Origin of the sequence: Streptomyces cinnamoneus, from assembly GCF_002939475.1 — a bacterium.
Lineage (GTDB): Bacteria > Actinomycetota > Actinomycetes > Streptomycetales > Streptomycetaceae > Streptomyces > Streptomyces cinnamoneus_A.
Genome location: NZ_PKFQ01000001.1, coordinates 1,201,483 through 1,259,153, shown reverse-complemented (window position 1 = coordinate 1,259,153; position 57,671 = coordinate 1,201,483). Strand labels below are relative to the sequence as shown.

Annotated in this window: 24 protein-coding genes, 1 pseudogene and 1 riboswitch (2 of these 26 only partly in view); of the genes and pseudogenes, 17 read left to right on the top strand and 8 right to left on the bottom strand. The window is 73.7% G+C overall.

Features of this window, described 5'->3' with window-relative positions:
- The 3 genes and pseudogenes from CYQ11_RS29410 to CYQ11_RS30190 form a co-directional block, all read right to left on the bottom strand.
- Window positions 1–1,460, bottom strand: a pseudogene (locus CYQ11_RS29410) (type I polyketide synthase) (its annotated part extends 5,494 nt beyond the left edge of the window); the annotation flags it as partial.
- A 170-nt stretch (window positions 1,461–1,630) separates the two neighbouring features.
- Window positions 1,631–13,408, bottom strand: coding sequence for a type I polyketide synthase (locus CYQ11_RS04870; RefSeq protein ID WP_099197735.1), 11,778 nt, complete (start codon window positions 13,406–13,408; stop codon window positions 1,631–1,633).
- Between the two features lie 26 nt (window positions 13,409–13,434).
- On the bottom strand, window positions 13,435–29,862 hold the full coding sequence (locus CYQ11_RS30190) for a type I polyketide synthase (RefSeq protein WP_243469264.1): 16,428 nt from the start codon (window positions 29,860–29,862) through the stop codon (window positions 13,435–13,437).
- Between the two features lie 296 nt (window positions 29,863–30,158).
- On the opposite strand from CYQ11_RS30190, the gene dpgA reads away from it, so the two are divergent.
- The 5 genes from dpgA to CYQ11_RS04820 all read left to right on the top strand — a co-directional run bounded on the left by dpgA (window position 30,159) and on the right by CYQ11_RS04820 (window position 36,632).
- The gene (gene dpgA / locus CYQ11_RS04840) at window positions 30,159–31,277 is read left to right on the top strand and encodes a 3,5-dihydroxyphenylacetyl-CoA synthase DpgA (RefSeq protein WP_099197620.1); all 1,119 of its coding nucleotides are present in this window, start codon (window positions 30,159–30,161) and stop codon (window positions 31,275–31,277) included.
- A gap of 84 nt (window positions 31,278–31,361) precedes the next feature.
- A complete protein-coding gene (dpgB, locus tag CYQ11_RS04835; protein WP_099197733.1) occupies window positions 31,362–32,090 on the top strand; it encodes an enoyl-CoA-hydratase DpgB in 729 nt (242 codons plus the stop codon).
- A 19-nt stretch (window positions 32,091–32,109) separates the two neighbouring features.
- Complete coding sequence (dpgC, locus tag CYQ11_RS04830) at window positions 32,110–33,480, top strand: (3,5-dihydroxyphenyl)acetyl-CoA 1,2-dioxygenase DpgC (protein ID WP_099197619.1); 1,371 nt, start codon at window positions 32,110–32,112, stop codon at window positions 33,478–33,480.
- 50 nt (window positions 33,481–33,530) lie between these two features.
- Window positions 33,531–35,159, top strand: a complete 1,629-nt coding sequence (locus CYQ11_RS04825; protein WP_240003136.1) for a thiamine pyrophosphate-binding protein — start codon at window positions 33,531–33,533, stop codon at window positions 35,157–35,159.
- A 12-nt stretch (window positions 35,160–35,171) separates the two neighbouring features.
- Window positions 35,172–36,632, top strand: coding sequence for an aldehyde dehydrogenase family protein (locus CYQ11_RS04820; protein ID WP_099197617.1), 1,461 nt, complete (start codon window positions 35,172–35,174; stop codon window positions 36,630–36,632).
- Window positions 36,633–36,751: 119 nt separating this feature from the next.
- On the opposite strand, the gene CYQ11_RS04815 is transcribed toward CYQ11_RS04820, so the two are convergent.
- Window positions 36,752–37,393, bottom strand: a complete 642-nt coding sequence (locus CYQ11_RS04815; protein ID WP_181143584.1) for a class I SAM-dependent methyltransferase — start codon at window positions 37,391–37,393, stop codon at window positions 36,752–36,754.
- Window positions 37,394–37,673: 280 nt separating this feature from the next.
- On the opposite strand from CYQ11_RS04815, the gene CYQ11_RS04810 reads away from it, so the two are divergent.
- From CYQ11_RS04810 to CYQ11_RS04780, 7 genes are all read left to right on the top strand, one after another.
- Window positions 37,674–39,176 carry a cytochrome P450 gene (locus CYQ11_RS04810; protein ID WP_099197615.1) on the top strand — a complete coding sequence of 501 codons (1,503 nt, stop codon included), beginning with the start codon at window positions 37,674–37,676 and terminating at the stop codon, window positions 39,174–39,176.
- Between the two features lie 225 nt (window positions 39,177–39,401).
- Window positions 39,402–40,844: a GuaB1 family IMP dehydrogenase-related protein gene (locus tag CYQ11_RS04805; RefSeq protein ID WP_099197614.1), complete on the top strand. Its 1,443-nt coding sequence runs from the start codon at window positions 39,402–39,404 to the stop codon at window positions 40,842–40,844.
- Between the two features lie 350 nt (window positions 40,845–41,194).
- On the top strand, window positions 41,195–42,859 hold the full coding sequence (locus tag CYQ11_RS04800) for an amino acid permease (RefSeq protein ID WP_398780719.1): 1,665 nt from the start codon (window positions 41,195–41,197) through the stop codon (window positions 42,857–42,859).
- Between the two features lie 121 nt (window positions 42,860–42,980).
- The gene (locus CYQ11_RS04795) at window positions 42,981–43,547 is read left to right on the top strand and encodes a GNAT family N-acetyltransferase (RefSeq protein ID WP_099197612.1); all 567 of its coding nucleotides are present in this window, start codon (window positions 42,981–42,983) and stop codon (window positions 43,545–43,547) included.
- A 95-nt stretch (window positions 43,548–43,642) separates the two neighbouring features.
- A complete protein-coding gene (locus tag CYQ11_RS04790) occupies window positions 43,643–44,098 on the top strand; it encodes an Lrp/AsnC family transcriptional regulator (RefSeq protein ID WP_086572781.1) in 456 nt (151 codons plus the stop codon).
- A gap of 255 nt (window positions 44,099–44,353) precedes the next feature.
- Window positions 44,354–45,154: a carbon-nitrogen hydrolase family protein gene (locus CYQ11_RS04785; RefSeq protein WP_099197611.1), complete on the top strand. Its 801-nt coding sequence runs from the start codon at window positions 44,354–44,356 to the stop codon at window positions 45,152–45,154.
- Between the two features lie 57 nt (window positions 45,155–45,211).
- Complete coding sequence (locus CYQ11_RS04780) at window positions 45,212–46,915, top strand: flavin monoamine oxidase family protein (protein ID WP_099197610.1); 1,704 nt, start codon at window positions 45,212–45,214, stop codon at window positions 46,913–46,915.
- Between the two features lie 89 nt (window positions 46,916–47,004).
- Here CYQ11_RS04780 and CYQ11_RS04775 read toward each other — a convergent pair whose 3' ends face one another.
- Together CYQ11_RS04775 and CYQ11_RS04770 are read right to left on the bottom strand one after the other, a co-directional pair.
- Window positions 47,005–47,697, bottom strand: a complete 693-nt coding sequence (locus CYQ11_RS04775) for a DUF5995 family protein (protein ID WP_398780717.1) — start codon at window positions 47,695–47,697, stop codon at window positions 47,005–47,007.
- Window positions 47,698–47,884: 187 nt separating this feature from the next.
- Window positions 47,885–49,300, bottom strand: a complete 1,416-nt coding sequence (locus CYQ11_RS04770) for a uracil-xanthine permease family protein (protein ID WP_099197608.1) — start codon at window positions 49,298–49,300, stop codon at window positions 47,885–47,887.
- A gap of 231 nt (window positions 49,301–49,531) precedes the next feature.
- Between CYQ11_RS04770 and CYQ11_RS29405 the strand changes: the two genes are divergently transcribed.
- A complete protein-coding gene (locus tag CYQ11_RS29405) occupies window positions 49,532–50,416 on the top strand; it encodes a hypothetical protein (protein ID WP_181143583.1) in 885 nt (294 codons plus the stop codon).
- A 105-nt stretch (window positions 50,417–50,521) separates the two neighbouring features.
- Here CYQ11_RS29405 and CYQ11_RS04760 read toward each other — a convergent pair whose 3' ends face one another.
- Entirely contained in the window at window positions 50,522–51,739 is a 1,218-nt protein-coding gene (locus CYQ11_RS04760) for an MFS transporter (protein WP_099197607.1), read from the bottom strand.
- A 44-nt stretch (window positions 51,740–51,783) separates the two neighbouring features.
- Window positions 51,784–54,162: a chitinase C-terminal domain-containing protein gene (locus CYQ11_RS04755; protein WP_099197606.1), complete on the bottom strand. Its 2,379-nt coding sequence runs from the start codon at window positions 54,160–54,162 to the stop codon at window positions 51,784–51,786.
- Window positions 54,163–54,511: 349 nt separating this feature from the next.
- Window positions 54,512–54,642, top strand: a riboswitch (FMN riboswitch).
- A gap of 160 nt (window positions 54,643–54,802) precedes the next feature.
- Here CYQ11_RS04755 and ribD point away from each other — a divergent pair.
- The 4 genes in view from ribD to CYQ11_RS04735 are tightly spaced (at most 1 nt apart) and all read left to right on the top strand, a layout consistent with a single transcriptional unit that may run on beyond the window.
- Entirely contained in the window at window positions 54,803–55,957 is a 1,155-nt protein-coding gene (ribD, locus tag CYQ11_RS04750; RefSeq protein ID WP_099197605.1) for a bifunctional diaminohydroxyphosphoribosylaminopyrimidine deaminase/5-amino-6-(5-phosphoribosylamino)uracil reductase RibD, read from the top strand.
- Window position 55,958: 1 nt separating this feature from the next.
- Complete coding sequence (locus tag CYQ11_RS04745) at window positions 55,959–56,570, top strand: riboflavin synthase (protein WP_099197604.1); 612 nt, start codon at window positions 55,959–55,961, stop codon at window positions 56,568–56,570.
- Window positions 56,567–57,226 carry a nicotinamide mononucleotide transporter family protein gene (locus CYQ11_RS04740; protein WP_099197603.1) on the top strand — a complete coding sequence of 220 codons (660 nt, stop codon included), beginning with the start codon at window positions 56,567–56,569 and terminating at the stop codon, window positions 57,224–57,226. Before CYQ11_RS04745 ends, CYQ11_RS04740 begins: the two co-directional genes overlap by 4 nt.
- Window positions 57,223–57,671 carry the 5' portion of a bifunctional 3,4-dihydroxy-2-butanone-4-phosphate synthase/GTP cyclohydrolase II gene (locus tag CYQ11_RS04735; protein WP_099197602.1) on the top strand. Its footprint extends 847 nt past the window's final position, so the window shows 449 of its 1,296 coding nt (coding positions 1–449); its start codon is at window positions 57,223–57,225; its stop codon lies off the right edge, out of view. Before CYQ11_RS04740 ends, CYQ11_RS04735 begins: the two co-directional genes overlap by 4 nt.

The following is a 57,671-nucleotide window of genomic DNA, read 5'->3' as shown; positions in this document are numbered from 1 at the left end:
ACGACCCAGGGCACGACCACGTCGCTCTGCCCAGTGGCGGGCGCCTGCTCCTCCACTGTCTCTGGTGGTGCCTGTTCCAGGATGACGTGGGCGTTGGTTCCGCTGATCCCGAACGACGACACACCCACCCGCCGCGGACGCTCGACCTCCGGCCAGCCGCACGTCTCCGTCAGCAGCCGAACCCCGCCGGCCGACCAGTCCACCTCGCTGTTCGGTTCGTCGACGTGGAGGGTGGGTGGCAGGGTGCCGTGGCGCATGGCCTGGATCATTTTGATGACGCCGCCGACGCCTGCTGCGGCTTGGGCGTGGCCGATGTTGGACTTGAGCGAGCCCAGCCACAGGGGCCGGTCCTCCGGCCGTCCTTGTCCGTAGGTGGCCAGGAGGGCTTGTGCCTCGATGGGGTCGCCCAGTCGTGTGCCTGTTCCGTGGGCTTCGACCGCGTCCACATCGTTCGGGGTCAGGCGTGCGTTTGCCAGTGCCGCTCGGATCACTCGTTCCTGCGAGGGGCCGTTCGGTGCCGTCAGGCCGTTGCTCGCGCCGTCCTGGTTGACCGCCGACCCCCGCACGACCGCCAGGATCCGCCGGCCGTTGCGCCGCGCGTCCGACAACCGCTCCAGCAACAACACCCCCACACCCTCGGCCACCCCGAAGCCGTCGGCCGCCTCGGAGAAGGCCTTGGACCGGCCGTCCGCCGCCAGGCCGCCCTGCCGGCCGAACGACACCAGTCCCGCGCCCGTGCACAGCACGGTGGCGCCACCGGCCAGAGCGAGCCCGCACTCCTCGTTGCGCAGGGCCTGTACCGCTAAGTGCAGGGCCACCAGTGAGGACGAGCACGCCGTGTCCACCGTGACCGCGGGGCCTTCCAGACCCAGCGTGTAGGAGATGCGCCCCGAGAGCACGCTGGCCGAGTTGCCCGTGACCAGGTAGCCGGCGTCGCCGTGCGCCGCCAGCAAGGTGTGGTCCTGGCCGCTGGTGCCGGCGTAGACGCCGACCGGCTCGCCCCGCATGGCCGTCGGGTCGATGCCGGCCCGCTCGAAGGCCTCCCACGAGGTCTCCAGCAGCAGCCGCTGCTGCGGGTCCATCGACAACGCCTCGCGCGGGTTGATGCCGAAGAACTCCGCGTCGAAACCGGCGACGTTCTCCAGGAAGCCGCCCTCGCTCACCCGCCCTCCGGCAACCGCTTCGGCGTCCGCTTCCGCTTCTGCTTCCGCGCCCTGCTCTTCGGCCTCCTGCTCAGGGTCCGGCTCGTACAGCGCCCCCAGGTCCCAGCCGCGGTCGGTGGGGAAGCCGGACACGGCGTCGGTGCCGTCGGCCACCAGCTGCCACAGCTCCTCCGGCGAGGTGACGCCGCCCGGGAAGCGGCAGCTCATGCCCACGACGGCGATCGGCTCGTGACGCCGGCTCTCGACCTCCTGCAGCCGCTGGTTGGCCTTTTGGGAGTCGGCGATGGCGCGCTTGAGGTAGCTCCGGAGCTTCTCCTCGTTTGTCACGTGGACCTCATCTTCCTCACATCTCGCTACCGTGCGTGCCTGCCGTGCCTACCGCGCCTGCTGTTCTTGCCGTCATTCCGTCATTCCGTCATTCCGTCTTGCCGTCATGCCCGCCCTAGGGCGCCGAGCCGCCCGGCCCGTCACCCGAGGTGCTTGTCGACCATGTCGAAGAGCTCGTCGTCCGTCGCCGACTCAAGGGCGTCCTCCGTGGCCGTAGCCGTGTCCGTCGCGTTCCACCTGGCCGTGAGGGCCTGGAGCCGGACGGCGATGGCGTCGCGGGCCTCGTCGTCCTCGGCGAAGGCGTCGAGCTCCGTCGCCAGCCGGTCGAGTTCGCCGAGCACCGTCTCGACGCCCGACGGCTCCTCCGGCACGAGCAGGTCGCGCAGATACGTGGCCAGCGCCGCCGGCGACGGGTGGTCGAAGACCAGCGTGGCCGGCATGCGCAGGTCGACGGCGGTCGCCAGGCGGTTGCGCAGTTCGACTGCCGTGAGCGAGTCGAAGCCCTGCTCCTTGAACGACCTGTCCGCCGGCACCGTGTCCGGCGAGTCGTGGCCGAGCACGGCGGCCACGTGCCGGAGCACGAGCTGCAGCAGGACGCCGTGCTGCTTGTGCGCCGGCAGGCCGGCGAGGCTGTCCGCCAGGGTGCCGCCGCCCTCGGACGCCTGTGCCCCCGCCGCGGCCCGGAGCCGTCCCCGGACCAGTCCGCGCAGCGCCGGGGGCACCGATTCGAGGGGCTGTTCCCGGAGCGGGGCGAGGTGGAGGCGGGCCGTCAGCAGGACGGCGTCGGCGTGGTCGGTGCCCGTGTCGAAGAGGGCCAGGGCCTCGTCGGTCGGCAGGGGGGCCATGCCGCCCCGGCCGATCCGGGTGAGGTCCGTGTCGTCCAGCGCTGCCGTGCCCTCGCTGCGTTCCTCCCACAGGCCCCAGGCGAGGGAGGTCGCCGGCAGGCCGGCCGCCCGCCGGGCCTGCGCGAACGCGTCGAGGAAGGCGTTGGCCGCCGCGTAGTTGCCCTGTCCCGGGCCGCCGAAGGTGCCGGCGGAGGAGGAGAAGAGGACGAAGGCCGACAGGTCGCTGTCACGCGTCAGCTCGTGCAGGTGCACCGCCGCTTCCGCCTTCGGGTACCACACCCGGTCGAGACGGTCGGGCGTGAGCGTGTCGATCACCCCGTCGTCGAGGGCGCCCGCGGCGTGCACGACCGCCGTCAGCGGCCTGCCGTCCGGAATGCCGGCCAGTAGCTTGGCGACGTCGCCGCGGTCGCTCACGTCGCATGCCGCGAGGGTGAGTTCCGCGCCGTGCCCGGCGAGCTCCGCGGCCAGCGCGGCGACGCCCGGGGCGTCCGCGCCGCGCCTGCCGGCGAGGACCAGGTGCCGGGCGCCGTGCCGCGTCACCAGGTGCCGGGCGACCAGGCCGCCGAGGGTGCCGGTGCCACCGGTGATCAGCACGGTGCCGCTCGGGTCGAGGCGCCTCGGCACGGTGAGGACCATCTTGCCGACGTGCCGCGCCTGGCTGAGGAACCGGAAGGCGTCCTTCGCATGGCGGAGGTCCCACGCCCGCACCGGCAGGGGCGTCAGGACGCCGCGTTCGAGCAGGTCCACGACGTGGATGAGCATCTCGTGGATGCGGTCCATGCCGGCCTCGCTCAGGTCGTAGGCCTGGTAGCGCACGCCGTCGTGGCCGGCGGCCACCGCCGCGGGATCCCGCAGGTCGGCCCGGCCCATCTCCAGGAACCGGCCACCCGGGCCCAGCAGGTGCAGGGAGGCGTCCACCAGCTCGCCGGTCAGGGAGTTGAGGACCACGTCCACTCCGCGACCGCCGGTGGCGGCCCGCAGCCGGGGCTCGAAGCCCGGGTCGCGCGAGCTGCCGAGGTGGTCGTCGTCGAAGCCCAGGTCCCGCAGCGCGTCCCACTTGCCCCGGCTCGCCGTGCCGTACACCTCGGCCCCCAGGTGGCGGGCCAGTTGGGTCGCCGCCATGCCCACGCCGCCCGCCGCGGCGTGGACGAGTACGGACTCGCCGGCGCGCAGCCCGGCGAGGTCGACCAGGCCGTAGTAGGCGGTCAGGAAGACCAGGGGGACGGACGCGGCCTTGACGTAGGACCAGCCCTCGGGGATGCGGACGAGCGTGCGCTGGTCGGCGATCGCGGTGGAGGCGAACGATCCGGGCAGCAGGCCCATGACCCGGTCGCCGGGCCGCAGGGCGGTGACGCCGGGGCCGGTCTCCAGCACGATGCCGGCGCCTTCGCTGCCGAGCCGCGCGTCACCTCCGGGGTACATGTCCAGGGCGATGAGCGCGTCGCGGAAGTTCAGGCCCGCCGCCCGGACCGCGACGCGCACCTCGCCGTCGGCGAGGGGCGTGCCCGTGTCGGGGCCGTTCCCGAGGGACAGCTCCTCCAGGGTGCCGTCGGCGGACGGCGTCAGCCGCCACGACGCGGTGTCCGACGGCAGTGTGAGGGCGGTGGAGGTCGCGGCGCGGGCGAGCCGGAACGCCAGCGGCCTGCCGGCGCGGATCGCCAGCTGGGGTTCGCCGGTGGCCAGGGCCCCGGGCAGCGCGCGGTGTGAGGAGCCGTCGGCGTCCAGGTCGACGAGGACGATCCGGCCGGGGTTCTCCGACTGGGCGGAGCGCAGCAGGCCCCAGACGGGGGCGAGCACCGGATCGGGCGCCGGTTCGCCCGGCGCCGTGGCGACCGCGCCCCGTGTGACGACCACCAGGCGGGAGTCGGCGAACCGTTCGCCGGACAGCCACTCCTGGGCCAGTGCCAGGGCCCGGCCGGTCATCTCCAGGGCCGTGCCCGCGACGTCGTCGCCGTCGTCCGGGCCGGCCGGGAAGGGGACCAGCACCACGTCGGGGACGGCCTCGCCGGCGGCCACCGCTTCGGCGAGCGCCCGCCCGTCGGCGTGGCCGGCGACCGGGGTGCCCGCGGCCCGCAGCGCTTCGGCGAGCCCCCAGGAGTCCGGGCCGGCCACGGCCCAGCCCGCCTCCTCGTCCGCCTCCGCCGGGGCGACCGGCGTCCAGGTGAGCCGGAACAGCGAGTCGTGCAGGGCGTCCCCGCCGGGGCGCAGCAGCTCGGCGGAGGCCGGGCGCAGCACCAGGGAGTCCACGGACAGCACGGGGCCGCCCGCCTCGTCGGCCGCGTGCACCGACACCCCGCCCTCGCCATCGGGGGCGACGCGCACCCGCAGGCCGGCCGCGCCGGTGGCGTGCAGGGCGATGCCGCGCCAGGCGAACGGCAGCAGGTTGCGGCCTTCGCCCGCCCCCGGCACCGGGGCACCGAGCCCCAGGGTGTGCAGCGCCGCGTCGAACAGGGCCGGGTGCAGCCCGTACCGGTCCGAGGAGTCGCGCTCCTCCTGCGGCAGCCGGACCTCGGCGAACATCTCGTCGCCGCGCCGCCACACGGCCCGCAGCCCGCGGAACGACGGGCCGTACACGATGCCGCCGTCGGCGAACCGCTCGTACAGCCCCTCGACGTCCACCGGGCGTGCGCCCTGCGGAGGCCATGCGGTCAGGTCGAGCGGCCGGCCGTGCCCGTCGCGGCCGAGGACGCCGTCCGCGTGCTTCGTCCACGGCACGTCGGCGGGGGTGCCCTCGACGCGCGCGTACACGCTCACCGGGCGGCGGCCGGCGTCGTCGGCGCCGCCGACGACGACACGCAGCCGCACGGCGTCCTGCTCGGGCAGCAACAGTGGCTGGTGCAGCGTCAGTTCCTCGACGCCCGAGCAGCCCGTCCGCTCCGCCGCGCGCAGCGCCAGCTCCACGAAGGCGGTGCCGGCCAGGAGCGCCACGTCCGGACTGCCGTGGTCGGCCAGCCACGGGTGGCCGCGCAGCGACAGCCGGCCGGTGAACAGGTACCCGCCGGTGTCCGGCAGCTCGACGCCCGCTCCCAGCAAGGGGTGGCCGGCCGGGTCGAGACCCACGGAGGCCACGTCGCCGGCCGGCTCCCCGTCGTGCAGCCACAGGTGCGTCCGCTCGAACGCGTACGTCGGCAGGTCCGTCCACCGGGCGTCCTGGCCCGCGAACACCGCGGACCAGTCCAGGCGGACGCCCCGGGCGTGGGCCTCCGCCACCGACGCCAGGAACCGCTCCGGGCCGCCCTCGTCGCGCCGCAGCGAGCCCACCACGGCGACGTCGACGTCGTCGGCGGACTCCTGCAGCGGCGTGCTGAGCAACGGGTGCGGGCTGACCTCGACGAACGTACGGAACCCGGCGGCCGTCAGCGCGCGCGTGGTCCGCTCGAACTCCACGGGCCGGCGCGCGTTGAGGAACCAGTACTCGGCGTCCAGGCCGGCGGTGTCGACCGGCTCGCCGTACACGGTGGAGTAGAAGGGGACGGCCGACGGGTGCGGAGTCACCGGCGCCAGCACGTCCAGCAGGTGCGCGCGCAGAGTGTCCACCTGGGCGGAGTGGCCGGCCCCGTCGGCGCCGCGGATGCGCCGGGCGCGGACGCCCGCGGCCTCCAGCTCCTCCAGCAGCTCGTCCAGGGCGTCCGACGAGCCGGTCACCGTCGCCGACCGGGGGGAGTTCACGGCGGCGACGGACAACCTGCCCCGCCACCGCTCCAGCCGGGCCTCCAGCTCCTCCCGGGGCTCCGCCACGGCCGCCATCCCGCCGTGCCCGACCAGGCTCAGCAGGGCCCGGCTGCGCAGGGCCACCACACGGGCGGCGTCCTCCAGGGACAGGGCGCCCGCGACGTGTGCCGCCGCCACCTCGCCCTGCGAGTGGCCCACCACGGCCGACGGCTCCACGCCGTACGAGCGCCACAGGGCGGCGAGGGAGACGGTGACCGCGAACAGCAGCGGCTGGATCATGTCCGACCGGTGTGCGGGCGGCGCCTCCACGGCCCCGGACAGGACGTCGAGCACCGACCAGTCCAGGTGGGCCTCCAGCGCGGCGGCGCACTCACCCGCCTTCTCCGCGAACACCGGTGACGTGCGCAGCAGTTCGGCGGCCATCGCGGGCCAGTACGCGCCCTGGCCCGGGAAGACGAACACCACCTTCTGGCCGTCCGCCGCCCTCGCGCGCAGCAGGCCGGGGAACTCGCCGTCGGTCGCCAGCGCTTCGAGCCCTCCGACGGCCTCGTCCCGGTCCCCGGCCGGGATCACGGCCCGGTGTTCGAAGTGGGTCCGGGACGTGGCCAGTGCGTGGGCGACGTCCGTGAGCCGCGCCGCGGGCCGTTCGGTGAGGTGGGTGTGCAGGCGTGCGGCCTGGTCGCGCAGTCCGGTCGCGGTCCGGGCCGACAGCACGAGGGGGACGGGGCTGCCGTCCCGGTCGGCCTCCGCCGGCGCGGCGGTCTCCTCCTCGGGTGTGTGTTCGAGGATGAGGTGGGCGTTGGTGCCGCTGACGCCGAAGGAGGAGACGGCGGCGCGGCGGGGGCGGCCGGTCTCGGGCCAGGGCCGGGCCTCGGTGAGCACCTCCACCGCGCCCGCGGACCAGTCCACCTGCGTGGTGGGCTGGTCGACGTGGAGGGTGCGGGGGAGGGTGCCGTGGCGCATGGCCTCGACCATCTTGATGACGCCGCCGATGCCGGCGGCGGCCTGTGCGTGGCCGATGTTGGACTTGAGGGAGCCGAGCCACAGGGGGTGGTCGGTGGGGCGGTTCTGGCCGTAGGTGGCGAGGAGTGCCTGTGCTTCGATGGGGTCGCCGAGGCGGGTGCCGGTGCCGTGGGCTTCGACGGCGTCGACGTCGGCGGGGGTGAGGCGGGCGTTGGTGAGGGCGGCGTGGATGACGCGTTCCTGAGACGGCCCGTTGGGGGCGGTGAGGCCGTTGGAGGCGCCGTCCTGGTTGACGGCGGAGCCGCGTATGACCGCGAGGACATGGTGGCCGTTGCGGTGTGCGTCGGACAGCCGCTCCAGCAGCACCATGCCCACCCCCTCACCGAAGGCGGCGCCGTCCGCGCCGTCCGCAAAGGCCTTGCAGCGGCTCGACGGCGACAGCGCCTGCTGGCGCCGGTACTCGGTGAACAGGTCGACGGTCGCCATGACGGCCACCCCGCCGGCCAGCGCCAGCTCGCACTCCCCGCTCCGCAGCGCCTGCGCGGCCAGGTGCAGGGCCACCAGCGACGACGAGCACGCCGTGTCGACCGTGACCGCCGGCCCCTCCAGGCCGAGCGCGTAGGAGATCCGCCCGGAGATGACGCTCCCCGAGCCGCCCGTGCCCAGGTAGCCCTCGGCCTCCTCCGGCGCGTTGCGCAGCCGCAGCAGGTAGTCCTGGTACATCGCGCCGACGAACACCCCCGTGCGGCTGCCCCGCAGCGAGGCCGGCACGATGCCGGCCCGCTCGACGGCCTCCCACGAGGTCTCCAGCAGCAGCCGCTGCTGCGGGTCCATGGCGAGGGCCTCACGCGGGCTGATCCCGAAGAAGAGGGGGTCGAACTCGGCGGCGTCGAGCAGGAAACCGCCCTCGACGCCCCGGCCGTCACCGTCCGCCCCGCCCAGCCCGGCGAGGTCCCAGCCGCGGTCGTCGGGGAAGGCGGACATGGCGTCGCCGTCCGAGGCGACCAGCTGCCACAGGTCCTCCGGGGAACGCACGCCGCCGGGGAACCGGCAGCTCATCGCCACGACCGCGACCGGCTCCCCGTCCGCCGCGCCCGACCCCGCCGCCACGGGCGCCAGGGCGCGCGGAGCCGAGCCCAGCACCCGCTCGGTCAGGAAGCCCGCCAGGGCCACCGGGGTGGGGTGGTCGAAGACGAGGGTCGCGGGGAGCCGGACACCGGTCGCCGCGTGCAGCCTGTTGCGCAGCTCGACCGCGGTGAGCGAGTCGAAGCCCACGTCCTTGAACGCCCGGTCCGGGCCGACGGCGTCGGCCTCCGCGTGGCCGAGCACCGCGGCCGCGTGGGCCCGCACCAGCTCGGTCAGCCGCTCCCGCCGCTCGGCGTCGGGCAGCCCGCGCAGCCGCTCCACCAGCTCCGACCCGCCGCCGTCAGTGCCGTCCGCGGTGACGGCCCGCCGGACCGGCGCCGGCAGCAGCGCCCGCAGCAGCGGGTGCACGGGCCCGCCGGAGCGGCGCAGGCCGCGCAGGTCGACGCGGGCGGGCACCAGCAGCGCCTCGTCGACGGACAGGGCGGCGTCGAACAGCGCCAGGCCGTCCTCCCTGCCGAGCGTCAGCGCCCCGGCGCGCCCCATCCTCGCCAGGTCGGCGGTGCCGACGTGGGCGGACATCTCGCTGCGCTGCTCCCACAGGCCCCACGCCAGCGACCGCGCCGGCAGGCCGGCGGCCCGCCGGGCCTGCGCCAGCGCGTCGAGGAAGGCGTTGGCGGCCGCGTAGTCGGCCTGGCCCTGCCCGCCGAACGTGGAGGTGGCGGAGGAGAACAGCACGAACGCCGAGAGGGGCGCCTCACGCGTCAGCTCGTGCAGCAGGAGCACCGCGTCGACCTTGGGGCGCAGCACGGCGTCCAGGCGTTCGGGCGTCAGCGAGGTGAGGACGCCGTCGTCGAGCACGCCCGCCGCGTGCACCACGGCGGTGAGGGGGTGCGCGGCGGGAACCGCCGCCAGTACGGCGGTGAGCGCCGCCCGGTCGGTGACGTCGCAGGCGGCCACCGTCACGGAGGCGCCTGACTCCCGCAGTTCCGCGACGAGTTCGCTCATGCCGGGGGCCGCCTCGCCGCGCCGGCCGACGAGCAGCAGGTGCCGGGCGCCGTGCGCGGAGACGAGGTGCCGGGCGACGAAGCCGCCCAGCAGGCCGGTGCCGCCGGTGACGAGCACCGTGCCGTCCGGCTCGGGCAGGACGGGCGGCGCGTCGGCCGCGGCCGCGGCCCGGGCGAGGCGCGCCACGTGCACGGCCCCGGCGCGGACCGCGGTCTGGGGCTCGTCGGAGAGGGCGGCGGCGAGCAGGGCGTGCGGGGAGGCGTCGTGACCGTCGAGGTCGACGAGCGCGAAGCGGCCGGGGTGTTCGGCCTGCGCCGAGCGTACGAGCCCCCGTACGGGCGCCGCCGCGAGGCCGGGGACGTCCTCGCCGTCCCGCACGGCCACCGCGCCCCGGGTGACGACCGCCAGCCGGGTGCCGGCGAGCCGTTCGTCGGCCAGCCACGCCTGGAGCAGCTCCAGGGCCCGGGCGGTGGCCGCGCGGGCCGACTCGGCGAGCCGTTCCCCGGCGCCGGGGAACGACACGACGGCCAGGTCCGGTGGCGCCGTCCCGGCGGCCTCGGCGAGCGCCGCCACATCCGGGTGGGACGGCAGGCCGAGGACGCCGGCGAGCCCCAGGTGGTCGTCGCCCAGGACGACGGCGGTGGGCTCGCCCGGGGCGGGCGGCTCGAACTCCGGCCAGTCGAGGCGGAACAGCGCGTCGCGCGGCCCGCCGCGGGACCGCAGCTTCTCGTGCGGAACGGGCCGCAGCACGAGCGAGTCCACCGTGGCGACCGGCAGTCCGGAGCCGTCGGTCACCGTCAGCCGCACCGCGTCCGTGCCGGCGGGGGCCAGGTGGACGCGCAGCGCCGTGGAGCCCACGGCGTGCAGACGGACGCCGCTGAACAGGAACGGCAGCAGCCCGTCCCCGGCGTCGCGCACCGCGCCCAGCCCGACGGCGTGCAGGGCCGCGTCCAGCAGCGCCGGGTGCAGCCCGAACCGGGCCGCCGCGGCGTGCTCCTCCTCCGGCAGCCGCACCTCGGCGAACACCTCGTCGCCGCGCCGCCAGGCCGCCCGCAGCCCCCGGAACACCGGGCCGTACTCGATGCCGGTGCCGGCGATCCGGTCGTAGAGCCCGTCGAGGGCCACCGGTCCGGCGTCCGCGGGGGGCCAGGCGGACGTCTCCGCCGCGGCGGCCCGGTCGTGCCCGGTGACGGGCGACAGGACACCGGTCGCGTGACAGGTCCACTCCTCCTCGTCCCCCGCGTCGGCACTCCGCGCGTACACCGCGAGGGGCCGGCGGCCGTCCTCGTCGGCGCCGTCCACCGCCACCTGCACGCACGTGGCGGCCTCTTCGTCGAGGACCAGCGGGGCGGCGAGGGTCAGTTCGTCGAGCCGGCCGCAGCCGGCCTCCTCACCGGCCCGCAGCGCGAGCTCGACGAACGCCGTGCCGGGCAGCAGCACGGAACCGGCCACCACGTGATCGGCCAGCCAGGGGTGCGTCCGAGCCGACAGCCTGCCGGTGAACAGCACCCCGCCGCTGCCGGGCAGCGGGACCGCCGCACCCAGCAGCGGATGCCCGGCGGGCTCCAGACCCGCCGCGGACACGTCACCGGTCGCCGGGCCCGCCTCGGCCCAGTGGCGCCGCCGCTCGAAGGCGTACGTCGGCAGGTCCACCCGGCGCGCGCCGGGGCCGCCGAACACCGCCGCCCGGTCCACCTCGACGCCCCGCACGTGGGCCTCCGCCACCGAGGTCAGGAAGCGGTCCAGGCCGCCCGCGTCCCGCCGCAGCGAGCCCACCACGGCCAGCGAGGCGCCGGGCACCTCGTCGGAAGCCTCCTGGATGGCCGCCTGGAGCACCGGGTGCGGGCTCGCCTCGACGAACACCTCGTGGCCCTGGCCGGCCAGCGTCAGCACGGCGTCACCGAACCGCACGGTCTCGCGCAGGTTGCGGTACCAGTAACCGGCGTCCAGCGTGGCGGTGTCGACGGTCTCACCGGTCACCGTGGAGAAGAACGCCACCGAGCCCGTGCGGGGCGCGACCGGTGCCAGCAGCGCCAGCAGCTCCTCGCGGATCAGCTCCACCTGCGCCGAGTGCGACGCGTAGTCGACGGGTATCCGACGGGCGCGCACCCCCGCCGACTCGCAGTCGGCCCGCAGCTCCTCCAGCGCGTCGGGGGCGCCGGAGACCACGGTGGCGTGCGGCCCGTTGACCGCCGCCACCGACAGCCGCTCGCCCCACCGCCGGACACGCCGCCGCACCTCCTCCTCGCCGAGCGCCACGGAGACCATGCCGCCCTGGCCGGACAGCGCCGTCAGGGCCTTGCTGCGCAACGCCACCACCAGCGCGCCGTCCTCCAGGGAGAGGCCGCCCGCCACGCACGCGGCGGCGATCTCGCCCTGGGAGTGGCCCACCACGGCGGCGGGTTCCACGCCGTACGAGCGCCAGAGCGCGGCCAGCGACACCATGACCGCCCACAGCGCCGGCTGGACGACGTCGACGCGCTCCAACGCCCCGGCGTCGTGCAGGACGTCGGTCAGCGACCAGTCCACATGGGGTGCGAGAGCCCGGGCGCACTCCTGCATGCGGGCGGCGAACACCGGTGACTCCGCGAGGAGTCCGACCGCCATGCCAGCCCACTGGGAGCCCTGGCCGGGGAAGACGAACACCGCGCGGTGGTCGCCCTCCGCCGCCCCCTGGACCACGGTCGGCAGCGGCCGGTCGCCGGCCAGCGCCGCCAGTCCCTCCAGCAGTCCGTCCCGGCTGTCGGCCAGGACGACCGCCCGCTGTTCGAAGACGGTACGGCCCGTGGCCAGCGAGTGCGCGACGTCGTGGACGGCCAGGCCGGGATCGGCGTCCACGGCCTGGCGCAGGCGGGCCGCCTGCGCGCGCAGGGCCGCCTCGGTCCGGGCCGACAGCGGGCTCAGGGCCAGGCCGGCGGGCCGGCCACCGGTGTCCCCGGCCGGGCCGTCCTCGCTCTCCGGTGCCTCTTCGAGGATGACGTGGGCGTTGGTGCCGCTGATGCCGAAGGACGACACGCCCGCCCGTCGGGGCCGTCCGTCGGACCGCCACGGCACCGGCTCGGACAGCAGCTTCACCGCACCGGCCGACCAGTCCACGTGCGGGGTGGGCCGGTCGACGTGCAGCGTCGCGGGCAGCAGCCCGTGGCGCATGGCCTCGACCATTTTGATGACGCCGGCGACGCCGGCGGCGGCTTGGGTGTGGCCGATGTTGGATTTGACGGAGCCGAGCCAGAGGGGGTGGTCGGTGGGGCGGTCTTGGCCGTAGGTGGCGAGGAGTGCCTGTGCTTCGATGGGGTCGCCGAGGCGGGTGCCGGTGCCGTGGGCCTCGACGGCGTCCACGTCGGCCGCGGTGAGCCCGGCGCCGGCCAGCGCCTGCCGGATCACCCGTTGCTGCGCGGGCCCGTTGGGCGCGGTCAGACCGCTGCTGGCCCCGTCCTGGTTCACGGCCGAACCCCGGACGACCGCCAGCACCGGATGCCCCAGCCTGCGCGCGTCCGCGAGCCGCTCGACCAGGAGCATGCCGGCTCCCTCGGCCCATCCGGCACCGTCGGCGCCCGCCGCGAAGGCCTTGCACCGGCCGTCGGGGGACAGGGCGCCCTGCCGGCTCAGCTCGACGAACGGCGCCGGGGTGGCGAGGACGCGCACCCCGCCCGCCAGAGCCAGGTCGCACTCGCCGTCGCGCAGCGCCCGCACCGCCAGGTGCAGAGCGACCAGCGACGACGAGCACGCCGTGTCCACGGTGATCGCGGGCCCCTCCAGGCCGAAGCTGTAGGCGATCCGGCCGGAGGCGACGCTGGCCGCGCTGCCGGTGCCCACGTGCCCTTCGAGCTCGTCGTTCGGGGCCTTCTCAGCGATCTGGCCGTACTCCTGGCCGTTGCTGCCGACGAACACGCCCGTGCGGCTGCCCCGCAGCCCGGCCGGGTCGATGCCGGCCCGCTCGAACGCCTCCCACGAGGTCTCCAGCAGCAGCCGCTGCTGGGGGTCCATGGCGGTGGCCTCGCGGGGGCTGATGCCGAAGAAGCCGGCGTCGAAGTCGGCGACGTCGTGCAGGAAGCAGCCGTGGCGCACGTACGACGTGCCCGACCGGCCGGCGTCGGTGTCGTACAGGGCGTCCAGGTCCCAGCCCCGGTCGGCCGGGAAGCCGGACACCGCGTCCTCACCGGCGGCGAGCATCCGCCACAGCTCCTCCGGGGTGCGCACACCACCGGGGAACCGGCAGCTCGTCGCGACGATCGCGACGGGCTCGCGCGCGGTGGCCAGCCGCTCGTTCTGCTTCCGCAGCCGGGCGATCTCCTTGAGGGAGTCCCGCAGCGCCTCGACGACCGCTTCACCGGACGTGTTCGTCATGCCCTTACCACCCTTGTCCGCCCCCATCACGACTCCACCTGCTCCCGCGCCATGCGGACGAGCGCCTCGGCGTCCAGCTCGTCGATCCGCTCCATGTCCCCGGCCGCCGCCTCCCCGGCCGCCCCCTCGTCCGTGCCGTCGCCCCCGCCCGTACGCAACGCCGTCTCCAGATGACCGGCCAGCTTGGCGGGCGTCGGATAGTCGAAGATCACCGTGGTCGGCAGCCGGAGCCCGGTGGCGGCGTTGAGGCCGTTGCGCAGCCGCACCGCCATCAGCGAGTCCAGGCCCAGTTCGAGGAAGCCCCGTCCCGGCCGGACGGCCGCCGGGGAGTCGTGCCCCAGCACGTCGGCCGTCCCGGCGCGGACCAGGTGCAGCAGCAGCTGCTCGCGCTCGGCCGGGGCCGACCGGGCGAGCCGCTCACGCAGCGACGCCGGTTCGTCCCTCTCCTCCGCGCTCTCCTCGGGGACGCCCGCCACGGCGGCCGGACCGCTCTCCGCCGCCAGCTCCTCCAGGAGCCGGCTGCGGCGCCCCAGCGTGAACTCCCGCGCGAAGCGCTCCCAGGCGATGTCGGCGACGACCAGGCAGGTCTCCTCCCCGCCGGCCGCACCCAGCAGCGCGGCCAGCGCCGGCTCGGGAGCCATCGGCGCCACACCGCCCCGGGCCAGCCGCCGCCGCACCGCCTCACTGGTGGCCATGCCGCCGCTGCCCCAGGCGCCCCACGCGAGCGAGGTCGCGGGCAGCCCCAGCGAGCGGCGGTACTCGGCGAGCGCGTCCAAGTAGGCGTTCGCCGCCGCGTAGTTGCCCTGACCCGCCGAACCCAGCGCGCCCGACACCGACGAGAACAGCACGAACGACTCCAGCTCCAGACGAGCCGTCAGCTCGTGCAGATGCCACGCCGACTCGGCCTTCGACCGCAGCACCGAGGCGCAGCGCTCCGGAGTCAGGGCGCCGAGCACGCCGTCGTCCAGCGTGCCCGCCGTGTGCACCACGGAGGTCAGCGGGAACTCCGGGGGAAGCCCCTCCAGCAGCCGCCGCAGCGCCTCCCTGTCGGCGGTGTCGCAGGCCTCTACCGACACCCGGGCGCCCAGCTCCGTCAGCTCGGCCCGCAGGGCCTCCGCGCCCGGCGCCCCGGCACCCCGCCGGCTCACCAGCACCAGGTGCTCGGCGCCCTCACGCGCCAGCGCCCGCGCCACGTGCGCCCCGAGGGCACCCGTACCGCCGGTGATCAGCACGGAGCCCCGCGGCTTCCACCGCCGGCCCGCGGCGGACGGCGCCCGGACGAGCCGCCGCGCGACCGTGCCCGTCTCCCGCACCGCCACCTGGTCCTCGCCATGACGGCCCGTCAGTACTGTGGCCAGCCGCTCGACCGCCGGCTCGTCGACGACCCCGGGCAGGTCCACCAGCCCGCCCCAGCGCTCCGGGTGCTCGGCGGCCACCGTCTGCGCCAGGCCCCAGACCTGGCCCTGCACGGGCGTACGCACCGCGTCCCCGTCCACCGCCGCCACCGCGCCCCGCGTCACGCACCACAGCGGCGCCGTCACGTCCGCGTCACCGAGCGCCTGGACCAGGGCCAGCGTGGCGGCGACCCCGCGCGGCAGGGCCGGGTGCACACCGTGCGGCCGCTCGTCCAGCGCCAGCAGGGACAGCACCCCGGCGAGCGACGGCTCGGCCCCGGCCGCGGCCCGCAGGCGCTCCGCGAGGGTCTTCCGGTCCTCGCCGGCCTCGACGCACACGGTCCGCAGCCCGTTCTCGGCCAGGCCGCGCAGGCAGGAGCGCACGGTGGCCTCCGCCGCCGGATCGTCCGGCACCGCGACGAGCCACACACCCCCGGGCGCGCCAGCCGGCTGTACCTCCACCGGCTTCCACACGAACCGGTACCGCCAAGCGTCGACGCCCCGCGGCTGCGGGCCGCGGCCGCCCACGGCCGCCTCGGGCCAGAAGCGCCGGTGCTGGAACGCGTACGTCGGCACCGGCACCCGGCGCGCCCCGGTGCCCGCGTAGAACGCCGCCCAGTCCACGGCCGCCCCACGGGCGCACACCTGGCCGAGCGCCCGCAGCAGGGCCCGCGGCTCGTCCCGCTCACCGTCCAGGGCGGCGACACAGCCGACCGCCCCGGCGTCGGCGCACTCCGCGGCCATGGCGGTCAGCACCCCCGCCGGCCCCAGCTCCAGGAACGTGGTCGCGCCGCGCTCCAGCAGGGCGGCCACCCCATCGGAGAACCGCACGGTCTCCCGCACCTGACGCACCCAGTACTCGACCGTCGTCAGCTCCGCCCCGGCCGGCGCGCCGGTGCCGTTCGCCACCACCGGAACACGCGGGGCGGCGAACGACACCCGCTCCAGCACCTGCCGGAACCCGTCCAGCATGGGTTCCATCAGCGGCGAGTGGAAGGCGTGCGACACCGTCAGCCGCTTGGTCCGGACGCCGCGCCCGGCGAACCGCTCCCGTATCTCCTCCACGGCCGCGCCCTCACCGGAGATCACCACCGCCGACGGCCCGTTCACCGCCGCCAGGCTCACCCGGTCCTCGAAGCCCGCCAGTTCACCGGCGACCGTCTCCGCCGGTGCCGCGACCGCCACCATCGCCCCGCCGCCCGGCAGCGCCTGCATCAGCCGGCCCCGCGCGGCCACCACGGCACACGCGTCGGCCAGTGACCACACGCCCGCGACGTGGGCCGCGGCGAGTTCCCCGATGGAGTGCCCCACCAGGTAGTCCGCCCGCACGCCCCACGACTCCAGCAGCCGGAACAGCGCCACCTCGATCGCGAACAGGCCGGGCTGCGTGAACTCGGTACGGTCCAGCAGGGCGGCCTCGTCGCCGAACACCACGTCCGTCAACGGCCGCTCCAGCAGCCCGTCGAACGCCGCGCAGACCTCGTCGAACGCCGCGGCGAAGGCGGGGAAGGCCGCGTGCAGCTCCCGGCCCATGCCGAGCCGCTGCGAGCCCTGACCGGAGAACAGCAGCGCCAGACCGCCCTCGCCGCGCACGTCGGTGACGAAGCCGGGCGCCGAGCCGCTCTCGCCCACGGCCGCCAGCACCCGGGTCAGCTCCTCCCGGTCCGCCGCCACCACGACCGCGCCGTGCTCGCGCGCGGCACGGCCCGTGGCCAGCGAGTGCGCGACGTCCAGCAGGGCCGCCTCGGGATACTCCGCGAGGTGCGCGCCCAGCCGGGCGGCCTGGGCCCGCAGCGCCCGCGGCGTGGCCGCGGACAGCACGACGGGAACGGCGGGCGGCACCCACCGCCCCTCGTCCGCGCCGGGCACCTGGTCACGGCCGGCCGGTACCTGCTCCAGGATGACGTGGGCGTTGGTGCCGCTGATGCCGAAGGACGACACCCCGGCCCGCCGCGGACGCCCGGCCTCCGGCCAGCTCCGCGCGGCCGTCAGCAGCTTCACGGCACCGGCCGACCAGTCCACGTGCGGGGTGGGCTGGTCGACGTGCAGGGTCGGCGGCAGGGTGCCGTGGCGCATGGCTTCGACCATTTTGATGACGCCGGCGACGCCGGCGGCGGCTTGGGTGTGGCCGATGTTGGATTTGACGGAGCCGAGCCAGAGGGGGTGGTCGGTGGGGCGGTCTTGGCCGTAGGTGGCGAGGAGTGCCTGTGCTTCGATGGGGTCGCCGAGGCGGGTGCCGGTGCCGTGGGCCTCGACGGCGTCCACGTCGGCCGCCGTCAGTCCCGCGCCGGCCAGCGCCTGCCGGATCACCCGTTCCTGGGACGGCCCGTTGGGTGCCGTCAGACCGTTCGACGCGCCGTCCTGGTTCACGGCGGACCCCCGCACGACGGCCAGCACCTCGTGTCCGTTGCGCACCGCGTCCGACAGCCGCTCCACCAGCAGGACGCCCACGCCCTCGCCCCACGCCGTGCCGTCCGCGCCCGCCGCGAACGCCTTGCACCGGCCGTCCTCGGCCAGCCCCCGCTGCCGGCTGAACTCCACGAAGGCGTCCGGGGCGGACATCACCGTGACACCGCCCGCCAGCGCCAGCTCGCAGTCCCCGCCGCGCAGCGCCTGCGCGGCCAGGTGCAGGGCGACCAGGGACGACGAGCACGCCGTGTCCACGGTGACCGCGGGCCCCTCCAGACCGAGCACGTAGGAGATGCGGCCGGAGGCCACGCTCGCCGCGTTGCCCGTGCCGACGTGCCCCTCCAACTCCTGGGGAACGCCCCGCAGGAGAGCGCCGTAGTCGTTGCCGTTGGTGCCCACGAACACGCCCACCGGCCTGCCGCGCACCGCCGACGGCGCGATGCCGGCCCGCTCGAACACCTCCCACGACGTCTCCAGCAGCAGCCGCTGCTGCGGGTCCATGGCGAGGGCCTCGCGCGGGCTGATCCCGAAGAAGTCCGCGTCGAAACCGGCGACGTCGTCGACGAAGGAGCCGTCACGGACGTACGTCGTGCCGGGCCGGTCGGGGTCCGGGTCGTAGAGCGCCCCGACGTCCCAGCCACGGTCCGCGGGGAAGCCGGACACCGCGTCCACACTTTCGGCCACCAGCCGCCACAGCTCACCGGGCGATCGCACTCCGCCCGGGAAGCGGCAGCTCATGCCGATGATCGCGATCGGGTCGTCGTCGGCCGGCGCGAGGGCGGGCCGCGCCGCCGGCGCGTCCGGCGTGGGCACGCCGTCCGTCAGCTCGGCCAGCAGATGGTCGGCGAGCGCGGCCGCAGTGGGGTGGTTGAACGTCAGCGTCGCCGGCAGCGCCAGGCCCGTGGCGGCACCGAGCCGGTTCCGCAGCTCCACGGCGGTCAGCGAGTCGAAGCCGAGCGCGCTGAACGCACGGTCCGGCCCGACGGCGTCCGGCGCCGCGTGCCCCAGCACCGCCGCGACCTCGCCCCGTACGGCTTCCAGCAGCACGCGCCGCCGCTCGTTGCCCTCGGCGGCCTCCGCCAGTCGCCGCAGCAGCGGCGTGCGGTGGTCGTCCCGCGAGGCGTCGGCCCCCGCACCGGACGGCGCGGCCAGCTCGGCGAGCACGGCGTACGGCCGGGACGCCGGCCAGGACAGGGGGAAGACCTCCCAGTCGAGTGCGGCCACGACCAGACACGCCTCGTCGTGACCGACGGCCCGGGCCAGGGCGGTGACGGCGACTTCCGGGTCCATCGGCAGCAGCCCCGTGCGCCGCAGCCGGTCGGCGACGCCGTCACCGGCCGCCATGCCGGCTCCGGCCCACGCCCCCCAGGCGAGGGACGTCGCGGGCAGACCGAGCGAGCGCCGGTGCCGGGCGAGGGCGTCCAAGGAGGCGTTGGCGGCCGCGTAGTTGCCCTGCCCGGCGGCGCCGAGCACGCCGGCCAGGGACGAGAAGAGCACGAACGCGTCCAGTTCGAGACCGGCGGTCAGCTCGTGCAGGTTCCACGCACCGGTCACCTTCGACCGGAAGACAGCGGCGAACCGTTCCGCGTCCAGCGCGTCCACGACCCCGTCGTCCAGGGCCCCGGCCACGTGCACCACCGCCGACAACGGGCGGTCCGCCGGCACGTCGGCCAGCAGCCGCTCAAGGGCGGCACGGTCGGCGACGTCGCACGCCGCGAACGTCACACCTGCGCCCGCGGCCCGCAGCTCTTCCGCAAACTCCGCCGCACCCACGGCCGCACGGTCGCTCCGGCCGACGAGCAGCAGATGCTCCGCGCCCTGACCGGCCAGCCAACGGGCCACCTGCCCGCCGACGGCACCCGTGCCCCCCGTCACCAGTACGGTGCCACGGGGCTTCCAGCCACCGGTCGCCGTCGCGCCGAGCGGCGCACGCACCAGACGCCGCGCGTACGTGCCGGAGGAACGCAGGGCGACCTCCGCCTCGGCGGGGGAGCGGAGCGCAGCGGCGAACCGGGCACGCAGAGCGGGATCGAGGTCGGCGGGCAGATCGAGGAGACCGCCCCAGCGGTCGGGGTGTTCGAGCTGGACGACCCTGCCGAAGCCCCAGAACTGGGCGGCGGTCGCGAGGACGGGGGAGTCCGCGCGGTCGACGTGGACGGCTCCGGTGGTCGCGACGTGCAGGGGGGCGCCGATCCCGCAGTCGCCCAGGGCCTGCACCAGCGCGGCGGTGGCGGCGAGCCCGGCGGGCACGGACGGGTGCGCGGGATGCGGCCGGTCGTCCAGAGCCAGCAGGGACAGCACACCGGCGACGGGGCCGCGACCGGCGAGAGCGGTACGGACGAGATCGGCGAACTCGGTGCGGTCCGCGACCGTGGTGGCGGGCGCGACGCACACGACCTCGGCCCGGTGGTCGGCGAGCGCGGCGGCGCAGGCGGCGACCAGGGAGTGGCCGTCGGCGAGGCCGTCGTGCCCGGGCGGGGCCACCAGGAGCCAGGTGCCGGAGAGGTCGGGGGCGGACGCGGTGGCTGGACCGGCGGGCAAGCGGCGCCACGTCTCGCGGTACTGCCAGGAGTCGAGGGTGGAACGGTCGCGGTTGCCGCGCCGCCAGGCGGCCAGAGCGGGGACGACCGCGGTCAGCGGTGCGTCGGACGCGAGCGCGAGGGTCTCGGCGAGCGCGTCGAGGTCACCGCTCTCGATCGCGGCCCAGAGCGCGGCGTCGGCCGGGTCCGCTGCGGAACCGGTGGGCGAGCCGGCGGGGCGCGAGGGTTCCAGCCAGTAGTGGTGGTGTTGGAAGGGGTAGGTGGGGAGGTCGTGGGTGGGGTGGGTGGTGGGGAGGAGGGTGTTCCAGCTGGGGGTGGTGCCGGTGGTGTGGAGGTGGGTGAGGGCGGTGATGGTGGTGTGGGGTTCGGGGTGGTTTTTGCGGAGGAGGGGGGTGGCGGTGGTGTGGGGGTGGGTTGGTTGGGTGAGGGCGGTGAGGGTGCTGTCGGGGCCGAGTTCGAGGAGGGTGTGGGTGGTGAGGTGGGTGAGGCCGTCGTTGAAGCGGACGGGTTGGCGGATGTGGTGGGTCCAGTAGGTGGGGGTGAGGGTGTCGGTGGTGGTGGGTTGGCCGGTGAGGTTGGAGATGATGGTCAGCTGGGGTGGGTGGTAGGTGAGGGACTCGGCGATGGTTTGGAATTCGTCGAGTATGGGGTCCATGTGGGGGGAGTGGAAGGCGTGGCTGACGTGGAGTTTCTTGGTTTTGCGGCCCCAGTTGGTGACGGTTGTTGCGATGGTGTCGACGGCGTCTTTGTCGCCGGAGATGACGACGGATGAGGGGCCGTTGATGGCTGCCAGGCTCACTCGCTCGTTGAGAAGAGGAGCGATTTCGTTTTCTGTGGCTTGGAGGGCGGTCATGGTGCCGCTGGTGGGGAGGGTTTGCATGAGGCGTCCGCGTGCGGCGACCAGGGTGCAGGCGTCTTCGAGAGACCAGATGCCGGCGACGTGGGCTGCGGTGAGTTCCCCGATCGAGTGCCCGAGCAGTGCCTCTGGCCGTAGTCCCCAGCTTTCTATGAGCCTGTATTGGGCTGTTTCGAGGGCGAAGAGCGCGGCCTGGGTATAGGCGGTTTGGTGGAGTAGGCCGGTGGTGTCGTGCCACATGATGTGGGTGAGTGGCAGGTCTAGGTGTTGGTCGAGTTCGGTGCGGATGGCGTCGAAGGCGTCGGCGAAGGCTGGGTAGGTGGCGTGGAGTTCGCGTCCCATGCCGGGGCGTTGTGAGCCCTGTCCCGCGAAGAGGACCGCCAGTTCGCGGCCTTGTCGCCGGCCTCGTAAGACCGATGCGGGCGAGGCCAGCGCGGTGACAAGTTCTTCGTGGGTTCGGCCTACGACCGCGGCCCGGTATTCGAAGTGCGTGCGACTCGTGGCCAAGGCGTGGGCGACGTCGACTGGCCGGGCGTCCGGCCGTTGCTGGGCCCATTGGCGTAGCCGTGCGAGCTGTTCGTCGACGGCTGCTTCGGTCTTGCCCGAGACGACCCAGGGCACGACCACGTCGCTCTGCCCAGTGGCGGGCGCCTGCTCCTCCACTGTCTCTGGTGGTGCCTGTTCCAGGATGACGTGGGCGTTGGTTCCGCTGATCCCGAACGACGACACACCCACCCGCCGCGGACGCTCGACCTCCGGCCAGCCGCACGTCTCCGTCAGCAGCCGAACCCCGCCGGCCGACCAGTCCACCTCGCTGTTCGGTTCGTCGACGTGGAGGGTGGGTGGCAGGGTGCCGTGGCGCATGGCCTGGATCATTTTGATGACGCCGCCGACGCCTGCTGCGGCTTGGGCGTGGCCGATGTTGGACTTGAGCGAGCCCAGCCACAGGGGCCGGTCCTCCGGCCGTCCTTGTCCGTAGGTGGCCAGGAGGGCTTGTGCCTCGATGGGGTCGCCCAGTCGTGTGCCTGTTCCGTGGGCTTCGACCGCGTCCACATCGTTCGGGGTCAGGCGTGCGTTTGCCAGTGCCGCTCGGATCACTCGTTCCTGCGAGGGGCCGTTCGGTGCCGTCAGGCCGTTGCTCGCGCCGTCCTGGTTGACCGCCGACCCCCGCACGACCGCCAGGATCCGCCGGCCGTTGCGCCGCGCGTCCGACAACCGCTCCAGCAACAACACCCCCACACCCTCGGCGAAGCCGAAGCCGTCGGCTGTCTCCGAGAAGGCCTTGCAGCGTCCGTCCGCCGCCAGGCCGCGACGACGGCTGAAGGCGATCAAGCCGTCCAGGGTGGAGACCACCGCGACGCCGCCGGCCAGCGCCAGCTCGCATTCGCCGTTGCGCAGGGCCTGTACCGCCAGGTGCAGGGCCACCAGTGAGGACGAGCACGCCGTGTCCACCGTGACCGCGGGGCCTTCCAGACCCAGGGTGTAGGAGATGCGGCCTGAGACGACGCTCGCCGCGTTGCCCGTGTCGCGGTAGCCCTCAAGGCTGTCGTCGGCACGCGCCAGCAGCTCGGCGTAGTCCTGCCCGTGGGTGCCGGCGTAGACGCCGACCGGCGTGCCGCGCACGGCCGTCGGCTCGATGCCGGCCCGCTCGAAGGCCTCCCACGAGGTCTCCAGCAGCAGCCGCTGCTGCGGGTCCATGGCGAGGGCCTCGCGGGGGCTGATCCCGAAGAAGTCCGCGTCGAAACCGGCGACGTCGTCCAGGAACCCGCCCTCGCGGACGTAGGTCTTGCCCGGGGCGTCCGGATCGGGGTCGTAGGCCGCCGTCACGTCCCAGCCGCGGTCGGTGGGGAAGCCGCTCACCGCGTCGGTGCCGTCGGCCACCAGGCGCCACAGGTCCTCCGGTGAGGTGACCCCGCCCGGGTAGCGGCAGCTCATGCCCACGACCGCGATGGGCTCGTCGTCCACGAGGACCGCCGGTGCCGGGGCCGACGCCGCGTCGGCGGGGGCTCCGGCGTCGCCGAGGGTCTCGCCGAGCAGGTAGGACGCGAGTACGGCCGGCGTGGGGTGGTTGAAGATCAGGGTCGCGGGCAGGCGCAGCCCGGTCACGGTGCTGAGCCGGTTGCGGAACTCGACGGCCGTCAGCGAGTCGAAGCCCAGCTCGCGGAACGTGCGGTCCTCGGCGATCTCCTCGGCGGACGCGTGACCCAGGACGGTCGCGGCGTTCGCGCGGACGACGTCGAGGAGGGCCCGAAGCCGCTGTTCCTCCGCCATGGCCGCCAGGCGCGCCGCGAACGACGAGGGACTCTCCGCCGCGGGCGCGGCCGCCCGGCGGCGCGTGGCGAGCAGGTTCCGGAAGAGGCCGGGCACCGCGTCGTGGTCCCGGGCGCGCAGCGCCTGGAGGTCGACCCGCATCGGTACGACACTCGCCCGGCCGGCACCGCAGGCCCGGTCGAACAGGGCCAGCCCCTGCTCGGCGGTCATGGCGGCCGCTCCGGCGCGGGCCAGCCTGCGCAGGTCGGCGGCGTCCAGGCGGCCCGCCATGCCGCTCTCCTCGGCCCACACCCCCCAGGCGAGCGACGTGACGACGGGCGCCGGCCCGCTCCTCGCCCGCTCGTGGTGGGCCAGCGCGTCGAGGAAGGCGTTGGCGGCCGCGTAGTTGCCCTGCCCGGGGCTGCCGCAGACGGCGGCGGCCGACGAGAACATCAAGAACGCGGTGAGGCCGTCCGGTCCGGTCAGCCGCAGCAGGTTCAGGGCGCCGTCGACCTTGGGCCGGAAGACCGCGTCGATCTGCCCGGCGGTCAGCGAACCGACGACCCCGTCGTCGACGAGCCCGGCGGTGTGCACGACCGCGGTCAGCGGATGCCCCGCCGGAACGAGGGAGAGCGCGGAGGCCACGTCGTCCTCGTCGGCCACGTCACACGCGGCCACGTCCACCACGGCGCCCAGAGCCGTCAGTTCGTCGGTGACGTCACGGGCGTTCGGCGCGTCGGCGCCCCGGCGGCTGACCAGCAGGAGCCGGCGGACGCCGTGTGCGGTGACCAGGTGCCGGGCGACCAGCGCGCCGAGGCCGCCGGTCCCGCCCGTGACGAGCACGGTGCCGTCGGGGTCCCAGCCGGCGAACGGGTCCGCCGCCCCGGGAGCACCGGTGGTGCGGGCCAGACGCGGGGCGAGCACCTCGCCACCACGGACGGCCAGTTGCGTCTCGCCGGACGCGACGGCGGCGACGAGGGCCTCCCCCCACGCCGGACGCGCCGCGTCCACGTCCACGAGCACGAACCGGTCCGGGTGCTCCGACTGCGCCGCACGCACCAGCCCCCACACCGGCGCGTACGCGAGGTCGACGACGGAGTCGTCGTCGCCGGCCGCCACCGCCTGCCGGGTCAGCAGCACCAGGCGCGACGAGCCGAGGCGGTCGTCGCCGAGCCGGCTCCGCACCAGCTCCAGGGCCCGGCCGGTCGCGGCGCGGGCCGCGCCGGGAAGGTCACCGGACGTCGTCTCGGGCGTGGGTGCCGGTGTGGCGAGAGCGGCGCACACGACCTCGGGCAGGGGCGAGCCCGGGGCCAGCGCCTCGCGCAGCCCGTCCAGATCGGTCAGATCCGTGAACTCCCGCACCTCGCGGCCCGCGGCCCGTACCGCCTCCGCCACCCCGAGGGGGTCGGGGCCGACGACCGCCCACCAGCCGCCGTCACCCGCCGTGCGGCGCGCCACCGGCGTCCAGTCGACGTGGAACAGGTCCGTGCCCCCGCCGCTCGTCGCGGTGGCGGACAGCCGCCGGCCTTCCACGGCGCGCAGCACCACGGACGCGATGGAGGCGACCGGGGCGCCCGTGCTGTCGGCCACGGTGACCGAGACGGCGTCCGGCCCGGCCGGGACCAGCCGGACCCGGATCGCGGCCGCCCCGACCGCGTGCAGGGCCATGCCGCTCCACGAGAACGCCAGCCGGCCCCCGGCAGGTTCGCCCTGCCCGTCGCCGGCCGCCAGTTCCATGGCGTGCAGGGCGGAGTCGAGGAGCGCCGGATGCAGGCCGTACGCGTCGGCCTCCGCCGCGGACTCCTCGTCCAGCGCGGCCTCCGCGAACAACTCCTCGCCCCTGCGCCACACCGCCCGCAGCCCCTGGAAGGCGGGGCCGTAGGAGAAACCGCGCTCGGCGAGCCGGATGTAGGCGCCGTCCACGTCCACCGGCGTCGCCCCGTGCGGCGGCCACTCGGCCAGGGGCGGCGGAGCACCGTCGCCGTCGGCGGCGAGGAACCCGGTCGCGTGGCGGGTCCACGGCGCGTCCGGCTCGTCCCCGCGGGAGTGGACGCTGACGGGGCGCCGACCCGTCCCGTCCGCCGCACCGACCTCCACCCGCACCGCGAGGCCGCCCTGTTCCGGCAGCGGCATCGGCGCTTCCAGGGCCAGCTCCTCCACGCTGCGGCAGCCCGCCTGGTCGGCGGCGCGCAGCGCCAGCTCCATGAACGCCGAGCCCGGCAGCAGCGCCGTGCCGGACACCGCGTGGTCGGCCAGCCACGGGTGGGTGCGCCGGGACAGCCGGCCGGTCAGCACCAGACCGTCGGACCCGGGCAGGGCGACGCTCGCCCCGAGCAGGGGGTGGCCGGTGTCCTCCAAACCCGCGGACCGTACGTCGCCGCGGGATCCCACGGCCGGCACGGACCAGTAGTGCCGGTGCTCGAACGGATACGTCGGCAGGTCGGCCCGGCCGCCCGCTCCGGTCAGCTCGCGCCACGCCACGGGCACCCCGGCGGTCCACGCCTGCCCGAGGGCGGTGAGCCAGCGGCCCGGTCCGCCCTGCTCACGCTGGAGGGTGCCGAAGGCGACCGCCGGCGTCCCCGTGGCGTCGACCGTCTCGTGGATGCCCTGGATGAGGACGGGGTGGGCGCTCACCTCGATGAACACCGAGTGTCCGGCCGTCAGCAGCGCGGCCGTCGCCGCCTCGAACCGCACGGTCTCGCGCAGGTTGCGGAACCAGTAGGCGCCGTCCAGTTCGGGGCCCTCGGCCCAGCGGCAGTCGACCGTGGAGAAGAACGGCAGCCGCACCGGCCCGGGCTTCACGGGGGCCAGGACGTCGCGCAGCTCCGCGGCGATGTCGTCGATCTGCGGCGAGTGCGCGGCGAAGTCCACGCCCGGCACGCGCCAGCGCCACACCCCGGCACGGGCGAGCTTGCGCTCGAACTCGTCGAGAGCCGCGGCCTCGCCCGACACCACCACCGACGAGGGCCCGTTGACCGCCGCGACCGACAGCCGGCCCTCCCAGGGCGCCAGCAACTCGGCGGCCCGTTCGGCGGAGGCGGACAGCCACACCATGCCGCCGCGCCCGGCCAGCGCCAGCAGTTCCCGGCTGCGCAGGGCCACCACGCGGCAGGCGTCCGCGAGACCCAGGGCACCCGCCACGCAGGCGGCCGCGATCTCGCCCTGGGAGTGCCCGATCACCGCGTCCGGCTCGACCCCGCAGGACCGCCACAGCTTCGCCAGCGACACCATGACGGCGAAGGACACGGGCTGCACGACGTCGACCCGTTCCAGGGGCGGCGCGCCGGGGGCGTCCCGCAGGACGTCCAGCAGGTTCCAGTCGACGTACTCCGCCAGCGCCTCGGCACACGCACCCACCGACTCGGCGAACACCGGCGAGGAGTCCAGCAGTTCCACCGCCATGCCGCGCCACTGCGTGCCCTGGCCCGGGAAGACGAACACCACGCGGGGCTCGGGGGCGGCGGAGCCCGTCGGCACCTCGGGAACGGGTTCACCGTTCGCGAGGGCCGTCAGGCCGGCCAGCAGCCGCTCCCGGTCGCCGCCCGTGATCACGGCACGCCGGGCGAAGCCGGTGCGCAGGGCCAGCGCCCGGGCCACCCCGGCCGGCTCCAGCCCGGGCCGTTCGGTGAGATGGGCGTGCAGACGCGCGGCCTGCTCGCGCAGGGCGGCGTCCGTACGGGCGGACAGCACCCACGGAACGGCCCCTGCCGGGGGCGCGGCGGCGTCGTCCGGCGCGGCGGCCTCTTCCTCGGGTGTGTGTTCGAGGATGAGGTGGGCGTTGGTGCCGCTGACGCCGAAGGAGGAGACGGCGGCGCGGCGGGGGCGGCCCGTCTCGGGCCAGGACCGGGCCTCGGTGAGGAGCGCGACGGCGCCGGACGACCAGTCGACTTCCGTCGTGGGCTGGTCGACGTGGAGGGTGCGGGGGAGGGTGCCGTGGCGCATGGCCTCGACCATCTTGATGACGCCGCCGATGCCGGCGGCGGCCTGTGCGTGGCCGATGTTGGACTTGAGGGAGCCGAGCCACAGGGGGTGGTCGGTGGGGCGGTTCTGGCCGTAGGTGGCGAGGAGTGCCTGGGCTTCGATGGGGTCGCCGAGGCGGGTGCCGGTGCCGTGGGCTTCGACGGCGTCGACGTCGGCGGGGGTGAGGCGGGCGTTGGTGAGGGCGGCGTGGATGACGCGTTCCTGAGACGGCCCGTTGGGGGCGGTGAGGCCGTTGGAGGCGCCGTCCTGGTTGACGGCGGAGCCGCGTATGACCGCGAGGACATGGTGGCCGTTGCGGTGTGCGTCGGACAGCCGCTCCAGCAGCACCATGCCCACCCCCTCGGACCAGCCGGTGCCGTCGGCGGCCGCAGCGAAGGACTTGCAGCGGGCGTCGGCGGCCAAGCCGCGCTGCTTGCTGAAGTCGACGAACACGCCTGGCGTCGCCATGACGGCCACCCCGCCGGCCAGCGCCAGCTCGCACTCGCCGCCCCGCAGCGCCTGCGCGGCGAAGTGCAGGGCCACCAGCGACGACGAGCACGCCGTGTCGACCGTGACCGCCGGCCCCTCCAGGCCGAGCGCGTAGGCCACCCGGCCGGAGATGACGCTGCCCGCGCTGCCGGTGCCGAGGTAGCCCTCCAGGCCCTCCGCCCCCTGGTCGCCGTGCGCCGCCGCGTAGTCGTGGAACATCGCACCCGCGTACACGCCGACGGCCTTGCCGCGCACGGCCACCGGGTCGATGCCGGCCCGCTCGACGGCCTCCCACGAGGTCTCCAGCAGCAGCCGCTGCTGCGGGTCCATGGCGAGGGCCTCACGCGGGCTGATCCCGAAGAAGGCCGCGTCGAATCCGGCGGCGTCCCCGAGGAAACCGCCCTCGCGGACGTAGGTCTTGCCGGGCGCGTCGGGGTCGGGGTCGTACAGCGCGTCCACGTCCCAGCCGCGGTCCGCCGGGAACCCCCCGATCGCGTCGACGCCGTCGGCGACCAACCGCCACAGCTCCTCCGGCGACGCCACCCCGCCGGGGAAACGGCAGCTCATGCCGACGATCGCGATGGGCTCGGCATGCGCCGCCGCCCGGCCGCGCGACCGGGCCGCCGGGGTGGGCGTGCCGTACAGACCCGCGTGGAGGTGGTCGGCGACGGCGGCGGGGGTCGGCCGGTCGAAGACGAGCGTCGACGGCAGCCGCAGCCCCGTGGCGTCCGCCAGCCGGCCGCGCAGGCGCACCGCGCTCGCCGAGTCGAAGCCGAACTCCTTGAACGCGCGCGTCGCGTGGATCTCACCGGGGGTGACACCGCCGAGCACGGCGGCCGTCTCCTCGCGCACCAGGTCCAGCAGGGCCCGTCGCCGGTCGGCCGGTCCCAGCCCGGACAGGCGCGCCCGGAACGCCGCCGCGGCCCCCGGGTCGGCGTCCTTCCGCACGGGCGCCGCCGCCTCGGCCGGCTCGCGCGCGGCCAGCAGGGTGCCCGGCCGGTCCCGCAGTGCGTGGCGGGTGACCTTTCCGGAGCCGGTGCGCGGGATCGCGTCTGTGGTGTAGAGCTCCTCGGGCACCTTGAAGTAGGCCAGCCGCTCGGCACACGCGGCGAAGACCGCCTCCGGGTCCAGGACGGCACCGGCGGCGGGGACCAGGCAGGCGACCGGCACCTCGCCCAGCACCTCGTGCGCCCGGCCGACCACCGCCGCGTCGGCGACGCCGTCGAGCCGCAACAGCACGTCCTCGACCTCGCCGGGGTGGATGTTCTCGCCGCCCCGGATGATGAGTTCCTTGATGCGGCCGGTGATGCTCAGGTAGCCGAACTCGTCGCGGCGGCCCAGGTCGCCCGTGTGGTACCAGCCGTCGGTGACGGCGGTGGCGGTCTCCTCCGGGCGCCCGTGGTAGCCCGTCATGAGGCTGGGGCCGCTGACCCAGATCTCGCCCTCCTCGCCCGGTGCGACGTCGCGGCCGTCGTCCGGGTCGACCAGGCGCAGGGACAGGCCGGGCACCGGCAGGCCGCACGAGCCCGCGGGCCGGGTGCCGGTCGGCCAGTTGACGGTGATCGCGCCGCAGGTCTCCGTGCTGCCGTAGCTGTCGACCAGCGGAACCCCGAACCGCTCCTCGAAGTCGCGCCGCAGCGTCTCGCCCGCACCCGAACCCGTGGTCAGGCAGATGCGCAGGGCCGGCAGGGGCAGCCCGTCGGCCCCCGCCTCGTCCAGCAGGTAGCGGTACATCGTCGGGACCCCGACCAGGAAGGTGTGGTCCCCGCCCCGCACCTCGTCGAGGACGTCCTCCGCCGAGACGCCCGGCAGGATGTGCGCCGTCGCGCCGGTCGCGGTGACGCCCAGCACGCAGAGGATGTGCGCCAGGCTGTGGAACAGCGGCAGCGGCCACAGCACGCGGTCGTCGGGGGAGAGCCCGAGGACCGGGGCGTAGCAGGCGGCCACCGACCACAGGCAGCTGCGCTGGGTGGAGACGACGCCCTTGGGCTCGCCCGTGGTGCCCGAGGTGTACAGGATCCACGCCGGGTCGTCGAGGCCGAGGTCGTCGCGGGCCGCCGTGGCGGGCGCGGTGGTGGCCCACTCCTCGAACGACGCCTCGACGGGGGCGGCGTCCGCCGGTTCCGCGGCGTCGTGCGGTTCGCCGTCGTCGTCGACCACCACGACCGCCAGCGCGTCGTCGCCGGCCCAGCACCTGCGGACCTGTTCGAGCCGGAACCGGTCGGTGAAGACCACGCGGGCGCCGCTGTCGCCCAGCAGGTGGCGCAACTCGGCGTCGGCCGACTGGGGATGGAGCGGGACCCCGACGCCGCCGGCGCGGGCGACGGCCAGGTAGCACTCGATCGTCTCGACGCGGTTGCCGAGGTAGATCGCCGCCCGGTCGCCCGTGGCCAGACCCACGTCCGCCAGGTGCCCGGCGATCCGGCCGGTGCGCAGCTCGAGTTCGGCGTAGCCCACCACGCGCTGCGGATCACGGAAAGCGGCCTTGTCGCCGAAGCGAGCGGCCTGTGCCACCAACAATCGGGGCAGCGGCTGCATCAGCTCGGTACGCAACATGCAAGCTCCTGTACATCCGAGAGCACGGGCTCGGGCAATTATGTTTACGACGGTCGCAGCTGACTTATCAATATCGTGCCGGAGCCGGTCGACCAAGCCCCTACCCTTCCCCTGGCAACCCCTAGTGGGTTAGCCGTCCCCTTTCCCGCCCCTTAGCCGCGGGTTGCGTTCCGGGGCATTGCGGTACGGTCGGCGACGGCTACCAGACGACGGGGCGCGCTATCAGAGCTGGCAGCGCCATTTCTATGGGACGAAGGTGACCTATGGCACCGCCCGTTGGGCCGGTTGACGTGTTGATGCCGGCCGGCCGTTGTGCGGACGAGGAATCCGGTAATTCGATACCCCGGCCGCGGATCGTCGGCGTGGGAACCGCGGTACCGCCGTTCTCCTATTCCCAGTCCGAACTCCTGGAATTCTTCAAGGTGACGGATCCCAAGATTCGTTCGGTCTTTATGAACAGTGCCATCGAGCGCCGCCACCTGACCCTGCCGCCGGTCGACGCCGCCGGCGACCGGCGCGACGAGGCCCAGGGCGAACTGCTGCGCAAGCACCGCACCACGGGTCTCGACATGGGCATGCGCGCGCTGCAGGCGTGCCTCAAGCGCGCGGACGCCGAACTCGACGACGTGCGCTACCTGTGCTGCGTCTCCACCACCGGCTTCATGACGCCGGGCTTCAGCGCCCTGATCATCAAGGAACTGGGGCTGCGGCAGGACTGCGCCCGGCTCGACGTCGTCGGCATGGGCTGCAACGCGGGCCTCAACGGCCTCGGCGCGGTGGCCGGCTGGTCCAGCACCCACCCCGGCGAGCTGGCCGTCCTGCTGTGCGTGGAGGCGTGCTCGGCGGCGTACGTCTTCGACGGGACCATGCGCAGCTCGGTCGTCAACAGCCTCTTCGGCGACGGCTCGGGAGCGCTGGCGCTGATCTCCGGCGGCCCGGACCGCGCGCCCGGGGGATACGGGCCGGGCGACAGCTGCCCGACGGTGCTCAAGTTCGCCAGCTGCATCATTCCCGACGCCGTCGACGCGATGCGCTACGACTGGGACGACGACGCCGGGAAATTCAGCTTCTTCCTCGACCGCGACGTGCCGTACGTGGTCGGTGCGCACGCCGAATCCGTGGTCGGAAGGTTGCTTGAGGGAACCGGAATACGGCGGAGCGACATCGCGCACTGGATCGTTCACTCCGGTGGCAAGAAGGTCATCGATTCCGTCACGGTCAACCTCGGCCTCACCCGACACGACGTGCGCCACACGACGGGCGTGCTGCGGGACTACGGGAATCTGTCGAGCGGTTCCTTCCTCTTCTCCTACGCCCGCCTGCTGGACGAGGGCGTGGTCGAGGAGGGGGACTACGGAATCTTTATGACCATGGGCCCGGGATCGACCATAGAAACGGCTCTCCTGCGGTATTGACCGGCCGGCTCGTACGGTTACGCCCCGGCCCGGCCGATGTGCGGGGCAATCGCTGACGGAGGTGTGGTTCACATCATGCAGAACATGTCCCCGGAACCGACGGTGGAGAACGGCGGATCGCACCGCCTCGCCCTCGGCGTCGACACCGCGCAACCCCTGTCCGAATTCCTGATCGGCGAGCTCGACGGGCTGTGCGACCGGATCGAGGACGCCGGCGGCAGCGCGGTGGCCGTGATCCGGCTGGGCGACGCCACGGCCGTGACGCCGGGCACCGGGTGGCCGGGCGAGGTGGGCATCCACCTGGTCAACAAGTGGGAACGGGCGCTGCGCAGGCTGGAGCGGGTCGGCGCGGTCACCGTCGCGGTCGCCGCCGGGGCCGCCGGCGGTCCCGCGCTCGAGGTCCTGCTGGCCTGCGACTACCGTATCGGCGGCAGCGCCATGCGGCTCTCCCTGCCGGGCCGGGACGGCGAACCGTGGCCGGGCATGCTGGTCCACCGGCTGGCCAACCAGCTCGGCCCCACCCGCGCCCGGCACCTGGTGCTGTTCGGCGGCGAGATCTCCGCCACCCAGGCGCTCCAGCTCGGCGTGCTGGACGACGTGGTCGACGACACGGACTCCGCGGTGGCCGCCAAGGCCGCCTCCCTCACCCACCTCACTGGTACCGAACTCGCCGTCAGGCGCAGACTGTTGCTGGACGCGACCACCACCAGCTTCGAGGAGGCGCTGGGCGCCCACCTCGCGGCCTGCGACCGCGCCCTGCGGCGCGCCCGGCCCACCGGTCCCACGGCGCCCGCCGACCCCACCGCCCCCTGAAGAGAGCGAGAACAGCGCGATGACCCGCAGTGGCGGCACCCCGCCGGCCGCGCACGACGCGTGGCGGGCCGCCGTACCCGAGCCGACCGGCGAGCTCGCCGCGGACGCGGCCGCACTCGACGCCTACACCCGGCACGGCCGGGACCTGCTGGCCGCCCTCCCGGCGAAGGCCGACCGCGACCCGGAACAGCTGCACACCGGCGAGCTGGTCCACGAGGCCGCGCGCCTGGCCCGCTCCCGCTTCCTCCAGCCCCACACCGAAGCCGTCTACCGGCAGTTGACCGACGACGGCACGGCCCATCCCCGCCTGGGCGAACTGGCGTACGCCGCAGCCGAGGCGTTTCCCGGACTCGTGCCCTCCAGGAAGGAGACCGAGGCCGAGGAGGGGCTCGTCCAGGCCCACAAGGAAGGGCTCGAAATCGATCAGGGCATCTTCTTCCGCGCCCTGCTGGGGACGCCCTCGACGGGCCGGCACCTCATCGACAGCATGCTCCGCCCCACGCCCCGGGCCGAGGAACTGCTGCCCGGCTTCCAGGCGACCGGCGAAGTGGACCTGGGCACGGTCCACCTGGAACGCCGCGGCCCGGCGGCCCACCTGACCATCCACAACCAGCTCTTCCTCAACGCCGAGGACAACGAGCTCATCGCGGACATGGAAACCGCCGTCGACCTGGCCCTGCTCGACGACGAGGTCACGGTGGGAGTGCTGCGGGGCGCCCCGATGACCCACCCGCGCTACCTGGGCAGGAGAGTGTTCAGCGCCGGCATCAACCTCACCTACCTGCACGAGGGCCGCATCTCCTACACCGACTTCCTGCTCGGCCGCGAACTGGGCTACATCAGCAAGTTCGTCCGGGGCCTCAAGGTGCCGGACGGCTCCCGGGAGACACGGACCGTCGAGAAGCCCTGGCTCGCCGCGGTCGACACCTTCGCCATCGGCGGGGGCATGCAGTTGCTGCTCGCCGTCGACCGCGTCGTCGCCGGAGCCGACGCCTACTTCAGCCTCCCCGCGGCCCAGGAGGGCATCGTCCCGGGCGTGGCGAACCTGCGGCTCGCCCGGCTGATGGGCGGCCGCGCGGCCCGGCGCGTCATCCTGGGCGGCCGGAAGGTCTGGGCACACGAGCCCGAGGCACGGCTGCTGTGCGACGAGGTCGTCGACCCGCGCGAGATGGACGCAGCCGTCGACCACGGCGTGGACATGCTCGACAGCCCGGCCGTGGTCGCCAACCGGCGCATGCTCAACCTCGCCGAAGAGCCCGTCGACTCCTTCCGCGCGTACATGGCCGAGTTCGCCATGGCCCAGGCGCTCCGGCTCCACAGCAAGGACGTCCTCCACAAGGTCCACCGGTTCTCCGACCGGCGGTCGTCGCACCGGGCCGGCGCCCGGTGAACGCCGCGAGACCCCCCGGCGCCGCGCGGCGGATGACCCCGCTCGACGCCATGCTCACCATCCTCCGCGAGGAGGGCGTCGACCGCGTCTTCGGCAACCCCGGCACCACCGAACTGCCGTTCCTGGACGCGCTGACCGACGCCGAGGACATCGAGTACGTGCTCGGGGTGCAGGAGGCCTCCGTCGTGGCCATGGCCGACGGGTACGCCCGCGCCACCGGCCGGCCGGCGTTCGTCAGCCTGCACGTGGCCGCCGGCCTGGCCAACGGCCTCGTCGGGCTGCTCAACGCCCGGCGCTCGCGCACGCCGCTGGTGGTCACCGCCGGCCAGCAGGACCGGCGCCACCTCGTGCAGGACCCCATGCTCTCCGGCGACCTCGTCGGGCTCGCCCGGCCCGCCGTCAAGCACGTCTTCGACGTCCAGCACGGCTACGACCTCCCGGTCATGCTGCGCCGGGCGTTCGCGTTGGCCGTCCAGCCCCCCGCGGGCCCGGTGTTCCTGTCGGTCCCCATGGACCTGCTCGACGAGGACACGCCCGTCGAGGTGCCGGACCGGTCGGTCCTCGCCCCGCAGGGGCCGGCCACCGAGGTGGCGGCCGCCGCCCGGCTGCTGGCCGGCGCCGAACGGCCCGTGATCGTCGCCGGGGACGGGGTCGGGCGGGACGGGGCGGTGGCCGAACTGGTCGCGCTCGCCGAGGCGCTCGGCGCCGCCGTGTACCACCAGCCCATGCACGACGCGCTCGACTTCCCGTTCACCCACCCGCTCCACCAGGGCGCGCTCGCCCCGGTCAACGCCGAGATCCGGGCGACGCTCAGCCCCTACGACGTCGTCCTCGTCGTCGGCGCCCACGCGTTCACACCGCACCACTACTCGCCCGGATCACCGGTGCCGGAGACGGCCACCGTGATCCAGCTCGATCCGGACCCGGGCGAACCCGGCCGCGCCTTCCCCGTCTCCCTCGGCCTCGTCGGCGCGATCCGGCCGACCCTGGCCGCGCTGGCCGGGGAACTGACCGGGCGGGTGACCGCGGCCGGGGAGCGCACCGACGCCCTGCGCCGGGCCGCCGAGCTCCGCCGTGCCCTCGTGGAGAGCGAGGTGCTGGCCGGGTACGGGCCCGCGCCGCTCGACCCGCTGAGCGCCGCCCACGCGGTGGCCGCGGCCCTGCCGGACGACGCGGTCGTCCTCGAAGAGGCGATCACCACCGGACTGAAGCTCCGGGAGGTGCTGCGCCTGGAGGCGCCGGGGTCCCTGCTCCACACCGTGGGCGGCGGGCTCGGCTGGGGCGTCGGCGGCGCCGTCGGCCACCGGCTCGGCGACCCGCGGCGCCCGGTGGTGGCCGTCCTGGGCGACGGCTGCACGATGTTCGGCCTGCAGGGGCTGTGGAGCGCGGCCCGCTACGGCGTGCCGGTGACGTTCGTGGTCATGAACAACGGCGAGTACCGCACGCTCAAGCACACGCTCGACGACCGGGACAGCCGCGCGACCCGCGCCGGGCACTACCCCGGCCTGGACCTCGGCCCGCCCCGGCTCGACTTCACGCGGGCGGCGGCCTTCTTCGGCGTCGAGTCGGTCCGGGTGACCGACCCGCGCCACCTGTCCGAGGTCGTGGCCAAGGCCGTCCAGGGGGACTCCCCCCTCCTGATCGAGGTCCCGATCACCGCGCACGCCGACGAAGGCTGAGAGAGGACCCGCATGACACGTCTGGTCGACCCCGCCGGCCTGCGCGGCAAGGTGTACGGCGACGGCTGGCGCACGACCGCCGCCGGCACCGCCGACACCGTCGAACCCGCCACCGGCGCCACCCTGGCCACCGTCGGCCTCGCCGGAGCCGCCGAGGTCCGCGCCGCCGCCGCGTCGGCGGCCCGGGCACAGCCGGGCTGGGCGGCGACACCGCCGGCCGAGCGGGCCGAACTGATGCGCGCGGCGGCGCGGCTGCTGGAGGAGCACCGCGCCGAGGTCGTCGAGTGGATCGTGCGCGAGGGCGGTGCCGTCGTCCCCAAGGCCGAGGCCGAAGTGGACGCGGTCCTCGACGAGCTGTGGGTCGCCGCCTCGCTGCACACCCAGCCGCACGGTCATCTGCTGCCGTCCGTACCGGGCCGCCACAGCGTCGCCCGGCGGCTCCCGCTGGGCGTCGTCGGCGTGATCAGCCCCTGGAACTTCCCGCTGCTACTGGGCATGCGCGCGGTGGCGCCCGCCCTCGCCCTCGGCAACGCGGTGGTGCTCAAGCCGGACCTGCACACCCCGGTCTCCGGCGGCCTGGTCGTCGCCCGGCTCTTCGAGGAGGCGGGGCTGCCCGCCGGGGTACTGCACGTGCTGCCGGGCGGCGCCGAGGCGGGAGCCGCGCTCACCGAGAGCCCGGACACGGCGATGATCGCCTTCACCGGCTCCACCGCCGTCGGCCGGCTCATCGGCGAGACGGCCGGCCGGGCGCTCAAGCGCGTCTCCCTGGAACTCGGCGGCAACAACGCGCTGATCGTGCTGGACGACGCCGACCCCGGAACCGCCGCCTCCGCGGGCGCGTTCGGTGCCTTCTTCCACCAGGGCCAGGTGTGCATGACGGCCGGGCGGCACATCGTGCTGGAGCGCGTCGCCGACGCCTACGTCGAACACCTCACCCGGCGGGCCGAGCGGCTCAGCACCGGTGACCCGTGGACGGCGAAGCCCGACCTCGGGCCCCTCGTCGACGCCGCGCAGCGCGAACGGGTGGAACGCATCGTGCGGGAGTCGGTCGCCGCGGGCGCACGGGTACGCACCGGCGGCACGGGGGAGGGGCCGTTCTACCGGCCCACGGTGCTCACCGGCGTGACGCCGCGGATGCCCGCGTTCACGGAGGAGATCTTCGGCCCGGTCGCACCGGTCGTCGTGGTCCCCGACGTCGAGACGGCCGTCGCGGTGGCCAACGACTGCGCGTACGGGCTCACCGCCGGCGTCCTCACCGGATCGCCGGAGCGCGGCCTGGCGGTGGCGGAACGGCTCGGCACGGGCATCGTGCACGTCAACGACCAGACCATCGGCGACGACGCCGTCGTGCCGTTCGGCGGCCGGGGCGCGTCCGGCAACGGCAGCCGGCACGGAGTGCTGCACAGCTGGGACGAGTTCACGCAGTGGCAGTGGATGACGGTCCAGGGGGCGGTACCCGCGTACCCCTTCTGAAGCGTCCGTGCGCCCGGGGAACCGGGCGCTGCGTCCGGCTCCCCGGGCGCACGCGAACGCCGCCCGGCGCGCCCCTCGTCCTCACGGCCGGGGCGCGCCGGGCGGCGTCGTCCACGGCCCTACGGGCGCTTCTCCGCCACCACGCCCTGGATGAGCGGCAGCCATCCCCAGAGCTTGTACAGCCGCTTCCAGCCCTGCACCGAGAAACCGGCGTCCCGCAGCATCCGGTTGAGCTCGCGCGGCGTGTGGCACCGGTCGCGGCAGCGAAAGGCGATGAACAGCGCGCGCAGCCAGCCGATCGCGAAGTGGTCGGCGATGTAGAATCGCCCGCCGGGCGCGAGCACCCGGTGCACCTCGGCAATTCCCTCGACCCGGCTCCGCCAGTGGTGGAAGCAGATCGTGGTGACCACGAGATCGAAACCGCCGTCCTCGAAGGGCAGTTTCTCGGCCGGGCCCTGGAGGAAGTGGACCCGCAGGCCCTTGGGCACCTTGCGGCTGGCTTCCTTCACCATGTTGGGTGAGATGTCGACGCCATTCAGTTCGGCGTCGGGAAATGCAGGGCCGACCCGCCGCAGCAGTGCGCCCGTGCCGCAGCCCACGTCCAGGATGCGCTTCGGCTGAATACCCGAGGAAGCGGCCCAGTCGACCAGACTCTGGTGGATGTCGTTGCGGATCCGCTGGACTTTGCTGTCCTCGTAAGTGGGCGCCCAGTCGTTGTAATGGACCACATCCCGCTCTGGTTTGAACGAGCTGTCGATCACGGAGCCTCCAGCGCATAGTGGCGTGCGGGCGGGGAAAGTTGCCGTTGCGCCGCAGAGCCTAGTGAGACCCCAGGCCCCGTGCCAGCCCCTACCGGTCACCTACGACTCCCTATCGAACGCCTTTATTCCACTAGGGGGTTGCCCCCGTCCGCGACGGCGGAGAACGTGGTTCCCCCTCGTGCGTGCGCATAGACCAGGCACATTGTCGAACGGAGCGATGACGGTCGCCGGTGCCCTGCGGCAACGCACTCCCCCGGAGGACGAGAGAACAGGTGACGTCATGAAAACCGCGAACCGGCACGGCGGCCACGGTTGGCCGGACATCCACCGGATTCCACATCCACCCCATCGGATCCCTTTTCTCGGTGATCTGGTCGGGGCGCATCCGGCCACCCCTGTCCAGGACACCATGAACATCGCCAGGAATCTGGGCCCGATCTTCCGGCGCAAGGTCTTCGATCACGAATTCGTCTTCGTCTCGGACTCGTCGATGGCCGCCGAGCTCGTCGACGAGTCCCGTTTCCGCAAGCACGTCGCCGAATCCATGACGGATCTGCGGGACATCGCCGGCGACGGTCTGGCCACGGCGTACCACCACGAGCCCAACTGGCAGCGCGCGCACGACATCCTGGTACCCGCCTTCACCCGCGAGGCGCTCAAGAGCTACCACCCGACGATGCTGGCGGCCACCCGCCGGCTGCTGGACAGCTGGGACCGCTGCGTGGGCGGCGCGCCCGTCGACGTCAGCCGCGACATGACCAAGGTGACGCTGGAGACCATCGCCCGGGCCGGGTTCGGGTACGACTTCGGCTCGTTCGAACGCGCCGACCCGCACCCCTTCGTCCGCGCCATGGTCCGCGCGCTGAAGTTCTCGCAGCAGAACGCCGTCGAGGTCCCCTACATCGGCTCCCTGCTGACCCGGCGCGCCAAGCGGCGCAACGCCCAGGACACCGCTCTGATGGCGGAGATCGTCGACGAGGTCGTGCACCGGCGCATGGCGGACGGCGACACCGGCACCCACGACATGCTCGGTCTCATGCTCAACACCGCCCACCCCGAGACGGGCGAGCGGCTGGCGCCGGCCAACATCCGCAACCAGGTCATCACCTTCCTGGTCGCCGGGCACGAGACCACCGCGGGCGCCCTGTCCTTCGCCCTGTACTACCTGGTCAAGAACCCCGCGCTGCTGGCCGCGGCCAGGGAGGAGGTGGCCCGGGTCTGGGGCGGGGGCGCCGACCCCGACCCCTCGTACGAGCAGGTCACCAAGCTCCGCCACGTGCGCCGGTGCCTGGAGGAGGCGCTGCGGCTGTGGCCGACCGCCCCCGGCTTCGCCCGGGAGGCGCTGGAGGACACCGTGATCGGCGGCCGCCACCCCATGCGGCGGGGCGCCTGGGCGGTCGTGTTCACGCCCATGCTGCACCGCGACCCCGTCTGGGGCGGCGACGTGGAGCGGTTCGACCCCGACCGGTTCACCCCCGAGCGGGTGCGGGCCCGCCCGGCGCACGTTTACAAGCCCTTCGGCACGGGAGCCCGGGTCTGCCTGGGCCGGCAGTTCGCCCTGCACGAGGCGACCCTGGTGCTGGCCATGCTGGTGCACCGCTACGAGCTGGAGGACCACGCGGACTACCAGCTGAAGGTGCACGAGCGGCTCACCCTCATGCCCACCGGCTTCACCCTCGCCCTGGCCCACCGCGCGCACCACGCCGACGGCCCCGGGGCGGCGTCCGCCGGCGCCGGTAGGGAGACGTCGCAGAACGGCGCCCCCGAGCCCGCGGACGCCTGAGCCGCCGGCTCCCGCGTGCCTTCGGCCGGGCGGCCGGACGCTTGGCCGAAGGCACAGACGGTCCCCCGAACCACTGGTCAAAAGGCACAGAATCCCGCCCGGGGTCACCACGGAGCCGGTGAATCATGGATGATGGGTCTAGGAGCCGCAGCCCGATCCGGTGCGGTCCGGTGCTGACTCCCCACCCGCCTTGTACGCAAATCCGCAGGTGAGAGAGCCAGACATATGCGTTTCCTCAATGATCAGAAGCCGTCGTACGACCTGACGTACGACGACGTCTTCATGGTGCCGAGCCGCTCGGCCGTCGGATCCCGCCAGGGCGTGGACCTGAGCGCGCCCGACGGGACCGGCACCACCATCCCCCTCGTCGTCGCCAACATGACCGCGATCGCCGGCCGCCGCATGGCGGAGACGGTGGCCCGCCGCGGCGGCCTCGTCGTCATCCCGCAGGACATCCCGATCGAGGTCGTCGCCGAGGTGATCTCCTGGGTCAAGGGCCGCCACCTGGTGCTCGACACCCCGATCGTCCTCGCCCCCACGCAGACCGTCGCCGACGCGCTGTCCCTGCTCCCCAAGCGCGCGCACGGCGCCGGTGTCGTCGTGGACGCCGACCACCGCCCCGTGGGCGTGGTCACCGAGCACGACCTGACCGGTGTGGACCGCTTCACCCAGCTGTCCGAGGTCATGTCCACCGAGCTGCTGCTCCTCGACGCCGACATCGACCCGCGCGAGGCCTTCAACAAGCTCGACGCCGCCCACCGCAAGCTGGCGCCCGCCGTCGACAAGGACGGCAAGCTGGCCGGCATCCTCACCCGCAAGGGCGCGCTGCGCGCGACCCTGTACACGCCGGCCGTGGACGAGGACGGCAAGCTGCGCGTCGCCGCCGCCGTCGGCATCAACGGCGACGTGGCCGGCAAGGCCAAGGCCCTGCTGGACGCCGGTGCGGACACCATCGTGGTGGACACCGCCCACGGCCACCAGGAGTCGATGATCGCCGCGATCAAGGCCGTGCGGGCGCTCGACCCGCGGGTCCCGATCGTCGCGGGCAACATCGTCGCCGCCGAGGGCGTGCGCGACCTCATCGAGGCCGGCGCCGACATCATCAAGGTCGGTGTGGGCCCGGGCGCCATGTGCACCACCCGCATGATGACCGGTGTGGGCCGCCCGCAGTTCTCCGCGGTGCTGGAGTGCGCCGCCGAGGCGAAGAAGTACGGCAAGCACGTCTGGGCCGACGGTGGCGTCCGTCACCCCCGTGACGTGGCCATGGCGCTGGCCGCCGGCGCCTCCAACGTCATGATCGGCTCCTGGTTCGCCGGGACCTACGAGTCCCCGGGCGACCTCCAGCAGACCGCCGACGGCCGGCTCTACAAGGAGAGCTTCGGCATGGCCTCGGCCCGTGCCGTCCGCAACCGCACCTCCGAGGAGTCGGCGTACGACCGGGCGCGCAAGGGCCTCTTCGAGGAGGGCATCTCCACCTCCCGCATGTTCCTCGACCCGGGCCGCCCGGGCGTCGAGGACCTGATCGACTCGATCATCGCGGGCGTCCGCTCCTCCTGCACCTACGCGGGCGCGGGCTCCCTGGAGGAGTTCGCCGAGCGTGCCGTCGTCGGCGTCCAGAGCGCCGCCGGCTACGCCGAGGGCAAGCCGCTGCACGCCAGCTGGCAGTAGTCCCCCACCGCCTTTGAAGGGGCGCGATCCGGTTCGCCGGGTCGCGCCCCTTTTTTGCTGCCCATGTACCGATTCATAACGCGACGTGCAACGATCGCCCGTTCCAAGCCCCCGGACGCAATGATCCACCGGTCATACGCAAGAATGGTGCATTACGAGCGCGGCCCCTGACCTCGTAGGGTCTGCGCAGAACGTGGAGTGGCGGGTACCGCTTGCTCGGCGGTACCCCCTCGCAATGGGTTTGCTCTGCCATGCCGGCGCGCCCTGGGTGACCGCCGTCGGCCGTCGCTCCCGACCGGCACCCCCGACCGGCAGTCATGAACGGAGCGACCCCTGTGGGAGCGACCCCTGTGTTGGACAAGGCCGCAGCGCCAGCCGCCGCCACCCCCGGCGACGACAAGAGCGGCCGGTTGCCCACCAGCGGCTTCGGCGCGCGCCTGATGCGTCGCAAGCCCGTCGAGCGCCTGGTCGCCGAGGGCGGCCAGGGCGAGGGCGGCAGCCTGCGTCGTTCGCTCGGTATGTGGCAGCTGACGATGATCAGCATCGGCGCCACGCTGGGCACCGGCATCTTCGTGGTGCTGGGCTCGGCCGTCCCCGACGCCGGCCCCGCCGTGGTGATCTCGTTCGTCATCGCCGGCCTGACCGCGCTGTTCTCGGCGCTCTCCTACGCGGAGCTGGCCGGCACCATCCCGGTCTCCGGCTCCTCGTACTCCTACGCCTACGCCACCCTGGGCGAGATCGTCGCCTGGATCTGCGGCTGGTGCCTGATCCTCGAGTACGGCGTCTCCGTCGCGGCCGTCGCGGTCGGCTGGGGCCAGTACCTCAACGAGCTCCTCGAAGGCACGATCGGCGTCACCATCCCCGACTGGCTGGCCAACCCGCCCGGCTCGGACGGCGGCGTCTTCAACCTGCCCGCCCTGCTCGTCGTGCTGCTGTGCATGGCGTTCCTGCTCGGCGGCGCCAAGGAGAGCGCCCGCGCCAACACGATCATGGTCGGCGTGAAGATCGTGGCCCTGCTGCTCTTCTGCGCCGTCGCCTTCACCGGCATCCGCGCGGGCAACTACTCCCCGTTCATGCCGCTGGGCCTGGGCGGCGTCAGCGCCGCGGGCGCCACGCTGTTCTTCTCCTACATCGGCTTCGACGCCGCCTCCACCGCGGGCGAGGAGGCCAAGGACCCCAAGCGGGACCTGCCCAAGGCCATCATGCTCTCGCTGCTGATCGTCACCGCCCTGTACGTGCTGGTCGCGGCGATCGCCGTCGGCGCCATGCCGTGGGACAAGTTCGAGGGCTCCGAGGCCGCGCTCGCCGGGATCATGAAGGACGTCACCGGTCACGGCTACTGGGCCGTCTTCCTGGCCGCCGGTGCCGTCATCGCCATCGCCAGCGTCGTGCTGACCGTGCTCTACGGCCAGACCCGCATCCTCTTCGCGATGTCCCGCGACGGTCTGGTCCCCAAGACCTTCTCCAAGGTCAGCAAGAAGGGCGTACCGGTCTCCAACACGGTGATCGTCTCGGTCTTCTGCGGCGTCCTCGCCGCGGCCGTACCGCTGGCCCAGCTCGCCGACGCCACCAGCATCGGCACGCTCTTCGCCTTCGCGCTGGTCAACGTCGCCGTCATCGTGCTGCGCTTCACCCGCCCCGCGATGAAGCGCAGCTTCCAGGTACCGCTTTCGGGTGTGCGTGTCCCCTTCGGTGACACCACGGTGCCGCTGGCCCCGGTCTTCCCCGCCGTCGGCTTCGCGCTGTGCGTCTACATGATGTTCAGCTTGGACGTCGTGACCTGGGAGGTCTTCCTCGGCTGGATGCTCGTCGGCCTGGTGATCTACTTCGCCTACGGCATGCGCAGCTCGCGTCTCGCCAGGGAGGCCGCGGGATCGCAGACCGCCCCCGCGGCCACCTCCGAGGCCGGGGCCAAGGCCGCTGCTCAGCCCGCCAAGGCGCCCGCGAAGCCCGCTGCGAAGGCGTCCGCCGCCAAGGCGTCCACCAAGGGCCGCAAGCGGCCCGCGAAGAAGTGATCTTCTTCCGCGCCGCCCTATGATCCCTGGCTGCCGGGTCCGCTCCTCGCGGTCCCGGCAGCCGTTCGGGCATTCGACGGCCCCGGCCCGGCCGTCCGGGGCGCGGAAGGGATCACATCCGATGAGCAGCCCCCACCTCCTGCTGACCGGTGACCGCCTCGCGCTGGGCATGCCCCGTGAAGCGATGCTCGCCGAATACCACAAATGGGAGACCGACCCCGGCACGATCCTCGGCCGCGGCAGCCGCTTCCCCCAGGCATGGGAGGCGCACGCCGAGGAATGGGACCGGCAGCTCGACGACCGGGACCACGCGCGCTTCGAGATCGTCCGCCTGAAGGACAAGCAAGCCATCGGTCTGACCGCACTGCGCGTCCATCCCAGGGAGCGCAGGGCCGAGTTCACGATCTTCCTGGCCCCGCCCCAGCGCGGCAAGCGCTTCGCTGAGGAGGCCACCCGCCTCACCCTGGACTGGGCCTTCCACCTGGGCGCGCTGCGCGCCGTGTGGCTCAAGGTCCTCGAACCCAACCGGGCCGGCATCACCGCCTTCGAGAAGGCCGGCTTCCGCCCCGCCGGCCGCTTCCGCAGGTCCGGACACTGGCTCGGCCAGCCCGTCGACGAGGTCCTGATGGACGCCCTGCTGGAGGACTTCCCCGGCCCGTCGGCCATGTGCACGGCACTGGGCAGCTGACCCCCGCGGCCGTCCTTCCGGTCGGGAACGGTGCCATGACGTGATCTACTGCTGGTAGCAGTAATAGATACACGGAGAAAAGTGATCCACCCGCCGTGCGATTGAACGAGCTCGACGAACGCATCGTGCATGCCCTGGCCGAGGATGCCAGGCGCTCCTACGCCGACATCGGGGCGGAGGTCGGCCTGTCCGCCCCCGCCGTCAAGCGGCGTGTGGACAGGCTGCGCGCCGAAGGGGCCATCACCGGCTTCACCGTCCGGGTGGACCCCGCGGCGCTCGGCTGGGAGACCGAAGGCTTCATCGAGCTGTACTGCCGCCGCAACACCTCCCCGGAGGCCATCCACCGGGGGCTGTCGCGGTACCCGGAGGTGGCGTCCGCCTCGACCGTCACCGGCGAGGCGGATGCCATCGTCCAGATCTTCGCCTCCGACATGCGCCACTTCGAACGCGTCCTGGAGCGCATCGCCGGCGAGCCCTTCGTCGAGCGCACGAAGTCGGTGCTGGTCCTCTCGCCCCTCCTGCGCCGCTTCAGCTCCGGCGCCCCCTCCTGAGCGACACCACCCCGGTGGCGACGGGGTCGGCGATCAGCAGATTGTCATGATCGCGACACCTTTCCGGCCGGAAGGCCGGGACCAAAGGGCACCCCCGTGCAACGAATCGCCGGACAAGGGCGCAAAGGCGCAACGAATAGCACGGTCGCGCGCAACGTCGACGCCTTGTCCGGCCAAGAGCATGCCCCGTACCGTCATGGCGTTTACCGAATGCGTGTTTGCCCCCACCCGCTCGACCAGCTGAATGAGGAACGCATGACGCCGCTGCGCACAGCCCTGTACCAAGGCCCCAGCGGCATTCCCTCCTCCACGGCCGACACCCTCGACGCGCTGGCCCGCGCCGCCCGCCGGGCCGCCGACGCGGGAGCCCGCCTGCTGCTGGCCAACGAGCTCTACCTCACCGGCTACGCTCTCGGCCGCGCCGTCCGCGACCTCGCCGAGCCCGCCGACGGCCCCGGAGCGCAGGCCGTGGCGCGCATAGCCGCCGAGCACGGCCTGGCCATCGGCTACGGCTACCCGGAGCGCGACGGGGACGCGGTCTACAACTCCCTCCAGGTCATCGGCCCGGACGGCGCCCAGCTGGCGCACTACCGCAAGACCCACCTCTTCGGCGCGTACGAGAACACCCACTTCACGCCCGGCCAGGAGCTCGTCGTCCAGGCCGACCTCGACGGAGTCCGGCTCGGCCTGCTGATCTGCTACGACGTCGAGTTCCCCGAGGCCGTCCGGGCCCACGCGCTGGCCGGGACCGAGCTGCTGCTCGTGCCGACCGCGCTGATGCGCCCGTACGAGATCGTCCCGCAGACGATCATTCCTGCCCGGGCCTGGGAGAGCCAGCTCTACATCGCCTACGTCAACCGCTGCGGCGCCGAGCGGAGCTTCACCTTCGCGGGCCTGTCCTGCCTCGCCTCCCCCGACGGGACCGTACGGGCACGCGCCGGAGCCGGCGAGGACCTGGTCATCGCGGACGTCGACCCGCAGCTGCTCAAGGCCTCGCGCGCGGAGAACACCTACCTGGTCGACCGCCGCCCGGAGCTGTACCCCCCGCTCACCTGACCGCGGGCTCGCTCGCCCCCCTTCACCCCCACCCTGCCAGTAGGAAGAGCTCAGCCGATGACGTCCACGGTGCCCACCGCCGTCCACGACGACGAGCAGGTCCAGCAGACCCAGCCGCCGATCACCATGTTCGGGCCGGATTTCCCCTTCGCCTACGACGACTTCCTCGCCCACCCGGCGGGCATCGGCCAGATCCCGGCGACGGAGCACGGAACCGAGGTCGCCGTCATCGGCGGCGGTCTGTCGGGCGTCATCGCCGCCTACGAGCTGATGAAGATGGGCCTCAAGCCCGTCGTCTACGAGGCCGACCAGATCGGCGGCCGGCTGCGCACCGTCGGCTTCGAGGGCTGCGAGGGCGACCTCATGGCCGAGATGGGCGCGATGCGCTTCCCGCCGTCCTCCACCGCCTTCCAGCACTACATCGACCTGGTCGGCCTGGAGACCAAGCCCTTCCCGAACCCGCTCGCCCCCGACACCCCCTCCACGGTCGTCGACCTCAAGGGCGAGTCGCACTACGCCGAGACGATCGAGGACCTGCCCCAGGTCTACCGCGACGTGGCCCAGGCGTGGAACGCCTGTCTGGAGGAGGGCGCGGACTTCTCCGACATGAACCGCGCCATGCGCGAGCGTGACGTGCCGCGGATCCGCGAGATCTGGGCGAAGCTCGTCGAGAAGCTCGACAACCAGACCTTCTACGGCTTCCTCTGCGAGTCCGAGGCCTTCAAGTCCTTCCGCCACCGCGAGATCTTCGGTCAGGTCGGCTTCGGCACGGGCGGCTGGGACACCGACTTCCCCAACTCCATCCTGGAGATCCTGCGCGTCGTCTACACCGAGGCCGACGACCACCACCGCGGCATCGTCGGCGGCAGCCAGCAGCTGCCGCTGCGCCTGTGGGAGCGCGAGCCGGTGAAGACCGTCCACTGGGCGCCGGGCACCTCGCTGTCGTCCCTGCACGGCGGGGCGCCGCGCCCGGCCGTGACCCGGCTGCACCGCACCGCGGGCAACCGCATCACGGTGACCGACGCTGCCGGTGACATCCGCTCGTACAAGGCGGCCATCTTCACCGCGCAGTCCTGGATGCTGCTGTCCAAGATCCAGTGCGATGACACGCTCTTCCCCATCGACCACTGGACGGCGATGGAGCGCACGCACTACATGGAGTCGTCCAAGCTGTTCGTGCCGGTCGACCGGCCGTTCTGGCTGGACAAGGACGAGGAGACGGGCCGGGACGTCATGTCGATGACGCTCACCGACCGCATGACGCGGGGCACCTACCTGCTGGACGACGGCCCGGACAAGCCCGCCGTCATCTGCCTGTCCTACACCTGGTGCGACGACAGCCTCAAGTGGCTGCCGCTGTCGGCGAACGAGCGCATGGAGGTCATGCTCAAGTCGCTCGGCGAGATCTACCCGAAGGTCGACATCCGCAAGCACATCATCGGCAACCCGGTGACGATCTCCTGGGAGAACGAGCCCTACTTCATGGGCGCGTTCAAGGCGAACCTGCCGGGCCACTACCGCTACCAGCGTCGGCTGTTCACCCACTTCATGCAGGACCGGCTGCCCGAGGACAAGCGCGGCATCTTCCTCGCGGGTGACGACATCTCCTGGACGGCGGGCTGGGCCGAGGGTGCCGTGCAGACCGCGCTCAACGCGGTGTGGGGCGTGATGCACCAGTTCGGCGGCTCCACCGACGCCACCAACCCGGGCCCCGGCGACGTCTACGACGAGATCGCCCCGGTCGAGCTGCCGGAGGACTGAGGACGCGAGGGCCGCGGCCCACGGGCCCGGCGGCCGGAAGGCCGGGGGCCGTGCCACCCGTGACCGCTGGGCTGACGCCGCGACACGCGTCAGCCCAGCGGCGTCAGCAGACACCGCCCCACCATTCCGACGCCCGCGTCGACGCGGTCCGCGAACTCCTCGGCCAGGTCGGGGAGTCCCCGGACGGCCCACAGCGCGCGGAACGAGGCCCATGCCGCGCTCCGGGCGGCGTCCAGAGTCCACGAGCCGACGAGATGCGTCAGAGGATCGGCCACGTCGAGCAGGTCCGGGCCCGGCATCAGCTCCTCGCGGATGCGCTCCTCCATGGACGCGAGGAGATCGCCGATCCGGTCGAAGTCCCCCTCCAGCGCCTCCGGCTCGGCGCCCAGAGCCCGGCAGGTGTCCGCGAGGGCCAGCGCCAGGTCGTGCCCGATATGGGCGTTGATCCCCGCCAGCGCGAACTGCAGGGGTTGGACTGCCGGATGACCCCGTAACTGGAACAGGGGCCGCCAGCAGGCCGGCGGTCGCCGCCCCACGGCGGCCTGGTCGACGGCATGCAGATACCGGCAGGCGAAGCGCACGTCCAGCTCGGCGGCGGCCCGCCGGTCGTGGAACCAGCCGCCCGCCACTCCGCGGCTCACCTCTTCCGTGACCGCCAGGTACACCCGGTTGAAGACGGCTACGCCGTCCCTGGGCGGAAGCGCGGCTTCCAGGCCCCGCATCCGCATCACCACCCAGTCGATGCCGGCGGGTGCCGCCGGCCGTGTCCCCGTGATCGCCATATGCATAGAGTGACAGATGAACACGGAGAGTAGGCGAATGGGCGGGTATTTACTCCGAACGGGTGAACGGGTCCTCAGGCGTCGCCACGAGCCGTGCCCGTGCCCCCGCCTCTCGTGCCACCGTCCCTCGCGCCGTCACTCGTCGTGCCACTGTTCGCCGCGCCGCCGCCCGTCGTGCCGCCGTCGGTCATGCGCGGCCCGTCGCGCCACCCGCCGCCGGCCCCCCGGCCGCGTCGTCGTCGTAGCCGCTGGTGCCGGCGTCCAGCAGCGGCTCCTGCTCCTTGAGGTGGGCGGGGGCCAGCGCCCGCAGCGCGTGGTAGCCGGTGATGACCACGATCGTGCCCAGGGCGATGCCGCTCAGCTCGAAGTTGGCGCTGATCTTCAGGCTGACGCCGCCGACGCCGATGATGACGCCCGCCGCGACCGGCACCAGATTCAGCGGATTACGCAGGTCCACGTTGTTGTGCACCCAGATCTGCGCACCCAGCAGGCCGATCATTCCGTACAGGATGACCGTGATGCCGCCCAGCACCCCGCCCGGAATCGCCGCCACCACGGCGCCGAACTTCGGGCAGAGGCCGAAGAGCAGCGCGAAGCCGGCGGCGGCCCAGTAGGCGGCGGTGGAGTAGACCCGGGTGGCCGCCATGACGCCGATGTTCTCGGAGTAGGTGGTGTTGGCCGGGCCGCCGACCGCCGTGGACAGGACCGTCGCCGCGCCGTCCGCCGCGATCGCGGTGCCCAGCTGGTCGTCCAGCGGGTCGCCCGTCATCTCGCCGACCGCCTTCACGTGCCCCGCGTTCTCCGCGATCAGGGCGATGACGACCGGCAGCGCGACCAGCGCGGCCGACCAGCCGAAGCTCGGCGCGTGCAGCGACGGCAGGCCGACCCAGTCCGCCTTGCCCACGCCCGAGAGGTCCAGGCGCCAGTGGTCCACGGCCTGCCCGCCGCCCCGCACCGAGTGGATCTTCCCGAAGAGCCGGTCGAAGACCCAGGAGACCGCGTAGCCGAAGACCAGTCCGAGGAAGATCGCGACCCGCGACCAGAAGCCCCGCAGGCACACCACCGCGAGCCCGGTGAAGAGCATCGTCAGCAGCGCCGTCCACTGGTCCTGCGGCCAGTAGGTGCTCGCCGTCACCGGCGCCAGGTTGAAGCCGATCAGCATGACCACCGCGCCGGTCACCACCGGCGGCATCGCGGCGTGGATGATCTGCGCGCCGAACCTCCGCACCGCGAGGCCGCTCAGGAACAGCACCGCCCCGACCACGAGGATCGCGCCGGTGACGGCCGCGCTGTCGCCGCCCTGCGCCCGGATGATCGCGGCGACCCCGACGAACGACAGGCTGCACCCCAGATAGCTGGGCACCCTGCCGCGCGTCGCGAGGAGGAAGAGGATCGTCGCGACACCCGACATCATGATCGCGAGATTCGGGTCAAGGCCCATCAAAACGGGTGCTACGAACGACGCGCCGAACATTGCGACCACGTGCTGGGCGCCCAGGCCCGCGGTCCGGGGCCACGAGAGCCGCTCATCCGGTCGGACAACGGCCCCCGGGGCGGGGGTGCGCCCGTCGCCGTGCAGAGTCCAGCGCACGCCGACGCCCATGGCTGCTCCCAAGCTGTTCCAGTGATGATCCGGACCATGCTAAGCCGCTCGGACGGGTGCTCCCGCTGCGCGCGGCCCGGGGAGACGGGCCCGGAGGGTACGCCCGGCGGGTTGCTGCGATCGGCGCAATAAGCACCTCGTAGGGCTGTATGGCCACGACTGCCAGCTGTTTATCGGTTCATGCGAGGTATGCGTGATCGTGTCCGATTTCCTGCAATTCAGGAGACACACATGCGTAAGCTCGTCGGCCGCACCGCGGCCGCCGCGATCCTCGCCGGCGCCACCATCGTTCCGGTCGCCGGAGTGGCCCAGGCCGCGCCGCAGGTCGCGTCCGTGAACCAGTCGTGGAGCTGGGACGACGACCATGACCGCGATCGCGACCACCGTCGCGACCACGGACGAGACCACGGACGCGACCACGGCCGCGACCGGGACCGTGACCACGGCCGCGACCACGGCCGCGACCGCGACCGCGACCGCGACCGGGACCGCGACCGGGACCGGGACCGTGACCACGGACGAGACCACGGACGTGACCACGGCCGGGACCGTGACCGGGACCGTGACCGGGACCGTGACCGGGACCGCCGCGACTGCGACCGGAACCGTGACCACGGCCGCGACCACGACCGGGGTCGCGACCGCGACCGTGACCGGGGACGCGACCGCGACCGCGACTGTGACCGCGACCGCGGGCGTCACCACGACCGCGACCGCGACTGCGACCGCGGACGACACCACGACCGCGACCGTGACTGCGACCACGGACGCCGTCACTACGACCGCGACTGCGACCACGGACGCCACCACAGCAGCTGGGGTGGCGGCTGGGGCGGCTGGGGTAACTGGGGCGGTATTTGGATCGGCAAGTGGCGTATCGGCGGCTGGAGCGGCGGCTGGGGTCACAGCGGCTGGGGTCACAGCGGCTGGGGCAACGACTGGGGCAACGGCTGGGGCAAGTGGGGCCACGGGAACGACTGTGGCGGCCACAGCAGCTGGAACCGGAACGACGACTGCGACCGCTGGGGCGGTGGGCACCACAACCGGAAGGACGACGACTGCGACCGTGGCGGCCACCACGGCGGCGGCCACCACGGCTACAGCGCCGTGATCTGACCTTCCGCGCCTGACGGTCCCCCTCCACCGCGGGCCGTGGCCCGACCCTTAAGGGGTCCGGGTACACGGCCCGCGGCGGCGTGTCGAGCAGGACGCCCCGTCGGCTCAGCGCCGGGCGGGGGAGGAGACGGCGGCCGTCTCGACGGCGTGGCCGGAAGGGGTGCGCAGCGCCCCCGCCACCACCGTCAGTCCAGCGGCCGTGACGGTCACCAGGGTGAACGACACGGTCAGCGAAGTGGCGTGCGCGAGCTGCCCGATGAGTCCCGGCGCCACCAGCCACGAGGTGTACGTGATGGTCGCGACGCCCGCGATGGCCCCGCTGGGCTCGGGACCGCTGCGGCCCGCCGCCGCGAAGGCCAGCGGCACGACGACGGCGATCCCCAGTCCCAGGAGCCCGAAGCCGGCCATGGCCTGTACGGCCTCGTGCGCGCAGACGACCAGGATGCCGCCCAGGCCCGCCAGCACCCCTCCGGCCCGCACCGTGCGCACCGGGCCGAACCGTCCGACCACCGCGTCGCCTGCCAGCCGGGCCACCGCCATCGTGCAGGAGAAGGCGGTCGTGCACGCCGCGGCCACACCGGCGTCGGAACCGATGACGTCACGCAGGTAGACGGCCGACCAGTCCAGGCTCGCCCCCTCGGCGAAGACCGCGCAGAACCCGACCGCCCCGATGGCCAGCACCGCGCGCCGCGGCAGGGCGAAGCGCGGCGGAGCGTCCTCGTCCGGCCCGGGGCGCAGGTCGAGGACCCCGTGGCAGACGAGCACGCCCAGCCCGAGGAGCACCACCGCGGCGAGCCCGAGGTGGAGCCGGGCGCCCGTGCCCGTGTGCGCCGCCACCGTGCCCGCCGCTGAACCGGCGAGCGCGCCCACGCTCCACATGCCGTGCAGCCCCGACATCACCGGGCGCCCCAGCAGTTCCTCCGTCCGCACGCCGAGGGCGTTCATGGCGACGTCCGCCATCCCGGACGCCGCTCCGTAGACGGCCATCGCCCCGCAGAGGGCCACCAGCCCGGGGCACAGGGCGGGCAGGGCCAGCGAGGCGCAGAGCAAGCAGAGCAGCGCCCGTAGGCCGGCGCGCGAGCCGTAGCGGTGCCCGACCCGCCCCGCGAGCGGCATGGCGAGGGCCGCGCCGACCGCGGGGCAGGTCAGCGCGAGGCCGAGCAGGCCGGGGCCGATGCCCGTGTGCTCCTGGATCCAGGGGATCCGGGTGGCGAGGTTGCCACTGACCGCGCCGTGCACGGCGAAGACCGCGGCGATGGCGAGCCGGGCCCGGCGCACCCGCGGGTCCCCGGGATCCGTCCGGCCGTCCGTGCTCCCGTCCATGGTGCGTCCCCTTCCGGCCCGGCCCACTGGTGGACCTCAGTGCATCAGCACGCGCCCAGGTCCTGCCAGACCCCCCACTCGCCGGTGGTGCTGGGTTCCTCGCCCCGGGTCCACCACTTCGCCTTCCAGGAGCGGGACTTCCAGGAGACGGTGGCGCCGCCGCCGTAGGCGACCGCCTTGTCCCAGGACGGCGCGACGCAGGTGCCGCCGGTGGGGGTGCCCGTCGGGGTGCCGGTGGGCGTGCCGGTCGGCGTGGAGGTCGGTGTGGGGGTGGCACCGCCCGGGTCGACCACGGTGGTGCCGCGGGCGAGGTCGCCGGCCAGGGCGTAGGTCCTGCCGCCGAACGAGACGGTCCAGTTGGAGGGCGTGGACGTCGGCAGGTAGTAGACGAAGTCGATGTCCGTCGAGGCGCCCGGCGCGAGCGGTTGCTGAGCCGGCAGCTTGACCGAGACGCGGTGGTAGTCGCCCTTGAGGCCGCCGATGTTGTTCGGCGCGGTGTGATCGCTGCGGACGACCTTCAGCCCCCAGCCGGACTGGTCCTTGGCGTTGCCCGGTGCGGAGGTGGCGTAGTCGAACTGGAACTCGGCGCCTCCGGGGATGGTGGTGCGGGTGTCGTTGACGATGTGGATCTTCGGGTTGATCGGGTAGTTGGAGTCGCCGAGGGGGAAGTTCGTGAAGCTCACGCCGAGGTCCAGCGCCTCGCTCGGCATGTCGGTCGTCGCGCGCCGGGCGCCGTAGGCGGGGGCGGCCTTGAAGGCGTCGTACAGCGTGCGGGTCAGGGTCGAGCCGGCGGTGTACTGGCCCTTCGCGGCGTTCCAGTCGTAGTCGCCGGCGAGTTCCCACATCATCGTCCCGCCGAGTCCCTTGTCGACGACGTACCGGGCCTTGGCCTTCACCGACTCCTCGTCCTCCGTGGAGAGGAAGACCTTCTTGTCGGCGTTCCACAGCCAGGGCGCGGTCAGGGTGGCGTCGTACTTGCGGGTGTACGAGCCGGTCGGTCCGGTGCCGGCCGGGAAGCCGTAGGCGCCGAGGTAGTCGCCGGCGATGCCCTTCTCGAGGTTCTTCGCGTGCCACATGGGGTTGGAGCCGGCGGGGGACTCCTTGCCGTCGTCGTCCTTGTCGTGCCACAGGTTGTCGATGCCGACGGCACCGTCACCACAGGTCGCGAGGCCCGAACCGGCGGGACAGGAGGCGGCCTTGGCCGTGCCCCACAGGCCGTCGGTCCCTCCGGCGACGTTCTTCCAGCCGCGCGTGTAGGAGGGGAGGCCCAGGTTGACGCGGCCGGCGGGGAGGGCGCCGCGGAAGTAGTGCTGCGCCCAGTCGCCGTTGAGGTAGCCGATGCCGCCGTACTGGGCCGCCGAGTAGACGCCCCACTTGGCGAGCTCGGCGTCCTTGCCGTCGTCGAACAGCGCGGCGTTCGGGCCGACGAACTCGTTCCAGGCGCCGTGCAGGTCGTACGACATCACGTTGACGTAGTCCAGGTACCTGGCCGACTGGTACGTCTCCATGCCGCGCAGCAGATAGCCCGAGGAGGGCGCGGCGACCGAGAGCAGGTAGTGCCTGCCGTCGGCGGCGCCGGCCCGGTCGAGCCTCTCCCGCAGGGTCTTCGTCAGAGCCGCGTAGCCCTTGTTGAGCCCGCCGCGCCGGGCGTTGGCGAGCACCCAGTCCTTGGGGTGCCCGGCGTCCTTCATCGAGGTCGGGTACTCGTAGTCGATGTCGACGCCGTTGAACCCGTACTTCCTGACGAATGCGACGGCGGAGTCGGCGAAGGTGTCGATGCCGGACTGGTTGACCGATCCGTCGGCGTTCGTCGCCGTCTTGTAGAAGCCCCCGGAGTCGACGCGCTTGCCGTTCTCGTCGATGTATCCGCCGGTCTCCGCCCAGCCGCCCACGGAGATGAGCGTCTTCACCTGGGGGTGCCGCTTCTTGTAGGCGGTGAGGAGGTTGAAGTGACCCTGGTAGGGCAGGCCCGGGTCCATCTCGGCGCCGGGGACGCCCGGCCAGGTCATGCCCGTCGCGGGGTTGCCGGGGCCGTCGGCGCCGACGGAGATCCTGTCGTCGGGGCCGACGTGGGCGAAGGCGTAGTTGAGGTGGGTGACCTTGTCCCACGGGATGTCGGAGGCGAGGTAGGCGGGGGTGCCGTCCTTGCCGGTGCGCCAGCCGGTGAAGTAGCCGATGACGCGGCGCTGGTGGTCGGCGCCCATCTTCTCCCGGCCGGCGGTGTCGTAGACCGAACAGTAGGGGACGGCGGCGCCCGGTGTGCTGTACAGGCCGTCGGGCCGGCAGGCGGACTGGTCCTCGGCGTGCGAGGCGCTCACGGGGAGCGTGCCGACGAGCAGGCCGGCGAGTGCGGTGCCGGCCGAGGCGAGGACCGTGCTCCGCCGGGCGCGCGGGCCGACGGGTCTCGATCCGGGGGGACGCATGCGGAATAACACGAGCGACTACCTCCAGTGGGGGGCTGGGAAGAGCGGTGAGGGGGGTGCGACGTGCTGTGGCCCGTGGTGTGCGCCCACCGACGGGCCCGTACTCCGCGGAGGTGTGGCAGAGGTTAAGAGGACTAGACCAGTGCGTCAATAGGTATGGACCAAATCGCCGGGGCTCGCGCCCCCGCGGCCTCCCGCGGTGGGCCGGCGATCGCCGATGTGAGGCCGCGCACTTTGTCAAGTCCCCGTGGACACCGTGGCGCCGCCCGGCGTACGCTTCGGAGCGTCGGATCCGCGTCCAAAAAATTCGCAGGTCAGACACCCAGTACCGTTAATGATCCACATTACGCAGCGCACTCCGGGGTCGGTGAAAGTCCGAACCGGCGGTTATAGTCCGCGACCCGGCCGCAGCCAGCGGCCGGTTGACCAGGTGAAATTCCTGGACCGACGGTTAAAGTCCGGATGGGAGGCAGTGCGCGGCGGGCACGCATCGGCACACCGTCGCAGGCGCGACGCGTGAGGCACCCTCGGTGACCTCCGCACCCGTCTCCGGCCGTGTGATCGCTTCTGTGTATCCGCTCGATCGTCGTCCCGTACGACAGCCCCGGAGTCCGTTGCCCGAAGAGGCAGGAGGACCCCGGTGGCCACCGCGACCGAAGCCGACGCGATGCGACGCGCCATCGAGCTCGCATCCCGCGCCCTCGGTTCCACCAGCCCCAACCCCGTCGTCGGCTGCGTCGTGCTCGACGCTGTCGGTCGCGTCGCCGGAGAGGGCTGGCACCGGCGCGCCGGCGAGTCGCACGCCGAAGTCGACGCCCTGCGCGCCGCCGCCGACGCCGGCCACGACGTCCGGGGCGGCACCGCCGTCGTCACCCTGGAGCCCTGCAACCACACCGGTCGCACGGGTCCCTGCTCCCAGGCCCTCGTCGAGGCCGGCATCGCCCGCGTCGTCTACGCCGTCGCCGACCCCAACCCCACCGCCACCGGCGGCGCCGCCACCCTGGCCGCCGCCGGCGTGGAGACCGAGGGCGGCCTGCTCGCGGACGAGGCCGCCGCCGGCAACGCCGCCTGGCTCACCTCCGTCCTGCGCGGCCGGCCCTTCGTCGTGTGGAAGTACGCCGCCACGCTCGACGGCCGCACCGCCGCCGCCGACGGCACCAGCCGCTGGATCACCTCCGCCGAGTCCCGGGCCGACGTGCACCGGCTGCGCGCCGAGGCCGACGCCGTCGTCGTCGGCTCCGGCACACTGCGCGCCGACGACCCCCACCTGGCCGTCCGCGGCCAGCCCACCCCGGGCCGGCCCGTCACCCAGCCGCTGCGCGTCGTCGTCGACACCCACGCCACGATCACCCCCGGCGCCCGGGTCCTGGACGACGCGGCCCCGACGCTCGTCGTCGTCGGCGAGGAGGCCGACACCCGGCACCTGCCCGGCGTCGACACGGTCCGCCTGCCCGGCGAGAAGGCCACCGGGCCCACCGGCGACGGCAAGGCGGGCATAGCGGTCCACGCCCTGCTGGGCGCGCTCCACGACCGCGGCGTCCGCTCCGTTCTCCTGGAGGGCGGCGCCACCCTCGCCGGAGCGTTCCTCGCCGCCGGTGCCGTCGACCGCGTTATCGGCTACCTGGCACCCGCCCTGCTCGGTGCCGGCCCCAGCGCCCTCGGCGACGCCGGAATCGCGACGATCGCCCAGGTGTTGCGCCTGGACGTCACCGACGTCGCCCGGCTGGGTCCCGACCTGCGGATCACCGCCACCCCCACCGTCCCCGCCACCGCTCCCGCCACCGAGGAGAACTGAAGTGTTCACCGGAATCGTCGAAGAACTGGGTGAGGTCGTCGCCGTCGAGGAGCTCGGCGACAGCTCCCGGTTCCGGCTGCGCGGCCCCGTCGTCACGGCAGACGCCAAGCACGGCGACTCGATCGCCGTCAACGGCGTCTGCCTCACCGTCGTCGAGACCGCCGACGGCACCTTCACCGCCGACGTGATGGCCGAGACCCTGAACCGCTCCAGCCTCGGCGCGCTCGCCCCCGGCTCCCGCGTCAACCTCGAACGCCCCATGGCGCTCGGCGGCCGCCTCGGCGGCCACCTCGTCCAGGGCCACGTCGACGGCACCGGCACCATCACCGAGCGCGTCCCCGGCGAGCACTGGGAGATCGTCAAGGTCGCCCTGCCCGCCGGCCTCGCCCGCTACGTCGTGGAGAAGGGCTCCATCACCGTCGACGGCGTCAGCCTGACGGTCGTCGAGGCCGGCGACGACTACTTCACCGTCAGCCTCATCCCCACCACCCTCGAGCTCACCACCCTCGGCACCAAGCAGCCCGGGGACCCGGTCAACCTCGAGGTGGACGTCCTCGCCAAATACGTCGAGCGCCTCCTGGGGCAGCGCGGCGAGAAGGAGACCGCCGCATGAGCGCCCTCGACTGGCTGAGCGAGGAGGCCTTCGCCGCCTTCGGCCAGCACGTGATCTGGTCCGACATGATCGGCAACTGCATAGGCCTCGCCGCCCTCGCCCTCGGCTGGCGCCGCTCCGTGTGGACCTGGCCCGCCCAGCTGCTCTCCGGCGTCGTCCTCATCACCGCCTACGCCTCCGCCCACCTCAGCGGCGGCGTCGGCAAGCAGCTCCTGGTCGTCACCGTCGCCCTGTGGGGCTGGCGCCAGTGGGCCGGCGGCCGGCGGCAGGCCCAGGACGGCTCCATAGCCGTCCGCTTCGCCACCTGGCGCGAGCGCGCCCTCCTGCTCGGCGGCACCACCGTCGGTACGCTCGCCGTCGGCTCCCTGTTCACCGCCGTACCGGAACTGTCCTGGAACCCCTGGCCGGACGCGTACATCTTCATCGGCACGCTCGCCGCCATGGTCGCCCAGGCCCGCGGACTCGTGGAGTTCTGGTTCGCCTGGCTGCTCGTCGACGTGGTCGGCGTCCCGCTCGCCTTCGACAGCGGGCTCGCCTTCTCCGGCCTCGTCTACGTCGTCTACCTCGTCCTCGTCCTGTGGGGCATGCGCGACTGGTGGCTGCGCTCGCGCACGAGCGCGACCCCCGCCACCGTTACGGAAGGAGTGGCGGCATGACCGCCGTACAGAGCTGGTACCCCTTCGGCGACGGCGAGGCCGACGTGCTGGCCCTCGACTCCGTCGAGCGCGCCGTCGCCGACATCGCCGCCGGCCGGCCCGTCGTCGTCGTGGACGACGCCGACCGCGAGAACGAGGGCGACCTGGTCGTCGCCGCCGAGAAGATCACGCCCGAGATCGTGGCCTTCATGATGAGCGAGTGCCGCGGCCTGATCTGCGTGCCCATGGAGGAGGCCGACACCGACCGGCTCGACCTGCCCCAGATGGTCGACCACAACACCGAGTCGATGCGCACCGCCTTCACCGTCTCCGTCGACGCGAGCCGGGCCCACGGCACCGACACCGGCATCTCCGCCGCCGACCGGGCCGCCACCATCCGGCTGCTCGCCGACCCGGCCGCCGTCCCCGCGGACTTCGTCCGCCCCGGCCACGTCTTCCCGCTGCG

Bases quoted from the DNA above. Each gene is read 5' to 3' on its own strand.
- CYQ11_RS04870 (WP_099197735.1), bottom strand. From the start codon at position 13,408: ATGACGAACACGTCCGGTGAAGCGGTCGTCGAGGCGCTGCGGGACTCC.
- CYQ11_RS30190 (WP_243469264.1), bottom strand. From the start codon at position 29,862: ATGTTGCGTACCGAGCTGATGCAGCCGCTGCCCCGATTGTTGGTGGCA.
- dpgA (WP_099197620.1), top strand. From the start codon at position 30,159: ATGCCGGCCGGCCGTTGTGCGGACGAGGAATCCGGTAATTCGATACCC.
- dpgB (WP_099197733.1), top strand. From the start codon at position 31,362: ATGTCCCCGGAACCGACGGTGGAGAACGGCGGATCGCACCGCCTCGCC.
- dpgC (WP_099197619.1), top strand. From the start codon at position 32,110: ATGACCCGCAGTGGCGGCACCCCGCCGGCCGCGCACGACGCGTGGCGG.
- CYQ11_RS04825 (WP_240003136.1), top strand. From the start codon at position 33,531: ATGCTCACCATCCTCCGCGAGGAGGGCGTCGACCGCGTCTTCGGCAAC.
- CYQ11_RS04820 (WP_099197617.1), top strand. From the start codon at position 35,172: ATGACACGTCTGGTCGACCCCGCCGGCCTGCGCGGCAAGGTGTACGGC.
- CYQ11_RS04810 (WP_099197615.1), top strand. From the start codon at position 37,674: ATGAAAACCGCGAACCGGCACGGCGGCCACGGTTGGCCGGACATCCAC.
- CYQ11_RS04805 (WP_099197614.1), top strand. From the start codon at position 39,402: ATGCGTTTCCTCAATGATCAGAAGCCGTCGTACGACCTGACGTACGAC.
- CYQ11_RS04795 (WP_099197612.1), top strand. From the start codon at position 42,981: ATGAGCAGCCCCCACCTCCTGCTGACCGGTGACCGCCTCGCGCTGGGC.
- CYQ11_RS04785 (WP_099197611.1), top strand. From the start codon at position 44,354: ATGACGCCGCTGCGCACAGCCCTGTACCAAGGCCCCAGCGGCATTCCC.
- CYQ11_RS04780 (WP_099197610.1), top strand. From the start codon at position 45,212: ATGACGTCCACGGTGCCCACCGCCGTCCACGACGACGAGCAGGTCCAG.
- CYQ11_RS04775 (WP_398780717.1), bottom strand. From the start codon at position 47,697: ATGGCGATCACGGGGACACGGCCGGCGGCACCCGCCGGCATCGACTGG.
- CYQ11_RS04770 (WP_099197608.1), bottom strand. From the start codon at position 49,300: ATGGGCGTCGGCGTGCGCTGGACTCTGCACGGCGACGGGCGCACCCCC.
- CYQ11_RS29405 (WP_181143583.1), top strand. From the start codon at position 49,532: ATGCGTAAGCTCGTCGGCCGCACCGCGGCCGCCGCGATCCTCGCCGGC.
- CYQ11_RS04760 (WP_099197607.1), bottom strand. From the start codon at position 51,739: ATGGACGGGAGCACGGACGGCCGGACGGATCCCGGGGACCCGCGGGTG.
- CYQ11_RS04755 (WP_099197606.1), bottom strand. From the start codon at position 54,162: ATGCGTCCCCCCGGATCGAGACCCGTCGGCCCGCGCGCCCGGCGGAGC.
- CYQ11_RS04740 (WP_099197603.1), top strand. From the start codon at position 56,567: ATGAGCGCCCTCGACTGGCTGAGCGAGGAGGCCTTCGCCGCCTTCGGC.